The following is a 57,671-nucleotide window of genomic DNA, read 5'->3' as shown; positions in this document are numbered from 1 at the left end:
CGAGTGTTCGAAATTCAACGCAATTTGAGGACGATCTGGGTTATGAATTAAATGCTGATTTTAAACATCAATTTAAGCGAGAAGGAGAGGAGTTGACGGGGAATGCAAGTTATGGAAGAGACAAGGAAGATGGTACAAATGATTTTTCTCAAAATTATACCGATGGACGGAAGGCCACTTCACGGAAGAATGTTACGTCTGAGGATGGCAAGAATATCAACCTTCAATTAGATTATGTTTTACCTTTCTCTGAAGTAAGCAAATTTGAGGCGGGTTACCGTTCTCAAATCAGAAAGTCATTTGATACCCAGTTTTCCAGATCACTCGATTCTATAGGTAACTATGTGCCAGATTATAGAATCAGCAACGATTTTGATTTCACGAGTACAGTCCATGCGATCTATGCGAATTATCAAAATAAATTAACGGATAAAATTGGCTATCAAATCGGACTACGTGGAGAACAATTTGAGCTGAAGTCTACCTATTTCTCCAAGGATCCAGCTGCTGTGGAAACGGAATCCAATGCTAAACAGAAATTTTTCAGGTTATATCCAACACTGTTTTTAACCTACGATGTTGGTGAAAATGGGGATAAAGTTCAATTTAGCTACTCGCGCCGTGTTCAACGGGCTCGTGGTTGGCAAGTTAACCCATTTTTAAACGTATCCGATGATTTAAATTATCGTCAGGGAAATCCGAATCTGAAACCGGAAGATGTGCACAGTTTGGAAATGAGCTTTGCCAAAACCTTTGGTAAAGTAAACCTCATATCTTCGGCTTATTTCAATCACGCAAGTGAGGTTATTCAGCCATTTGTTTACAAGATAGAGGATGGAAGAACATACAGTAGATGGGAGAATATGACCAGTCGTAATCTTTCGGGTTTTGAGTTTATTTCAAAGATCAACGCAACGAAGGATTTTGACTTTACATTTAATCTCAATTTGATCCACATTCAGTATAATGCAAACCCGGACTATGATATTAAAGAACGAAATGATTTCGCTTATAATGCTAATCTGACCGCTAATTATCGTTTTACGCCAACATTTTCTGCACAAGTGCGCGGCGAGTATAATTCTTCCCGTGTAATGGCTCAGGGACAGATGAATGCAATGAAAGGTATGGATCTGGCCTTGAAAAAAGATGTGTTTAAGAAGAAAGCTTCAATTATGTTGAATGTTAGAGATGTATTTAATTCGCGGAAAATGAATGGTGTGACAGAAACCTCTCAACTTATATCCAATTTTGAGCACCGTTGGATGAAGCGGATGGTAACTTTATCACTTTCCTATCGGTTTGGTAGCCAAGATTTAAACAAATCAAAGAAGAAAGAGTCAAATACAAATGAAATGGGCGGTGGAGAGGAATATTAAAAAATATTCCTCTTTATACACTCAAATGCTTAAATTTAATTTTAAAACAAACCTAAAACTAAAAAGAATGAAGTTATTAAAAACAGTTCTTGCGGTATCGGTGATTGCTTTTTCAGCACATCTTAATACTGCCGTAGCGCAAGCAAAAAAAGAGGTTCCTGCTTACAAAATCTTAGATTTACCTCGTGTAGATATCAAGAAATTTAAAAAGAATAAAGCTGGAGCCTATGTTATTTTTGATGGTACTTCGCTGGAAGGCTGGAGAGGATATGATAAGACCGTAGTCCCGAAAAGATGGGTAATTAATGAGGGGGCGATCAAATTTGATAGCCAGGCTAATGTTGGTAAAGAAGAAGGCGGAGATTTGGTCTTTGCTCATGATTTTAAGAATTTCGAATTGGAGATGGAATGGAAAGTTGCTAAAGGAGCAAATTCGGGTATCTTCTTTTTAGCGAAGGAAGTGGAAGGACAGCCGATTTATATCTCGTCTCCAGAATGCCAGGTCCTGGACAATGAAAACCATCCTGATGCTAAAATGGGGGTAGATGGAAACCGTAAATCGACTTCATTGTACGATATGATTCCTGCCAAGCCGCAGAATGGTAAACCGTATGGCGAGTGGAATAAGGTTAAGATCAGAGTAAACAATGGCAAGGTCGAGCATTTTCAAAATGGTGTAAAGGTTGTTGAATATACATTATGGGATAAGTCGTGGATTGATTTATTGCAAAAAAGTAAATTCAGTGAAGAAAAATGGCCTTTGGCTTTTGAATTGTTGAGCCATGTTGGTGGCGATAGCAAATCAGGGCTTATCGGTCTTCAGGATCATGGAAATGATGTCTGGTTTAAGAATATTACCGTTAAGGTTCTAAAATAGAAAAAGCAGCTTTAAGCTGCTTTTTCTATTTGCTATAGTATCGATTGTAACTCTTTTAAGTCGATAATCATATGTGATACATCGTCCGGTTTTTCAATAACATTTGGGTTAAAGAAAATGGCATCCATGCCTACATTTACGGCTCCACGGATGTCGGCATCCAGGTTATCTCCAATCATCAGTGATTGCTGCGCCCGAGCTTGAGCAGTCGTCATAGCGAACTCAAATATTCGGGGGTCCGGTTTATTCACGCCGATGACTTCCGAAATAAAAATATGTTTGAAATATTTGCTGAGGTTGCTCTTTTCCAGTTTGGTCTCACAGGCCTCTTTAAAACCATTCGATATCAGGTGAAGATTGTATCTTTCACCCAAATAAGCCAAGGTTTCATGTGCATGTGGAAACAGATTTGTTTTTTTGGGACAGATAGCGAGGTATTCCAGTTCGAATTCTTCAGGAAACAACTCCGGATCGACACCGAGCTCAGTAAAGGTGTCGGCAAAGCGTGCTTTCCTGAGTTCTGGTTTTGATATCTTTCCGTGATGATAGAGCCCCCAAAGGCGATGATTGTTAACCGTATAAGTTTCTATAAAACGAGTGGATGACTCTTGATTGAACAAGTGATCAAACTTGTATTTAAAATATAACTCGTGCAGACTTTCTTCGGCATTTTTATCAAAATCCCATATGGTATGATCCAGGTCGAAGAAAATGTCTTTTTTCTCGTGATTAAACATATACAAAATTAAAACAAATTAATTTTAAATTCCAAGTCAGTTGGGTTAGCTAGTGATGAAATTAAAGGTCACTTTTAGCGCTATCGGGTCTCCGATGGTTTATATGAGTCTGTTTGGTGATTTTAGTCTTATTGCGAATCGGTTAATTTTCTTCTTTGTGTCATAATCCTCCGGATATTTCCAAATACATAGGTGAATACCTATTTTTGTCACATGAAGAAAGCGCTGTTACTCTTTTATTTTCTATTGTTCTATGCGGTTATGCAACTGATATGGTGGGGGGTGATGTTTATTCGTTTTGATCCGAGTAAAAAGAACATGATCATAGGGGAGGGAATATTCTTCTTGATTATTTTCTTGTGGGGTGCATGGCGATTGAAGCGACTGGTTGAAAGGGAGCAGAAACTGTTGCAGCAACAGCAGAACTTTCTTTTGGCTATCACACATGAACTTAAATCGCCGTTGGCTTCTGTCAAATTGTATATTCAAACGATTTTGAGACGTGATCTTGACAAGGAGCAACAACAAACGTTCTTGAGAAATTCGCTGAAGGATATCGAGCGTTTGGATGATCTGGTTGAAAATGTATTGATGACAACCAAGTTGGACAGCCGTAACTACAGTATGCCGAAAGAGGATTTTAATTTTACTGCTTTGGTAGAACAGGTTGTGGATAGACTTCAAAAGAATTCCTGTAGTTCGCAAGTCTTGAAACCTTATTTGGAGTCGGATATCATTATTCATGCTGATAAGTTTGCGATTAGTAATGTGGTTACTAATCTGATAGAAAATGCCATTAAGTATTCACCGGCATGTGCTATGGTGGATGTGAAATTATATACGGAGAATAATAAAATAATTTTTTCTGTTGCTGACCATGGTATCGGTATCAGTGATGAAGAGAAAAAACTTATCTTTAATAAGTTTTATCGCGTGGGAAGTGAGGCAACACGAAAAACCAAAGGTACAGGTTTGGGGTTATATATCGTGAAAACCGTATTGCAGAAGCACGACGCGACCATAAAAGTTAAAGATAACACTCCTAAAGGGAGTATTTTTGAAGTAACATTTGAAAGAAATGCAAAGTAAACAAAGAATATTACTTGTCGAAGATGAAGAACACTTGTTAGAAGCTATCAAGTTGAATCTCGAAATGGAAGGTTACCGTGTTACTACGGCTACCGATGGAAAAAAAGCACTAAAAGTCTTCAAGGAGGAACGTTTCAACTTGGTGGTTTTGGATGTGATGATTCCCGAAATAGATGGATTCCAAGTAGCTGAAACTATTCGACTGCAAAACACTGAAGTTCCTATCATGTTTTTAACTGCGAAAAATAGCAGTGAGGATCGAATTACGGGTCTTAAGAAAGGGGCGGATGATTATTTGGTAAAACCTTTCAACTTAGAAGAATTGATCCTTCGCGTTGGAAATTTGGTGCGTCGTGGCATGAAACCGGATGATTTGAAAGAACTAAATTCTTATCAAATCGGTGATAAAACGATCTATTTTAATTCGTATGAGCTACATCATGCGGATGGCACGATCACTTCTTTGACAAAGAAGGAGACTATGCTGTTGAAACTGTTGATTGAACGACGTAATGAGGCAGTATCACGGGAACAAATATTGGAGACCGTATGGAATTACGATGTTTATCCATCTACGCGTACCATCGACAATTTTATCTTAACCTTCCGAAAATATTTCGAACCAGATCAAAAGCATCCGATTTATTTCCATTCTATCAGAGGTGTTGGTTATAAGTTTACCGACAATAACGCATAGGTAGAAAGAGATGATGACAATCAAGGCTAGAATAGCCGTTATTTTTATTGCTGCATTATTTTTGGGCTATGGCTTATACCAGGGGCATTATCAAACTGCTGTGCTGATAGCGGGTGGAATAGGCTACTTGATTTGGAGTCATTTTAGAGAAGGGTCCGTTTTTTTGGCAACGCAGGCTTTTCATAGACAAGATTATGAAAAGGCAAAAAACTTACTTGCTGAGATAAAGAATCCGGATGCACTTCGTAAAGGCAGGCGCAATTTCTATGAATTTATGATGGGAAACATTGCGCTTAAAGAGGAACGCGTCGATGAGGCTGAATATCATTTTCAGCTAGCTTCGCGTCTGCCTTGGAAAAAAGATAATGAAAAGGGTATGGTTATGATTAATCTAGCAAATATAGCGCTGCGAAAGTTGGATTATGAAAGAGCTAGAGCTTATACAGATGTTGCCAATAAGCTACATCTGACGGCTAGGCAGAACAGCATTATTACAAAAATAGAAAACGAAATTTCAAAACATTTATAGTGAGTACTACTTTACAAAACGACTTATTGATTAGAGCTGCGTTCTCGCAGCAAACGGAAAGACCTCCTGTGTGGATGATGCGTCAAGCTGGACGCTTTATGAAGGAATATTGGGATATCAAGAATAAATATTCCTTTTTGGAGATGTGCAAAACACCAGAAATTGCTGCGGATGTCACTATGCTCCCAGTAGATTTGCTAGGCATTGATGCCGCTATTTTATTTTCTGATATTTTAGTTACAGCTGAAGCTATGGGAGGGGATCTGTCCTTTGAGCAAGGTGTCGGTCCTCGTTTTTCTAATCCTGTTCGCTCTGTAAAGGATGCTGAAGCTTTGTCTACCAACTGTTTGGATAAATTGCAGTATGTTGCTGATGCAATCAAGGTCATTCAACAACGTCTTGACAGCCGCATCCCTTTGATTGGTTTTGCGGGCGCACCATTTACAATTTTAAGTTATTTGGTTGAAGGTGGATCTTCAAAAGATTTTAAGTTAACGAAGTTGATGTTGAACAATCAGCCTGAGTTAGCACATCTGATCCTTCAAAAGATTGCAGATGTAACGGTTGAATATCTTAACATGCAGATTGCAGCCGGAGTAAATGCAATTCAATTATTTGATAGCTGGGCCTTGGCCTTATCTTGGAATGATTATCGTGATTTTTCGCATTATTATAATAAGCAGATTATTGCGAAGTTGAACCGTAAGGATATTCCAGTCATTTCCTTTTGCAAAGGATCTTCTGTTTTTGCACCAATGATGGTCGAAGCGCAACCTGATGTTGTTTCTATCGATTGGAATGCAGATTTAAAAAATATTAAACAATCTCTGCCGCAGGGTATTGCTGTTCAAGGGAATTTGGATCCATTTGTTTTGTATGCAGATAAACCTGTTATCAAAAAGAAGATTATCGAACTATTTGAGCGCATGAGAGGTGAAAATGGTTTTATTTTCAATTTGGGTCATGGTATTATGCCGGATATTCCTTTTGATAATGTAAAATATGCCATTGAGGTTGTAAAGGAATTTAGCTATTAGTTTGCTATCCACTTCAACAACAAAAACGACTTGCCTCTGGCAGGTCGTTTTTGTTGTTACATGCTACAATCTCGTGTTTTTGATAGTGTTCTTTTGTATAATGGATGTAAGATTTGTGCAATTGATGTTTGGACGTATTGATTGCTCTTAACTTTTCTTATTTTTGTACCTATGGTCTATTTATATGCAAAAGCAGTTCATATTATCTTTGTGATTTGTTGGATGTCAGGTCTGTTCTATATGCCTCGACTCTTTATATATCATACAGAAGCTAAGGACAAGAGTCAGGAAGCATTTGATGTTTTGCATAAAGAATTCAGTAAGATGGAAAAATTACTGTGGTGGGTAATTACTACTCCTGCGATGTACATCACAGTCTTTTCTGCACTAGTTATGTTATGGTATTCTCCTGGCTTATTATCCATGGGGTGGATGCATGTAAAACTGACATTCGTTCTGGGAATGATAATTTATCATTTTACCTGCCAGAAGATTATGTTCAAATTAAGCCGTCAAGAATCCAAATTAACCTCAACAAAACTCCGTTTGTTTAATGAGGTCGCGACAGTTTTATTATTTGCGATTGTTTTTACTGTTGTCTTAAAGTCAGCCCTGAATTGGATATTTGGTGTTTTGGGGCTCTTAATTTTATCCATCGCTTTAATGATGGCCGTAAAACTTTATAAGAAGTACCGGAACAAGAAAGCATAACAAAATGTTAAATTCGTCTGGTTTCTTAATCCTTTTTTATGCTGTGTAGTCGAAAGATTATAAATTGAATCGGATTATGTACAGGAAAATTTTGGTGACGGTCTCGTTGCTTATTGTCGCAACGGCTGGGTTCGCGCAGCGATACAGACCTTTTGGAGGAGCATTAAATATCTATTCTACTGATGTTCCATTTTTTCTTTATATCAACAACGTTTTGTATAACAATAGAGCTTCCACGGATATCAGGGTCCCCAATTTGACGAGTCGTCGTTATGATCTGCGTATTGTGTTTGCTGATAGGCAGCAACGAACGTTGAACGGTAGCGGCGTGCAACTTGTCAATAGAAATGGACAATATATGAATGTTGTATTTTCTGTCAGTAGCAGACGTGGAAATAGGGGGATTATCTTGGAGTCCATGAATCCTGTTGATCGGTATAACAACGGTAATTATCGTGAGGATTTACCTTATACTAACCGGGACGGATATCGCAATGAACAAGGTAATGATCGATACAGACAATCAGAAGATCGTGACGATTTGCCAGACAATAATCGTGAAGGATATAACAAAGGATGGAATAATGATCGATATAGGCAATCAGGAGACGATAAGGTTTATCGCGACGGTGTAGCGAATCAAAGAGGATATGCTGAAAATGAAGATAATGATCAGTCTGATAACGGAGTAATGAATAAGACGAATTCTAATCGATTGAACGATCTATTGAATCAGAAGGAAAACGATCAGGATAGGCTTGCTGTAGCTGCTCAGGAATTAAAAAGTATGCGCCTAAGTGTTACTGAAATTGTTGATTTAATGGAACTTTTTATACGAGATGATAATAAACTGGCTTTTGCCAAATATGCTTATCCGACCTGTGTGGATAAACAGCATTATGAGAGAGTAGGGGATGCCTTATCGTTCAGTTCAACCCGGGAGAAGCTAGTGGATTTTTTAAAAAAATAAAAGGAGCATTTTGCTCCTTTTTTATTCACCGCCGAAGCAGATATATTTTAATTCCATATATTCATCCAAACCGTGTTTAGAACCTTCACGACCTACACCAGATTTTTTTACTCCACCAAAAGGAGCTGCTGCATTTGAAATAAGACCTGTGTTAATACCTACCATGCCAGCTTCTAGCTGTTCAGCAACACGAAAACAGCGATTTATATTTGTACTATAGAAATAGGAGGCTAGGCCAAATTCAGTAGCGTTGGCCATTGCTATTCCATCATCTTCTGTTTTGAAACTGAAAAGAGCGCAAATAGGACCAAAAGTCTCCTCGCGGAATATAAGTGCTTCTTTCGGGACGTTGGTCAGGACAGTTGGTTGGAAAAATAGGTCTTTGATGACCTTTCCTCCTGTAGCCAATTCGGCACCATGATTTAACGCGTCTTGCACATGATGCTGCACTTTTTCTAGCCCTTTTGTATTGATTAATGGACCTACCTGGACGCCTTTGTCAAGTCCATTGCCAACTTTCAATTTACTGACAGCATGGCTAAGTTTCATCGAAAACTCATCATAGACTTCTTCTTGGATTAGAAACCTATTGATGGAAACGCAAGTTTGCCCTGAGTTTCTAAATTTTCCGGCAATAGCTCCTTCGACTGCAGCATCAATATCCGCATCGTTAAAAACCAAAAAAGGAGCATTACCACCAAGCTCCATAGACACTTTTTTAATGTTAGAGGCTGATTGTTCTATGAGTGTTTTTCCGACTTCGGTTGAGCCTGTGAAAGATAGTTTTCGTATGAGGTTGTTCGTAGCGAGTTCTTTGCCGATACCAGCACTATCTTTTCCAGTAATCACATTAAAAACGCCTTTTGGAATCCCAGCATCTTCAGCCAGTTTAGCCAAAGCTATAGCAGAAAATGGTGTTTGAGATGCCGGTTTTAGCACAATGGTACAACCAGATACCAAAGCTGGAGCAACCTTTCGGGTGATCATCGCTAAGGGGAAATTCCAGGGTGTAATTGCAGCAACAACTCCGACCCCTTGCCTAATTGTAAGCATTCTAGTTCCTTTTTTTTGAGAAGGTATCGTCTCACCATAGGCCCTTTTTCCTTCTTCTGAAAACCATTCTACGAAGGAACTACCGTAGTCAACCTCTACCCTCGATTCGCTAAGGGGTTTGCCACTTTCTAAGGTCATGATTTCCGCTAGATCGTCTTTATATTGCTGAATAAGATCGTACCACTTTCGGACGGTGTTGCATCGTTCCAGTACAGTTGTGTTTTTCCAGCTTTTCCACGCCTTGTCAGCATCAATTATGGCTTTAGTACAGTCAGCTACTTTTAGATCTGGCAACGAAGCAATAACTTTCCCTGTTGCAGGATTTACCACATCAAAGGTGTGTTTTGACTTGATAAATTTCCCATTGATATAGGCACTGTCAATTAAAAGTGTATTTTTCATCGATGTAAATTTAATTGTCACAAGTATAATTAGAAGATTTCTGAACTAAACTTCACTTCAATATGATCGTTGTTTGTTCAAATGAATCTCTCTCGCTCAGATTTTGACGGTATTGTGCAAAACTCATTTTTTCCAAACCATCGATAGCGATTTTTAGCAAAATAATCATAGAGCGCATCTCTCCATTTGAGTGGTAAAATCTTCAGTAAATAACATGTCATGTATGGGAAGCCCAATTGCTTACAAATCTTTAAAACAGCTTCACTTTTGAGATAGATACCGGTTGGAGATAGGAAAACAATGGAGTCAGTATTTTTGGGAATATTTGTTAGTGTGGTCCGGGCAAATTCAGACTGCAAAGAACTAAATAAGAATTTCTTTCTGCGATTTATTCTTAATAATAGTTGAACAAAGCGATTACAGATCAAGCAATCACCATCGAAAAAGATGATATATCTCCCTTGTTGTTCCATATTATAAAGTTACTTCTATTTATTGAAAGTACTGCCACAACAAGATCATAAAAGGGAGAGATTTTATCATTAACCGAGTTTAGTCCTCTATGTAAAAAAGGCGGTGTTTCTATTGGAAACACCGCCTTTTTTAATTCCTTTTTATAGGTTTTTCATGATTGTATGTCCCATACGATCCCTTTTGGTTTTTAAGTACTCTTCGTTAAAGGGATTTGCAGTTATTTCAATAGGTACATTTTCTATAATTTCAAGACCATAACCTACTAGGCCAGCACGTTTTGTCGGATTATTTGACATAAGACGCATTTTTGTGACACCAAGATTTCGAAGAATCTGTGCTCCGACACCATAGTCTCTTAAATCTGCTTTAAATCCTAATTGTACATTGGCATCTACCGTGTCCAAGCCATTTTCTTGTAACTTGTAAGCATGTAGCTTATTGATCAGTCCAATACCGCGACCTTCTTGATTCATATAGACAATAACACCTTTCCCCTCTTGCTGGATCATTTCCATTGCTTTGTGCAATTGAGGACCACAGTCACAACGGCAAGAACCAAAAATATCACCCGTAACACAAGAGCTGTGCACCCGCACCAAAATAGGCTCATCTTCATTCCACTCGCCTTTGTAAAGCGCTAAATGTTGTTCGCCAGTGTCTTTTTGTGTAAAGGCTTTCATCTTAAAATCACCAAATTGCGTTGGCATATTAACAGTGACTTCTTCATTGATTAAAGAATCGTGCTTAAGACGGTATTCAATTAGATCTTCAATACTAACGATCTTTAAATCAAATTTTTTAGCAACCTCTATTAGTTCTGGAAGTCTGGCCATTTCACCATCTTCTTTTAGAATCTCAACCAATACACCTGCTGGTTCAAATCCTGCTAATCGAGCCAGGTCAACGGTAGCTTCAGTGTGTCCTGTGCGACGTAATACGCCACCATCTTTTGCTATTAGCGGGAAAATATGTCCTGGTCTACCTAATTCTTCATAATGAATATTAGGATCAATCATTGCTTTAATTGTTTTCGAGCGGTCTGACGCAGAAATTCCGGTTGTACAACCGTATCCCTGTAAGTCAATGGAAACTGTAAAGTTTGTTTCATATACTGCTGTATTCTGTCCCACCATTAGATCCAGATGTAATGCATCTGCTCTTTCTTTTGTAATTGGGGCACACACTAGTCCACGACCATGAGTCGCCATAAAGTTGATGATTTCGGGAGTTGCATTGCGGGCAGCTGTGACAAAGTCTCCTTCATTTTCGCGATCTTCGTCATCCACGACGATTACTACTTTTCCTGCTTGTATATCAGCGATCGCTTCTTCGATCGTGTTTAATTTGAAATCCATTTATTGATATATTGTAATTGGTACAAAGTTAGTGTAGAATCTAAATTTATTTATAATAGCGTTGTCACAATCTAATGTGATTCTTTCAATTTATTCTTTTTTGCAAGCTTTTCCTTAATCCATTTCCAAGCGGCTTCTACTTTTAATTTATATTGATCAATATCAAATAACGCGGAATCTGTCGTTGACTTGTATGTTAGAAAAGCGGCCAATGGTGTTAAGACAATAATGGCCATCCACATGCCAACGGCTGATGATATGGCACCATCTTTAGCTGTTTTTTCTGCTACTGTAGAGATAATGTGATAGATCAGAAAGAAAATGATGGCCATCACCACAGGAAGACCAAGTCCACCTTTTCTGATAATGGCTCCTAGTGGAGCTCCAATTGCAAATAGTAAGAGACAGGAGACAGCTAGGGTAAACTTGCGATGCCATTCAATACGATAACGGATATCTTTCGATTTGTAATCTTTAAATTCAAGTGTACGGCCGTTTAGATCTTCCTTTAAATAATTCAATTGGTTCAGCGCATTCATAGTGATTTGTGCTCGTTGTTCTTGTGGAACGAGATCGGTAAGCAAATTTTTAAAAGGTTTGATCTTAGCCTCTTTGACCTTTGGCTGTCCGGGTTGATTCACACTAAAATATTTCGAATAGATATTATATCGGGTGTCTAATGTACGGACGATTGCCTTTCCCATGCTGTCTATTTTGATATGATTGGAATCGATGTACATGTCTAACTGTTTCAGGTTTAACATGGCATGGTGGCTCTTGAAGAGGTTTTCGTCAGTTTTACCCTGTTGAAAACTTCCCATATCAAACTTTTGCTCTGTTTCCTTAAACTTAAACCGCGTAAATTGCTGGCGTGGATCGTAGGTCTTGGAGTTTTTAGTCCGTGCTTCCTCGTAGCGGATACCATCCTTAAGTTTAAGGATCATATAATTGTTGTCAGGAGAGTTATAGATATACCCTTCTTTGGCCATAAGTACATTATTGGCTGTATTACCGCCACGATGATCATAGATCATCAAGTCATAGAGAATTGTTCCCGCTTTGTTTTTTCCTCTAGCGCGGATTGAGTAACCTGGAATGGTGTTGTTAAAGATTCCGGGTTTGATGAGGAAATCTGCCTTTTTATTACGTACATCAGTAAGTAGCGTACCCATTTTTAGGTTCACTACGGGGAGAATATAATCGGAGAACAGAAAAGAACTTGTTGCGAAAATTGCAACGAGTATAAATAGCGGGGTCATTGCTTTACGTAAAGATACGCCTGCAGCCTTGATTGCAACTAATTCATAGCTTTCACCCAGATTTCCGAAAGTCATAATGGAGGAAAGGAGCATGGATAAAGGCATTGCCATTTGGATTTGAACAACGCATTGATATCCAATTAGCTCCATGATGGTATACCATTCAAATCCTTTTCCAATCAAATCATCAATGTACTTGAATAGGAAAAGCATCAATAAGACAAACATCACAATAAAGAATGTGACAATAAATGGTTTTATGAAAGCTTGAAGAATAAGTAAATGAACCTTTTTCATCCGTGACGCAAAGCAAATTGATGCCTTTACATTAAGGCATCTCCCAACTAAGAAGCTCCTGCTGGAGCCCCTAGTGGAAATATATTGCAAAGATAGGCTTTTTTATGCACCTATAACACTTTGAAGATAGACTATTGAATTTTTCCAAATTAACTTTCTATTTTCAAGGTCTTCTTCTTTAGCATAATCTGTTATCTTAAGAGCAACATCATTCGTTAGCTCGTCTTGATCGATCTCCAGATCGAAATAATAGGGATCATCATCTAGCCATTTAAAGCGTACAGATTTATTTTCTTTTGATGCTACAATTTTTGCTCGGTGAGGTTCATCATCCCAAATGAAAGTATAAACGGTGTCTTTATAGTTTACATCATCTGCAAACCATTGCGCCAATTCGTTTGGTTCTTGCAAATACGGAAATAAAATTCTAGGTGAAGAGTTGATGATATATTCTAGTTGGAATTTTATTTTATCTGCCATAAAAATGTTTTTTTAAATTTTAGTTTGTTTAAATCAAAAATAAGCTATATTTGCATTCCCAAAAATGGCGGGGTAGCTCAGATGGTTAGAGCGTTGGATTCATAACCCAAAGGTCGGCAGTTCGATTCTGCTCCCCGCTACAAATCTCTTCCAAAATTGCTTTTTATTGCATCAACTTATTATTTGTAATAATACATATTTATTTTGTTATTGCAAGTTTTTTTGTAAAAAGTTGCTCCCGTTTTTTAATAAACATGTTGTTTTTTGGGCTGTCAATTTTTTTAAGTTCATTTTCTATTTTTCAATGCTAAATTTATTGAGTTAAAAATGAGTTTGTTGTGTTTAATACAAGTTTTAAATAGGCCAGAATCAGTAAAAAAATAAAAAAATCTTTTGAATTGACATACGAAGTGGTATATTTGCATACCGAAACGGCGGGGTAGCTCAGATGGTTAGAGCGTTGGATTCATAACCCAAAGGTCGGCAGTTCGATTCTGCTCCCCGCTACTAAAAGCATCAATCTTAACAAGATTGATGCTTTTTTTATGATTGCATGTATTTCCTTTTTATCGCATTTCCTTTTTTTCGCTGCTGGCAAGATTACATCTATCTTTGTATTGTTTTATGGATAATATTTAAATAATGAATATAAGACCTATACTAACCCTATTTTGCTTTTTTATCTGCCATCATGTTTTTGCACAACAAGGCACAAAAAGCCACGTCGTTACACATCAACGGAAAACCATTCTATGTGATGCACAGAAAGGCGAGAATTCTTACCCGGCTTGGGGAGTATTTCCAAAAGAAAATTATCCTATACGAAAGGTTACTATGTTTGTTACGCTGGGGAGCCCGGATAGTTTGCGCACGGCGCATTGGGACTATTTGGATCACATCGTATTACGTCGTAAAGGAGGGAAAAATGGACCAGCACTAAATTATGAATTAGGAAGAATGCTTACGCCATATGGTAGTATTTACAATAAGGGATGGAGTTGGAAGTGGCAGGTCGATGTAACTGATTTTGCTCCTTTCTTAAGGGATAGCGTGGAAATTGTCTATACTCATTCTGGTTTTGAGGACAAGACTGTGGGATGGGCACTTACCGTAGATTTTGAAATTTTATCAGGTCCACCAGTTGTTACCCCATTGGGAATAACAACGCTGTGGAATAAAGCCTATAAATATGGGGATGTCAACGAAAAGATAGCAGAAAATCTACTGCCAATAACATATACCTCGAGTGCGGGAGCAGCATTGAGCCGAATACGCATTCAGCATACAGGGCATGGTATGGATAAACCACGTGGCTGTAGCGAATTCTGTAGCCGGTGGCGCGAACTAACCTTCGATGGAAAGACTGTGGACAAACGTGATATGTGGAAGAAATGTGGGGGTAATCCACTTTATCCACAAGGCGGGACCTGGGTACATGACCGCGCATATTGGTGTCCTGGAGATTTACAGCAGCCTGATTTTATTGATGTATTTACTAAAGTTGGTACCCATCAAATTGCCTTACAGATGGAACATTATACAGCGACTGATAATGTGCAGGCTGTCGAAAATATATCCGCTTACTTGTTTCAATATTCTGCCCCTAAGCAAAAAGTTGATGTTGCCGTTGAGTCAATAATGGTTCCAAGTGATGAACAGCGTTTTTCTCGATTAAATCCGGCGAGTGTTGGCCCAAGGATCTCTTTCAGAAATTTAGGTGCTGAGCCGATTCGTACCCTAGAAATTGTTTATGGCACGAAGGGATTCCCTGCCAGAACTTTTCATTGGAAAGGTAATCTTTCTTTTAATCAGGTTGCAGAAGTTATACTGCCTGGAGAAATACAAGAAAGAGATCAGGAGAATGTATTTACGGTATCACTTCTAAAACCGAATGGCAAGTCGGATGCGTGGCCTATAGACAATAAGGCGGAAAGCGTCTTTACCGCGCTGCAGCTATTTCCCACTGATTTTGTTTTGGAGTTTATGACCAATAATAAACCGGCGGATAATCGTATATTTCTAATTAATGCAAAGCAGGATACGGTCTTTCGCAAAAATGGCGCCCAACTGGCTGCGGCAACGATGTATAGAGATACTTTACACCTTAATGATGGAAACCACTCACTCTCTTTGGCCGATACCGCAGGTAACGGACTGCAGTTTTGGGCACAACCTGAAAATGGTGATGGCCATTTACGAATCTTCGATTTGAAAGGAAACCTTATTCATGCTTTTGAAAGCGATTGTGGAAATGGCGAAATGTTTAGTTTCCATGCTAAACGTGGATTTGAGACGGGTCTAAGTTCAACGCAATATGCCTTCTCGCTTTATCCAAGGTCGGTTGTGGATAAGACTCAACTAAGCGTAGTCTCCAATGAACCGAGTGAGATGACTGTGCTTTTTATGGTTGATGGCGTTTTGTGGCAAAAACACGAATACAAATCCATTCAACAGGCTGTGCTGAATTATGATGTGAGTCATTTACCATCAGGAAGAATAATCGTAGAAGTTTTGATGGATGGTATTAGCCAGTTTAAAGGACGAATAAATAAAAGATAACCGGATAAAGAAAAGCGTGAAGATATTTTGTGCTTAGATTTTGAAGAATTTGATAAAAAAAGCTCCATTATGGAGCTTTTTTTCATCTGTTTAATCAATTGTCGTCGTAAGCTAAGCCTTTCCAGTCTTCTCGCTGTAAGTACTTCAGCATTAAAAAGAAGATGAACCATGCAAGTCCAGCTAAGATCCAAATTAGTGTTTCATAGTGGAAAATGGTTTTATGTAAGTATCCCAAAATACCCAATAGACCTAATATCAGTAGATTAGTTATTGCTTTTGAATTGGATTGACTAGCCTTCGAAAACGGATAGCTTTTGACAATAAAAAGCATAATCAGAATACTTTCGATACCGCCAATAGCGGAAGATAATAGCAGATCATTAATAGAACTGAGACCAAATAGTGGTACACAGATAGAAAGAAACAGAATGTTGAACGGTAAAACATATTTGATAAGACATGCTTTAAGAACTCCAGTCATCAGTTGTCCTGGTTTTTGTATGGGAGTCACATGGTAGACCCAGGCCGCTTTATATTTATTACTTTGCGTAATAAGCTGGAAAACGGTTAGTATGGTTAATAACGAAAGATAAAACATAATTATATACAAGCCTGAATCACGAAGCTTCGCTATTTTGCCAGCTATTGGGAGATCATCTCCTGTACGTAGAAATAAAAAAACGAAATAAATAGGTAGATAAGCCAACGAAGGGTATAGCTGTTGCTTAAATTCTCTCGTTTTAGAACTTATCAGCCATACAATGCTAAATCCTGCCTCTTCAACCGGGGATGAGCAAACCTTCGAGGAAATTCTTTTATATAAAGGTAATTGGGATGGATTATTTCGAGTTAATTGTGAAGCTTCATCAGGAAGGCTATCGGCGGTTGCAAGTGCAGCTATTTTCGCATTAAATCCACGTGAAAATAGCTTAGTACAAGCGTAAATACCAGCAAGAGGAGTTAGTATTCCTAATGTTGATAAGACGACCATATGTACACTGTGGCTGCCAAAGAGTAATGGTTGAAATGATGCAATCCAGGTACTTGGGAATATCCAAAGAAATCTGAGCTGTTCCATCGTTAAATGAGATTCTACAATAGATTGAATCAAATTAGGGCCAACATAATAGGATAGGAAAAGAACTAGCGAGAGACCGATCTGTATATAAGTAATTACATCTTTAAACTTTTGTATGGGGAGATATTTGATGCTAATCAGATAAAATCCGTTGACAAATATCAGCGCGATCAATGTGCTTAGTATAAGCTGCAGACATAGAAGAAGGACGGAGACGATATCCCAATTGAAAGATACATAAATAAGCACAGGTAAGGTTAACGCAATTACTTGATTAAAAAGCTTGATTGCAATAAAAGTTATTCGGGAAATAGCTAAAGTCTTATCATTAACTGGTCTGGGCATAATGATATACTGATCCCGAGTATCTAATAGTATGGGCGAAAAATCGGACACCAGTGTAATACTTAACATGCTAATGAAACTGAGTAGCATGATCGAAATGGCTAAGTACCTATCTGGAATCGACAAAATAATGACCATGAATATCAGGCCAAAGATGAGATACAATAAGAATTGTAAAATCGATGACGACGAAGATGATTTTCCCGAGCTACGTTTGCGAAAGCTAATAGGCTTTCGATTATCTAGGATTATTTTGGTTTCTAAGATGATTTTAAACTGTTCATAATTGATACCTAAGCCTTTCCAAACCCCACGAAAAAGAAGGATAAATTTTAAGATAAATTTTTCCATGTTATTGAATTGCTGTAATGATATTGGAAGCGTCCAATGCGCTGCTGCCCGTATTGGTTAATTTAGCAAATATATGCTCCAATGATTCGTTAGGATCTGTTTTTAGTTCCTCAATCGTACCATCCGCAATGATGCTCCCCTGGTTTATCAGTAAGATCCGATCAGATACTTTTTCAACAACGTCCATCATATGTGAACAATAGAAAATTGTTTTCCCTTCTTTTGCAAGTAATGAGATAAGTTCTTTAACAAAGATAACAGCATTAGCATCGAGTCCAGATAATGGTTCATCCAGCACGATAATTTGTGGGTTATGAATAATTCCTGAAATTAAAAGTACTTTTTGACGCATTCCTTTGGAGAAGGTATCCATCCTATTATTTACATTAGATTCAAGGCCAAACGCCGCTAACAGTTTTAAGGAACGTTCCTGAATGACCTTATCTTCCATTCCATAGAGTTTACCTACAAAATCCAGGTATTCCATGGGAGTCAGTACATCATATAATTCTGCGTTTTCGGGAACATATCCCAATAATGCTTTTACTGCAAGTGGATCTTTTTGAATATTGATGCCATTAATTTCTACAGTGCCTGTGAAGTCCTCGATAAGTCCTGTTAATATTTTAACAGTTGTGGATTTGCCGGCACCATTTGGGCCAATATATCCGATAACTTGACCTGGGAATATGTCGAGGTTGATTCCTTTCAATATTTCTTTTTCTCCGTATGACTTTTTTAGGTCAACAATCCGGATGAGAGGTAATATACTTTCCATATCATTATAATCTTCAAAGTAAACTTACATAAAAAATTGGAGTTATAGTTTCCAATTGAAAAGTATATGATACCTAATTTTGAGAAGAAAGTCTTTATTTTAATCAATGGAAAAGGGACCTTCCGGTCCCTTCAAAAATTATGTTATTTTCGGAAAAACTACCTATCGTTTTTAGGATATCCCTCTTCATCGAGATCATCTCTCAAATCTTCTTCGTTCTCGGCTAATTTCTTGTCCAAAGGGGATAAACGTTCATGATCAAAAGTCTCGATTCGCATGTTAGCATTATCTAGATCTTCCTCTTTGAGTTCATCTTGTGTTGCATACTCATCTCCGACAAAAGGATTAGAGTCATCGTATGTTGAATCATCATCAATTGCACCTTCAGCTACTGTATCGTAGTCAGCCGGGTGATCGTAGTCTGGATCGTTGTCATCGACATCCATTTCATAACTGTCAAGTTCTTCATTAAAAGCAAGGTCCTGCTCTTTATCTGGATAATCTTCTTCGACTTTCCCATTTTTACTTTCTTTTTTCGACATAATCCTGCTAATTTTTATTTATCTGTAAAACAGTTCCCGTAAAAAAAAGTTTTTGATTTATCTGTGAAAGCGAATGTTCCAGTGCCACTAGGAGGTCAGGAATGTGAAGATTCTTTTGGAAAGATAAAATCCAAAAAATGGTTAAAGCAGTAAAACAATATAATTATATGTTTGTTTTATTCTAAAATAGGAATTATGATCTTCAAGCGTTTAAATTATCAGACTTTACAGAGTTTACGCCTACAAGGCTACAATATTTTATTGACCATTGGTCGGGCTGAAGATGAGAACCCAATTTATTTCCCAATGAAATTGGAATCTTTTAATTCCAGTAGCTCAAATTTTGACAGTCATGATGCAGCGACCTTTCAAGGAAAGAAGATTCTTATTTTGGATGAAGCCATTCAACGCTCTTTAAATCACGATCTTAATGGTGTAATCCAACTCGATAACTAAGCACTATTTTTAGCTCTTTTATAAGAGCTGGGTGTAATATTTCTTTTCTTCTTATAGAAATTGGTTAGGTGACTTTCATCATTAAATCCGAGTTCTTCTACAATTTGTTTCATCGTGTATCTATTGGATGCTAGTCGCTCCTCAATTAGTTTAATACGAATATCGTCTATATACACTTTGTAGCTTTTTGAATATCTTTTTTTAAAAAAGGCCCCAAAATAATTTGCTGAAATTTGGAACTGATCTGCAATCGACTTGATTTGTAATTTATCCGGGAAATAGATATTTTGCTGTATGTATTGCTCGATCTCTTGAGACAATTCATAAGACTCGTTAATAGGTAGCTCCAGATCTTTCAATATATTTTCTACTAAAGCGAAAAGGGACATTGTCTGGTGGAATATAAAAATTGATGCCGCTTCATGTTCACTCTCATATTGTTGAATTAGCGAAATTACCCGCTCGATCAGTTTTTTATTTTCCTTTTTAAGGGATAGGCTCTTATTTAACAATGTCTTCGAGTTAAAGATATCAACCGGGTTGTGAGTAAGTCTAAAATTTTGTTGTATAAAGTGCAGATCTTTAAAGTAGGAGTTGGAGAAATAGAGTACAAATGCAGTTGTATCTTTTTTTGTCTCAAGTGTTTCGAAATCTTTATTCAAAAAAAGTAAATTCTCTTTGGAAAATTTTAAATTATTCCCTTTCGATACGAGTGTGCCTTCGGTTATATAAACTAACGCAAAATCAAAACCCGTTTTATTGAGTTCTAATTTTTCTTTATGCTTGATTTTTTGAGATTCGAAAGATAAATTCATCATATGTACAGAGTCTATTGGAATAATCGCTACAAACCTAAGAAAAATGGATTAAAGACCTTGCTATTTCCTCTTTTAAACCGGCATGTAATACAGTTGCGTATTCACCATAAAATAAATCATTCGTTATTTTAAACGATTATCAGATGCTTTTTGCATTTCTGGTCATCTGTTCAATAGCATCCCATTGATCTTCAGGAATAATATCCAATCCATTGAACTCACCTGCTCCCTTAAGCCACTCGCCGCCATCTATCGTGATAACATCACCGTTGATATAACTGGCGTAATCGGATACCAGATAGGCCGCGAGGTTGGCCAATTCCTCCAGTTTGCCCAAGCGGCCCAAGGGGATACGTTTGGTAGGCGAGAGAAGTTCGCCTAATTCACCTGGAAGTAGCCGTTCCATGGCACCTGAAGTTTGGAATGGACCCGGAGCTATAGCATTGAGTCTTATCCCTTTTTTTCCCCATTCAACGGCTAACGATCGAGTTAATGCAAGAACTCCGGCTTTAGCTGTTGCAGAAGGAACAACGTAGCCAGAACCCGTCCAAGCATAGGTTGTGACGATACTTAGTATAGCTTTATTATGTTCGTTGGCCTCAATCCAACGCTTGCCCAGTGCTAGGGTATAGTTTATACTACCTTGGAGAACGATACCAATAACAGATTCGAAGGCGCGGTGGCTTAAACGTTCGGTAGGGGAGATAAAATTTCCGGCAGCATTGTTTATGAGTATATCTATCCCGCCAAAATGTTCATATCCACAGGAAACGACGCGCTCGACATCCTCATAATTTCGGACATCTCCAGCTACTGCAAGACATTTCGCCTGATATTTTTCCGACAATTCGTTCGCTGTAAGCTGTATAACATCATCTTTACGGCTCGTGATCAGGCAAGAGGCGCCAAGCTCGAGAAAGTAATCTGTCATGGCTTTTCCGAGGCCTGTACCACCACCCGTAATCAAAATTCGTTTTCCTTTTAACGCGTTTTCCTTTAAAATACCCATATGCTGTCCAGTTTTTATGTATCCTTAAGTTACACAAATTTGAGATAAAATAAAAGTCAAGGCCAGCGGTGAAAAGTAGTTCGGGAATAAATGAAGGAAGAGATATAAACAAAAACAGGAGCCATTCGAAGAATAGCTCCTGTTTTAAAAATTTCCAATTCTGGTAATAGAATGGATTATGCTTATGCGCCCAATTGTACGCGTTTGAAAGCAGTTACAGTTAATCCTTTGGAAACTGAATCCAAGAATTGAGCGATGTTTTTAGAAGAATCTTTTACGAATTCTTGGTTTAACAAAGTTGTGTCTTTGAAGAATTTATTCAATTTACCTTGAGCGATTTTCTCAGCCATTTCAGCAGGTTTACCTTCAGCAATGATTTGCTCTTTAGCAATAGCGATTTCACGCTCGATTGTGTTTTGATCAACACCATCTTTGTCAATTGCGATAGGGTTCATTGCGGCAATTTGCATTGCTACATCTTTACCTGCTTCTTCAGCACCAGCAGCATCAGCAGAAAGACCTACTAATACACCTAAACGGTAGTTACCGTGAATATAAGCGATAACCTTTTCAGCAGTGATAGTTTCGTATTTAGAAACGTCAATTTTCTCGCCAATTACACCAGTTTGCTCGATTAATAAATCAGCGATGTTTTTGCCATCAAGTTCCAAACCTTTTAATTCTTCCAAAGAAGCAGGTTTACTGTTTAATGCAACGTCTGCAATTTTTTCAGCGAAAGCAACGAAGTCTGCGTTTTTAGCTACGAAGTCAGTTTCACAATTAACTTCAACTACGATACCTGATTTACCATCAGCAGTAGCTTTAGCGATGATAACACCTTCGTTAGAGTCGCGATCTTGACGGCTAGCAGCTACTTTAGCGCCTTTTTTACGCAAGTAATCTACAGCAGCTTCAAAGTCACCATTAGACTCAACTAAAGCTTTTTTACAATCCATCATACCAGCGCCAGTTTGTTGACGCAATTTGTTCACATCTGATGCAGAAATTTGTACTGACATGTTTATTTCTTTTTATTATTATTTACGACTGAAATTTGTACAATATTAACTTAAAACATGTTAAGCTAATATGAAGTTTAACATTTCTTGATAAACGAGTATTGTTAAACCAAAAAACCGGACAGAGAGGCTAGTTCAAGAAAAGTAAACTTTTCCAGAAACTAACGCTACGCCATCCGGTTTGGAATAAAAATATTATTCTCCGTCTTTCGCTTTGCGAGGACGTTTAGCTTCTGAAGCATCACTATTATCAACTTTTGCTTTAGCAGCAGCAGCATCTTTTTCAGCTTCTTCTTCTTTGTCGCGTTTGCGCTCGTCCAAACCTTCTTGGATTGCTTGACCAATGATACCGGCGATTAAACTAATAGATTTACTAGCGTCATCATTTGCTGGGATTGGGAAATCAATGTTTGAAGGATCAGAGTTTGTATCTACCATTGCAAAAGTAGGGATGTTCAATTTCATTGCTTCAGAAACAGCGATGTGTTCTTTTTTCACATCGATGATGAATAAAGCAGCTGGTAAACGGTTCAAATCAGCGATACCTCCTAAAAGGTTTTCTAATTTGATACGCTCACGTTGAATCATCAACTTCTCTTTTTTAGACAATACATCATATGTACCATCTTTTTGCATTTTGTCAATGTTAGACATTTTTTTGATAGACTTACGAACTGTAGCGAAGTTTGTAAGCATACCACCTAACCAACGCTCAGTTACAAAAGGCATATTAACCTCTTTTGCTTGTTGTGCGATGATCTCTTTTGCTTGTTTTTTCGTAGCGACGAATAAAACTTTGCGACCTGATTTTACGATTTGTTTGATAGCTGAAGCAGCTTCTTCTAATTTCGTAAGAGTTTTGTTCAAGTCAATGATGTGGATACCGTTGCGTTCCATGAAAATGTACTTAGCCATTTTCGGATCCCATTTACGTGTAAGGTGACCAAAGTGCACACCTGCATCCAATAAATCTTGATAAGTAGTTCTTGCCATTTTTTGATCCTCCTTTGATTAACGTTTACTGAATTGGAATCTTCTACGAGCTTTACGACGTCCTGGTTTCTTACGTTCAACCATGCGGTCATCACGTGTTACTAAACCTTTAGCGCGTAATGCAGGTTTAACTTCTGGGTTAAGCTCAACCAAAGCTTTTGCGATCGCTAAGCGAACAGCTTCTGCTTGACCTTTAACACCACCTCCGTTAACGTTTACTTTTACATCAAAGTTTGCTAATTCACCAGCTACGTTCAATGACTGTGTAGCGATGTATTGCAAAGGTAATGTTGGGAAATACTCTTTGTAGTCTTTACCGTTTATGATAATGTTTCCGCTACCAGCAGTTAAGTAAATGCGGGCAACAGCAGTTTTTCTTCTTCCTGAAGTGTTAGTTGTTGACATGACGATTCTCCTTAAAATTTAACTGGTTTTGGATTTTGTGCTTCATGCTTGTGCTCAGTACCAGCATAAACGTAAAGGTTTTTAAACAATTGACGACCTAAACGGTTTTTAGGAAGCATACCACGAACAGCTTTTTCAATAATGCGTTCAGGAAATTTAGCCATTAACTCTTTAGGAGAAACGAAACGTTGACCACCTGGGTATCCAGTGTAGCGTACGTAAACTTTGTCGCCTAATTTGTTTCCTGTCAATTTAATTTTGTCTGCATTGATAACAATCACGTTATCTCCACAGTCTACGTGTGGGGTGAATGTAGGCTTATGCTTACCACGAATTACTTTCGCGATGTTGCTCGCCAAACGCCCCAAAATCTCTCCTTCAGCGTCAACAACGATCCACTCTTTGTTAACGGTGTTCTTGTTGGCAGAGACAGTTTTGTAACTTAACGTATTCACTTGCTTTTGTTTAAATAATTTATTAAAAAATTTTTCTTCCCCTTATCTCAAGGGTCTGCAAAGGTACATCTATTATTCTATATTTTAAAATCTATTTTGCTTATTTTGTTGAAAACGAGTTGAATTTCAAGCGAGCCCCACTAATCTCAATATTTTTACAACTTCCTCGAATGAATATTGTTACATTAGTTAGTATATTGCAGGAAGAATTTTTAAATTATTATAGCGGAAGTAGATGAGATTGAATTTTTTAGATAAGCGATTTTTTTTAAGTTTTATTGGTTTACTCCTAGTAGCACTGGGCTCATTAAAGGCACAATCTCCGGATAATAAGCCTAAACCTTACGATGCACGACTCAAAAACGTACAGGAAATATTGAAGCAAGGAAAAATTGGCCCGGGGATGGATTCTTTGGATGCTATAATCGCAGATTACCCACAAGCCGATGACATCTATTTTACAAAGGCAATTCTTCTTGCGCAGATGAGAAATCAAGATGGAGCGATCGAAGCTATAAAAGAAGCGCTGAATATTCAGTCGAAGCCGGAATATCTAAGTTTTGCTGTAGATGCATTTAAAAGTAAAAACGACGCGGATAGTGCTTTAATCTATCTCGATAAGTTGATAGATCGAGATGACAATAATACTGCCTCACTAAAACGGGAGCGTATCATGCTCCTTTTCAATGGTGGGTACAAGGATGTGGCTTTGGAGTATTTCTATAAAACCAAAGAGATCGCTGTCGCTTCTGATACATTGGACATGGTTGGCAGTGTGTTGTTAAATGATGCCGGTAATTATAAAGCTGTCATTGATCTTTTGAAGCCCTGGGCAGACAAAGGGACTTCGCTGGCTCAAGTGTATGGACAATTAGCGCAAGCCTATAATCTTTCCAAAAATTCGAAGCTTGCATTGGACTACATTAATAAAGGAATTCAGACCACAAAAGAGGATTTTCTTTATTTCGATTTGGCTGATCTCTATCGATTTGATAAAAAGCTGAAATTATCTTTTGATGCACTTAAGCAAGGATTTCAATCTAAGAAAGTTGATTTTGCAGATAAGAATCGGATTATAATGACCTTGTTGAATCCGAAAGGTCCCTATACAAAAGACCAACTTTTGGAATTGGTGAATATCTTGGTTGAAGTTCATCCACGTATTGCCGAAAGCCATATGGCAAAGGGACAAGTGTTATGGTTGAGAGACGATAAGTCCGCTGCTCAAAGTTCACTAGCGGTAGCCGTGAGTATGAACCCCTACCAGATCGATGCTTGGCGGATGCTGATGAGTTTGGATATGGACAAAGGTGAATTTGATCAAGCCATTGCACATGGTGGGGAAGCGCTGCACTATGTGTCCAATAATGCGACCATACTCTATTTTACGAGTATGGCCTATTTGATGAAAAAAGACATGGAAAATAGCCGAAAGTTTATGGAGGCTGCACTTAATAATGCACAGGATGAATCGCCTTTTCTACAAGCAAATATTTATGGGGGATTAGGTGATATTTATAATTCACTTCAGATGTATAAAGCCTCTGACGCGGCTTATATCGAAGCTATTCGATTGGATAGTACAAATGTGACGGCGATGAACAATTTAGCATACTATTTGTCGTTAAGAAAAGAACGACTTGATGAAGCTATAAAGTATGCCGCAATGGCGACGAAATTGCAGCCCAATAATGGAACTTTTGAAGATACCTATGCTTGGGTACTTTTTGCAAATGGAAAATATGATGACGCACTAGTATGGATTCAAAAAGCGTTAAAAAATACAAATCCGCAAACGGCGGTATTACTGGAACATTATGGCGACATTTTGATTAAGTTAGGGAAAACAACGGATGCCGTTAAGCAGTGGAACCTCGCTTTAGAAAAGGGAGCTGATACGGAGGAGGGTAAGCTGAAATTGAAAAAGAAGATTGAGACTAAGAGCTATGTGGAATAAAATTGTTTGGGTTAGTGCTGTTGTGTTGCTGCTTTCTTCTTGTAGTTCTAAGAAGAAACTACTAAAAGGTGCTGACCTTAAAGCTGAAAACGAGTTGACCATAAAAGATAATACAAGGGAGGCGAAAAAGAATAGCTTACGTGATCTTTTTTTGACCAATTTGAATTATTCTACTTTTTCTGGAAAAGCGAAGATGCGTCTCGATCTTGGGAAGGACAATTATGATGTCACTTCTACTATTCGAATAGAGAAAGATAAAAGGATCTGGATTTCCATTTCTGCTACACTGGGTATAGAGGTTGCCCGGGTATTGATCACTCCAGACAGTGTACAAATTTTAAATAAGTTTCAGAGCGAATATATGGTTAAGCCATTTGACTACCTATATCGTTTTGCCAGTCCGGATTTAACTTTCGGAAATCTACAGGATTTGTTGCTAGCCAATCTTTCGGTGAATCTATTGTCCGATATTGATCAGGTTAATTTTAAACAGGACTCGATGTCTGTCCAGTTGGATGGCAAACTGAATGAACTAGATTTTTTATATAAGTTAAATAATAACAATAGGCCTTATCAGTTTAGATTAGCGCAACTTTCAAAAAAACAATTGCTGGAGGCCAATTACGGTGAATATGCCATGGCCTCTGGACAAGAATTTCCGATGCTTTTAAAAATGATCATTTCTGATGGTCGTCAAGAGATAAAAACAGAGATAAATTTTAACAAAGTGACTTTTAATGAACCAGTCGAAATGCCTTTTTCAGTATCGTCACGTTACAAAGTAATCCGATGAGAAGCTGTCTATTTCCTTTAGATTTATTACTTTCGCAATTAGTTTGCTAAAGTATGGGGTGAATTAATAGGATAGAAAGATGGCAAACACAAAAAAATAGTACTGTAAATGAACTTTAAAAAGACAATACTTGGTATAGCTGCTTTCCTATTCATGATTGGGATTTCATCGGCGCAGACTAGGGCTGAACTTGAAAAACAGCGTGAGAAACTCAATCGTGAAATTGCTGAATTACAGAATACGGTCAAAGAGATTGCAAAGGAAAAATCACTTACTCAACAACAAGTGACAGCATTGAGTAAGCAGATTAATTTGCGCGAGCAGAAGATAAATACCATTACTTCGGAAGTAGCTGTAATTAACAAACATATCAATGCCAATACCGCTGCCGTAAATAAGTTAAAGGCCGAATTGGAGAAGATGAAACGTGACTATGAGAAGATGGTGATGTTTGCGTTCAGAAACCGGAATGCCTATAATAAATTGATGTTTATTTTTGCATCCAAGGATTTTAATCAGGGGTTCCGACGGGTTAAGTACTTACAACAGTTTAACGATTCTAGAAAGCTGAAAGCTGCCGATATCGAAAATACCAAGAAACAGATTGAACAAAAAATTGCTCAATTGCAGGCGGACCGAAACAAACAGGTTGCCTTGATGAAAGAGCAGGAAAATGAGAAAAAAACCATATCTCAACAGCGATCTGTTTATTCTGGACAATTGAGTGAATTGATTGTTACAGAGCGCGGCGTGAAGAAAGATATTACCCAAAAGCAAAAAGAGGAGCGTCGTATTAATGCGGCCATCAAGGAGATCATTAGAAGAGAAATTGAGGCTGAACGTCGACGAGCTGAGGCGGCGCGTCGTGCTGCGGAAGCTGCTGCTGAACGGAATCGCAAAGCGAATGAGTCCACATCAAATACAAAGGGTAAAAATAATACAAGTTCGAAAGGCAGTAATACTGCGCGAAAATCAGATTCTGAAGTCTTACGTAGTACTCCGGAAGCAGTCAAACTTTCAAATGACTTCAGATCGAACCGAGGTAGTTTGCCTTGGCCTGTTTCTAATGCGAAGATTATGCAAGAGTTTGGTTCAGAAAGTGTCGGTAGAAATGTCAATTGGGATCATGAAACTGTCAAAATACAAACATCAAGCGGTTCGGCCGTGAAAGCAGTATTTAATGGAGAAGTTTTGAGTATAGTATCGATGATGGGGCAGCGTATTGTCATGATTAAACATGGTGAATACTTTACTGTTTATATGAATTTGGCTGGTGTAAGTGTTTCAAAAGGACAAAAAGTAAGTACGGGACAGACGATAGGGACGGCCGATGTAGATTCCGATACGGGAGTTCCGATGGTAGAATTTTCTGTACTACAAGGAACAACACCACTGAATCCGATGTCATGGTTGGCGAGATAAGAAATAATTACTATATTTAATAATTATCATTACATTTGTAAATAGAGAGAGAAGTTTTAGTTTAAAAGAATTGAAAAACAAGAAATTATAGTTATGTCAACATCATTATTAATCATGGGAATCGGGGGGCAAGAGTTAATTGTCATTGTAGTAATATTGTTACTATTATTTGGTGGCAAGAAGATTCCTGAATTGATGCGCGGATTGGGTAAAGGAGTAAAGGAATTTAAAGAAGGCCAAAAAGATGAGTCTTCACCTGAAAAAAAATCTGAAGTAGAAGATAACAAATAAGGGAGGTTTTGATCCCATATAGCATGGATACGATTTTGTGATGAACAAAATCGTATTTTGTTTTATACGCGACCTATAGCGAAATAGGACGAAAACCATTTTATACTAAAATCCATTTCTAATCGTTTAGATTATTGTTGATTTTTCAGCAGATGAATCAAACTCGGATTTAACAGTAAATTTATGATCGGAAAACAGACGTTAATTTCAATACTAGGAGGGGTATGCTATGTACTACCACTCATGGCCCAAGAAAGCGCTGTAGAAGGTATGAAAGAAGCTGCCCATACCTTCTTTCAAAAAAGCATCGAAAAAGAAAAACAAGACATTTACCAGTACCTGGACAGTATAAAATCTTCCGGAAGTAACCGACAGCATGATGCTGAAATTACAGATGAAGATATACAGCTTGTACGGAAATTAAAGGCAATAGAACGTGAGGTTCCATTAGACTACTCACCACGAGTGAAAGATCTGATTGCCAAATACACGTCGGATAATTATAATCCCTATATGTGTAGGATGATGGGACTAGGACAATACTATTTCCCATTGTTTGATAAAATCATGGATGAAGTAGGAGTGCCGCGGGAACTCAAATATCTAAGTGTAGTCGAATCATCATTAAATCCACGTGATATCTCTAGTGCCGGAGCAACAGGCTTATGGCAATTGATGTATTATGAAGCCAAAACTTATCATCTTACGGTGGACAGTTATACCGACCAACGTATGGATCCGATCGCTTCGAGCTATGCTATTGCAAAAATCCTAAAAGAAGCTTATGATGAATATGGCGATTGGTTGTTAGCGATAGCATCCTATAATGGCGGTAAAGGAGCGGTTAGCCGTGCGATCCAACGTTCGGGAAAGGAGAATGCTACTTTTTGGGATATCGCTCCATATCTAACGCAACAGACCCAAAACTATATCCCTAAGTTCATCGCAATGACCTATGCGATGAAATATGCGGACGAAAATGATATCAATGCTGCGGATACCGAACTTTCACTGAGAACTCAAGCATTAGATATCAATAAGCGTATTTCATTGAACCAAATAGCGGATGCTTTACAGGTGTCAAAAGAGACATTACGTGCATTGAATCCTAGTTTTAAAAAAAATGTATTAAATGGCACTGAAGGGTCCCCATTGCGATTAGTTTTACCTGTATTGGATAAAAAGATTGCCGCAGAGGAATTGTATGCAGCGCTCAATACGCCAATATCTTCGGTAAATCCTAGTCAGACAGAAAATCCAAGCGAGCCTTTACAGAATGGGAAATATAAAGTGAAAGTTGGTGAGACATTCGCTTCCATTGCTGACAAGTTTGAAGTAACCGTACAGGATATAAAATCTTGGAATAACCTGCGTGGAAATCAGATTGTCCCTGGACAAAACTTACTGATAAAAAAGGAGGATGATTTCGTCAATGCGAAATTAGCTCGTAACACAGAAAGGTCTTCAAAGAAAAACCAACAACGTGCCGCTAGCGCCACGCGTACAGCTTACTATGTCGTTAAGAAAGGTGATACATTATCTGAGATCGCAGATAAAAATGGCACATCAGTCGGTCGACTTAAAAGTGAAAATGATTTAAATGGAAGCCGGATAAAACCGGGGATGAAATTGAAAGTCTCAAAAAAATAACAGCATGGTTTAAATTAACCATGCTGCATCTTCTTCTTTGTCAAATTCTTCAAGAGTAACGGTAACATGTTCTCTTAATATCGTTGAAAGCTTCGTACCATAGTAGTCACTAAATATAGGGAACTTATGGTGGCTTCTATCAATTAATACAGCCGTTCTCATTTTCTTCAATGGAACGTTTAAGAATACACCCAGTCCATAGGCTAAGGCTCTACCACTATTCAGTACATCATCGACTAAGATGATGGTCTTATCTTTTGCAATATCAACAGGTATGTCTGTGCTTGCACTCAACGATCTACTCGTTTTCTTCATAGTAACTTTAATCAGCAGGATTTCCTTCGTTGAAATCTCCTGTAAAATCGCCTGAAGGCGTTGTGCAAATACATAACCCCGGTCAGCAATTCCTACCAATACAAGTGTTTCATCTTCAAAATTGTCTTCCAAAATTTGATAGGCAATCCGAATAGATTTTTGTTTTATTTGTTCTTTATTTAAGATGAGCGTTTTCTTTGAAGACATAATAGTATTCCAATGATTATGGGGTAAAAATAGGATATTATATTGTATAAAAAAAGTCCAAAACGAGTTAAACGCTTTGGACTTTTCGAGACTGAATCAATCTTATTAATTCAATTTATTATCTTTTTCCGCTTTTAATATTTCTGCTGTAAGCGATCTATTATCTTCTGGTAAACGACCACCATTGTAATAATAACGTCGCCAGTATGGCTCATCTAAATTGCTAATCATAACTCCTTTACTGGACGAGGCATGTGCAAACTTATTATCGCCGATATAAACACCTACATGGGTAATACTTTTACTTCTAATTTTGAAGAATACCAAATCACCTGCTTTTAGCTCATTTTTTTCGACAGTTTTGACTTGAGAATATTGATTTCTGCTATTATATCCTAACGAAGTGTTAAATACTTTGTCGTATAATTCATAAGAAAATTTAGAACAATCAATGCCTCTTTTTGAATCTCCTCCTAAGCGGTATGGAGTTCCCAACCATTCGTAAACAAATTGATAAAGTTTGGTATTTGTTGTTGCTGAGACTGCAACTCCCATGATTTGTGAAAAGTATTCTTTCGCTAGATTATCAGGATCTGATTCTGGTTTGGAGTTTCTGTTGGTTTGTGCCTGCGACACTAGACATAAGCCGATAAATAGCATTGACGCTATAAATTTCTTTGTTTTCATTAAATCGCTTTTTTGTACAACATTTAACTTTTAAAAATTTAACACTGTCATCTATTTTGGACAGCACTGTTGCGAATATAATACAATATCAGTTTAGGGTCAAATTTATTTTAAGGTATTTAACGAAATTTTAACAATTTTAACATCTTCATAACGCCCATTTGGGCATATTGTACTTTAATAATTCTGTCAACGATCAACGACAGTGCCTCGACTACCTGTTCGAGTAAAAAACGCTCCCCTAATGTCAGAATGCCACTTGATTATATGTCTCATTGTGAATCTTAAAAAAAATATTAATTTTCTTTGGTAAAGTGATAATATTTGTTCTATATTTACAAAACATAAGCAAAAGCAATGAACACAAATACAATTATTACATCGATTATTATTACCACCGGGATAAAACTCAGGAGGAAGTAGTTTCGTTGTATATAATTGTAGACACAATATTTAGAAGCGCTTTCCTCGACAAAGGAAAGCGCTTCTTTTTTTAGCATAAAAATCATCAATCTAAACAAACAGTATAAAACAGTATGAAAGTTTTAAAATTTGGAGGCACATCGGTCGGGACGGTAGAAAGTCTAAAGGCGGTCTTAAGCATTGTAAAAAAATCTTACGATGCAAAGGAAAAACCATTGGTTGTGTTGTCAGCTATGTCAGGTGTAACAAACTTACTTACCCAACTGGCGGAGGACGCTGCCGAAGGAAAGTCCTTTTCGGATGGTCTAAAGTCCTTGGAAGATAAGCATTTTACGGTTGTCAAAGAGCTCTTGGCTGTGAAATATCAAAATCCTGTATTTACAAAGCTAAAGTTGTTTTTTAATGAGATAGAAGATCTCCTGCAAGGAATTTCTGCACTAAAGGAGCTGAGTAATCAAAGTAAAGATTTGATCCTTAGCTACGGTGAGCGTTGCTCAAATTATATGGTATCTAAGGTGATGGAACAATATATTCCCGAGTCTCTATTTGTAGATGCATCCCATTATGTGAAAACTGATTCAAATTTTGGTAATGCACATTTAAATGAAATGCTAACGGAGCAATTGGTGAAATCATTGTATATCACGCATGGTGATAAACTACTGTTTGTCACCGGTTTTATCGGAAGTAATGAAAATGGACGTATTACCACCTTGGGAAGAGGTGGATCAGATTATACCGCAGCGATCTTCGGGTCGATACTGGACGCAACAGCCATTGAAATTTGGACAGATGTGAATGGGATGTTAACTGCCGATCCACGTATTGTGAAGAAAGCGTTTTCCTTGCCTGTATTATCATACACAGAGGCAATGGAGTTATCTTACTTCGGTGCTAAGGTGATTTATCCTCCAACGATGATTCCGGCTTTCTTAAAGAAAATACCGATAGTTATTCGAAATACTTTTGAGCCTGATTTTTCAGGGACAGTGATTCAGTTTGATAGTGGAAAAACTGCGCTGCCAATCAAGGGGATTTCTTCGATCTCGGATATTTCTGTCATCAACCTGAGTGGATCAGGGATGATCGGTAAATCGGGTTTTAGCGGGCGGCTTTTTACGCTATTGGCTCGAGAGCAGATCAATGTTGTGCTAATCACGCAATCATCTTCCGAACACAGCATCACATTTGCTGTCAATCCATCGGATGCCAAACGCGCTATACAATTGATCGAAGTGGAGTTTGAGCTTGAAATCCAGGCAAATAAACTGGTCGTTCCTGCGATCGAAGAAAACCTGTCGGTCTTAGCTATCGTTGGTGAAAATATGAAAAAAACTCCCGGCATGGCCGGTCGGTTATTTGCAGCATTAGGACGCAACGGTATCAACGTCCGTGCTATTGCACAGGGATCATCCGAATACAATATATCTGTAATTATTGGTAAAGAAGATTTAGCGAAGGCACTTAATGCCGTACATGATGCGTTTTTTGCAGAGCTAAAGAAAACGCTGCATGTATTTAATATCGGTACCGGTAACATTGGTGCAACTTTATTTAAACAATTGGAAAATCAGCATGACTTCCTATTGGATAAAAATGATATTGAAATTAAAGTTGTTGGAATTTCCAATAGCCGTAAAATGCTTTTCAATACCGAAGGTGTTGATTTAAATAATTGGTCGGATGAACTTGCTAAAAATGGAACTGAATCAGACCTGGCATTGTTTATAGATCGAATGAAAGCGCTGAATTTGCCGAACTGTGTATTTATCGATAATACTGCAAGCAAATTACCTGCAACCTACTACGAAGATATCTTTAAATCCAATATTTCAATCGTCACCTGCAATAAAATTGCGAATTCAGGTAAATTCGAGCAATATAAAACATTACGCGATACTGCTCATCGACACGGTGTAGATTTCTTTTATGAAACAAATGTAGGTGCAGGATTGCCTATCGTCAGGGTGCTCAAAGACTTGATGCTGAGCGGTGACCGTATTCTGAAGATAGAGGCTATTCTTTCAGGGACAATCTCGTATATTTTCAACAATTTTAAAGCAGATGCTTCTTTTTATGATATCGTCAAACAGGCTCAGGAGCTGGGATACACCGAGCCAGATCCAAGGGATGATTTAGGTGGTGTAGATTTTATGCGTAAAATGCTCATCCTGGCGAGAGATGCGGGGTATGCTGTTGAGGCCGAAGATGTAGACCTCGGTGCAATATTACCTCCAGCATGTTTGAAAGCAGATACAGTAGATTCTTTTTATACAGAATTGCAACAGGAAAATGAATATTTCGAAGCAATGAAGAAGAAAGCAGCCAATGAAAATAAAGTAATCCGCTACATCGGGAAATTGGAAAATGGAAAGGTATCCATTGCGATTCAGTTTGTTGATGAAAATCATCCTTTTTATGCTTTATCAGGCAGCGATAACATTATATCGTTTACAACAGAGCGTTATAAAGAACGTCCCCTTGTCGTAAAAGGTCCTGGTGCGGGAGCTGAGGTGACAGCTGCCGGTGTATTTGCAGATTTGGTAAATGTCGGAGCATAAAAACTATTCAAGGAAAATAAAAATTACGTGATGGCCAATAATTTAAATGTGGAGTATCTGAAAGATAAGGTGATAAATTTAGACAGCATGCTGTCGGAAGTTCGTGTTTTTGCACCTGCAACTGTCGCAAATATGATCTGCGGTTTTGATATATTGGGTTTTGCTGTTGAGCAACCCGGTGATGAGGTGGTGATGCGACGTACGCAACAACCTGGAGTAACGATTCGGGAAATAACTGGTGACGATGGAAGACTACCACTCGACCCTGGCAAGAATACCGTATCTGCCTGTGTGCAATATCTATTACAAGCCCTGAATATCTCATCAAAGGTAGGCGTCGAAATCGAATTGCATAAACATATGCCAATTGGATCTGGACTAGGTTCCAGTGCAGCAAGCACCGTAGCTGGGCTTTTTGCCATCAATACCATGCTCGGAAACCCTTTGACAAAAGAAGAATTATTACCATTTTGTGTTGAAGGTGAGCGTTTGGCTTGCGGTACAGGCCACGCTGATAATGTTGCCCCAGCGCTTTATGGAGGCATCACATTAATCCGGGGAAATGAACCTTTGGATGTTATTTCCATCCCTTCGCCAAAAGAACTCGTAGCAGCAGTGGTTTTTCCACAGGTCGATGTTCCCACACGTGACGCAAGACAACTCATAAAGGATAAAGTGCTGTTGAAAGACGCCGTGACACAATGGGGAAATATCGCGGGATTGGTCGCTGCATTGTTCAAAGAAGATTACGATCTCATTGCACGAAGCATGAAAGATATCCTCATTGAACCAACACGTGCAATTTTAATTCCCCAGTTTTATGAAATGAAGGAGATTGCTTTGAAAAATGGTGCCTTGAGTTTTGGTATTTCTGGCTCAGGCCCCTCTGTCGTTGCAATAACACGGGACGAAAAAATAGCAAAGGATATCGCCGACAAAATTCAAACTCATCTCAAAGAAAATGAAATTGACAGTTTTGGCTATGTTTCCCGTGTCAATGTCGAAGGACCCAGGGTTTTAGATTAAAAATTATTTACGGACAGAAACGAGGTTTATAAATCTCAGGTCAATTGATAATTGGCTCAGAAAAGATAATAAAATGAAATATCCGCATTCTAAAGTGAATACGAATCAAAATAACAGGATATTTTATATGGCCTTGACAAAATTATTTACATATGAAATTTTATAGTACAAATAATAAAACATTAGAAGTCTCCTTTAAAGATGCGGTCTTCAATTCTCTCCCTGCAGACAAAGGATTGTATATGCCTGAAGAGATTCCACAATTGGACCCGCTATTCATTAAGAATATTCAACAGTATTCCTTGCAGGAGATTGCTTTCGAAGTAGCTTCTACCCTATTGGGAAAAGATATTCCCAAAGGCGATTTAAAACAGATTGTGAACGATGCCATCAATTTTGATGCTCCTGTAAGATTCTTGACCGACAGCACGGCTGTGCTCGAACTATTTCATGGGCCGTCTTATGCTTTTAAAGATTTCGGAGCTCGGTTTATGAGCAGGGTTATGGGCTATTTTTCAAAGACTGACGATAAATTACTGGACGTGCTTGTTGCGACGTCAGGCGATACAGGAGGAGCTGTTGCATTGGGCTTTTTGGGCGTAGAAGGAACACGTGTGACGATCTTATATCCTAAAGGTAAAGTCTCGGAAGTTCAGGAACTACAATTGACCACCAATGGACAAAATATTCGTGCTATTGAAGTTGAAGGAACTTTTGACGATTGTCAGGCATTAGTAAAGCAAGCTTTTAGTGATGCAGAACTCAATGCTGTATTGCGTTTGACCTCCGCTAATTCAATCAATATAGCACGGCTGATCCCACAGACATTTTATTATTTTTATGCGTATGCACAATTGAAGTCACAAGGAATCAATGAGGTCGTGTTTACAGTGCCGAGTGGTAATTTTGGTAATATCGGGGCTGGTTTATTGGCCTATAAAATGGGACTTCCAGTGAAGCATTTTGTAGCTGCAACAAACGTCAATGATACCGTTCCTCGATTCCTTTCTTCCGGCAAATATGAACCATTGCCTTCTGTTCAAACCTTAAGCAATGCCATGGATGTTGGGAATCCCAGCAACTGGGTGCGTATACAGGATCTTTTTGGCGGAAATGTGGAGGAATTAAAAAATATGCTCTCTTCTTATACATTTACAGATGAAGAAACAAAAGAAGGAATGCAAAAATTATATGAAGAATCGAACTATATCGCCTGTCCGCATACAGCAATCGCCTGGCTTGGCGCTCGTGCTTATGCAAAGGAGCATCCAGGTCATTACGCTTCGGTTTTCTTATCGACAGCACATCCCTGCAAATTCCCCGACGCAATAGCAGCAGATGTATTTGGAAAAATAGTGTTGCCTGCCGGTGCAGAAACATTGCAAGGAAAAGAAAAATTAGCGGAACTTTTAAAAGTTGATTTCGAAGCCTTCAAAAAATATTTAATCAACCATAACTAAACGTTGAGGGCTCCTTTAGGAGCCCTTTTTTATACCAAGATAAGTATCAATATAATTCTTTAATTCAAGTTTTTTATCCTTATCTAAGATTAAGTCATAGATGGGGATAGGTTGCTCTCGCCCAAATCTTATGAAATCTCCATTTTCTTCCGTCAATGAACTTAACCATGCACTGACATCAATGGTATTTTTTATCGGGTGCATATCAAATAATCGGAGATTGGCACCTGAAACAAACGCTACAATTTTCCAATCTTTTATGACTTTGTCATCAAGCACAGTTTTTTTGTCCAGGTATTTTATAAGATTTACGGACGCCCCCTTGGTGCAACTCAAAATGAGATGTGTGCCATACTTTTTTACAATAAGTTCTGGACTGTTGTTCTGAACAAAATTAATGAAGTCTTGATTTTGAAATTTCGGATCTTTTACTGCAAAGAAAAGCATGCTGTATTGAAATCCTTCAGAATAATAGTTGGTTAGTTGCATTTTCTGGTCCGAGGGAATGCGTGCCAATGCATCTGTTTCCGTTGTAACGAGTTGCTCCCCGTAATGATCAAATTGTATTCTCAGACTTCTCAATAGTCCCTCCTTATTAATATCTTCGCTAAATGCACCACCACTTGAAAAGCCCGTTGTTCTAGAAATATAGGAAGACTCCTTTAATTTTTCGGTATCAATGATTTTTGCACGTAGCCCCTTATTGACAAAAAGTAGGTTTTCTTTTGCATCATATCCATAGCCTACCATAAAATATGGTTCAGCTTTAATTGCTTGGCTGACTTTCATTTCTGTTTTTTCAAATCTAGACAACTCGACAAGCTCAAGATCCTCCTCATTTTTAATTGTGAGTTCAGAATCTGATTTTTTACACGAAAAAAGCGAACAAATAAATGTTGTGGTTAATAATAAGTGTTTTAAATTCATTTTGTAAATATACAAGAATAATTGTTTCATTTATTTTTTGACAAATAAAGAAGCAGGGTTTTACAATTAATACGTTAATTTTGCAACAATGAAATCAGTTTATTTGAATAAGGGTAAGGATAAAGCTGCCTGGCAATTGCATCCTTGGGTATTTTCTGGAGCAATTAAATCATTGTCCGATAAGATTGAAGATGGCGAAGTTGTTGGCGTTTACAATGCTGAACGTGAATTTATTGCCTATGGTCTATTTCACAATAGCTCGCGTGTAGCCATTCGTTTATTGGAATGGAACCCTCAAGCACAGATTGATGCAGATTGGTGGCGTGCACGCGTTCAGAAGGCTGTAGCAGCAAGACAGCATCTGTTGCAAGAAGGTGTCACCAATACGGTTCGTTTAATCTTTGCTGAAGCAGATTTTCTTCCTGGACTTATTGCAGACAAATACGCGGATTTTATATCCATTCAGGTTCATTCAGTTGGGGTGGAAAAAGTCAAATCAGTTATTATCGATGAATTGAATGCTTTGCTGCAACCCAAAGGAATTTATGAGCGTAGTGATCTGAAATCTCGCGAACATGAAGGTTTACCTGATACCAATGGGCTTTTGTTTGGAGAACTTCCATCTGAATTTGTCGACGTTATCGAAAATGGCATTCATTATAAGGTGAACATTATTGATGGACAAAAATCGGGATTTTATTGCGACCAACGTGAAAATCGCCAGCTGACGGCCAATTACGTTTCAAATAAACGCGTCCTAGATTGTTTTTGCTATTCCGGTGGTTTTACGTTAAATAGCTTGAAAAGTGGGGCGGCAGAAGTTATATCTGTAGATAGTTCTGCACTGGCTATTGAAACCCTGGAAAAGAATATTATTGAAAATGGTTTTGAACTTAGTCGACATAGCGCAATATTGTCTGATGTAAACAAGCAATTGCGTAAATTCATTGATGAAGGGGAAAAATTTGATCTTATTGTCTTGGATCCACCGAAATATGCGCCCTCTCGATCTGCATTGGAAAGAGCATCAAGGGCGTATAAAGACCTCAATCGCCGCGGATTGATGTTGTTAAATAGTGGTGGTTTATTAGCGACATTTTCTTGCTCAGGTGCGATGGACATGGATACCTTCAAACAGGTGCTCGCTTGGGCTGCACTGGATGCCGGTAAGGAAATTCAGTTTATCAGACAATTTCATCAGCCTGAAGATCATCCTGTCCGGGCTTCGTTCCCAGAAGGCGAGTATCTGAAAGGATTGTTGGTGCGCGTATTGTAATTATTATATGAAGATAGTTTAGGTTGATTTTAACAAATCAACCTTTTTAATTTTTGAACAACGTCATGATACAAGAGAAGACGAGTAGACCTATTTTTTCTATTTTGTTTGCCGTGAGCATGGTGCATCTTTTGAACGATATGATTCAGGGAGTGATACCGGCGACCTATCCCTTGCTCAAAGAAGAGCATCATCTAAGCTTTTCTCAGGTTGGGATGATTACAATGGTTTATCAGATAGCAGCTTCAATATTCCAGCCCGTTGTAGGCTCATTTACGGACAAACATCCTGTACCATACTCTCAGATCATTGGGATGTCTTTTTCCCTTCTCGGTATGCTTTTGTTTTCGAAAGCACATAGTTATGAATGGATCTTATTTTCTGTTTTTCTGGTCGGGATTGGTTCTTCAATCTTTCACCCTGAATCTTCTCGTGTAGCTTATATGGCATCGGGAGGGAGAAGAAGTATGGCACAATCTATTTTTCAGATTGGAGGAAATGGAGGGACCGCAATGGCCCCAATCATTGTCGCTTTTTTGGTATTACCGAGAGGGCAGCAGGCGATCGCCTGGATGTGCTTATTTACGATTCTTGGCCAATTTATATCTTATTATATTGGTAGTTGGTATAAAAAGAGACTTCAAAGCTTTGCCAAATCAACGAAGAAAACAATACGCGTGCCTGATCTACCCAATAGCCGAATCGTCGTGACCGTTGTTATACTCCTCTTACTGATTGTTTCAAAATACTTCTATATAGCAAGTATTACAAACTATTTCCAGTTTTATACCATCAAGAAATTTGGGATTAATGAAGTGGAAGCACAAGTCTATCTATTTTATTTTCTGATAGCTGTTGCGGTGGGAACATTACTGGGCGGAGTATTCGGGGACCGATTTGGTCGCAAATATGTCATTTGGTTCTCCGTCTTGGGCGTTGCACCATTTGCATTAGCATTACCCTATGTCGGACTTACGATGACGGGAATACTAATCGTGATTATTGGATTGATTTTATCATCAGCTTTTCCAGCAATTATTGTTTATGCACAAGAACTATTGCCTAAGAAGTTGGGCATGGTTTCAGGTTTATTTTACGGCTTTGCATTTGGAATGGGAGGGATTGGATCCGCTGTACTTGGCTGGCAGGCAGATCATACGTCCATCGAGTTTATTTATCACCTATGTTCCTACCTGCCATTGATGGGTATTGTGGCTTATTTTCTTCCCAATCTACAAAAAACACCTTACAAAGAAATCTAGATTTGGCATATAGGCGCATGTTAAACACGAAAGAGCGGATTTCAATAAAATATCCGCTCTTTTTTGTTATTATTTGATGCAGTCCATCCAGGCTGAGGCCATCATCTGTGCGCCGGCAAGGGTAGGGTGTACACCATCTGCTGCCCAGTAGGCACCAGGAGCATTCTTTTGGGCATTGTCGAATATTTTTTGATAGGGAATTAGAATTGCGCCAAATTCTTTGGCGACCTCACGAGCGGATTCTTGGTAGGCCAAAAATTTTGGATACCACGCTTCAGTAATGTGACCTACGCCCTTTACTGCAAAAGGTTCTCCAATGATCAATTTGACGTTTGGAAGCTTTTGTAATGTCTCCTGTAGTAACTGTTGGTATTGGGATTTATACTCCTCAACCGTTGTCTGTGCTCCGCGGTCGATTGTTCGCCAGAAATCGTTCACACCGATCAAAATACTCAATACAGTGGGTTTTATTTCCAGTGTATCCTCCTGCCAGCGCTTTTGAAGATCGGGCACACGATTTCCACTAATACCTGTATTATATACCTTTAGTTTTTTTGCCGAATATTTATTTAAGAGCTGGCTGGCAGCCAATAGAGCATAACCATGTCCAAGTGCTGCGGTATCATTGGCATTTCTATTGTTTCTATCTCGGCCCACATCCGTAATGGAATCGCCCTGAAATAAAATGATGTCGTCGTTATTTAAACTGATTTTTGAGGAACCGACTGTTGATTCGTGAGCGAATACATCGTTTCCCAGTATATTGGCACCAGTCAATAGACCGGAACCAATAATGCTTTTTTTGATAAATGATCTGCGGTTTGTGTTCATTATTAGGTTTTTGTTATGTTTAAAGTTACATACTTTAAGCATACTTTTCCAAACCTTTTATAATGATGTTACACGCTTTTTCAATTTCCAGATCTGTAATAGTCAATGGAGGAGCGACACGCAGTGCTGTTTCACAATGCAGATACCAATCGATCATAACCCCGTTTTCAGCACAATACTTACTCACGTTGTAAACCTGATCAAAGGAATCCAATTGCAGACACATCATAAGACCTAATCCTCGAATTTCTTTAATTGCAGGGTGTCGGAGTTTTTCTTTAAATAAAAGCGATTTTCGCTCGACCTGTTCTACCAATTTTTCTTCCTTGATAACAGCCAGTGAAGCCCGTGCTGCGGCACAACTTACGGGGTGGCCCCCAAAAGTCGTGATATGTCCAAGCATGGGATTATCCTTAATAACATCCATCACTTCTTTGGCTGCAACAAATGCGCCTAGGGGCATGCCACCACCGATTCCTTTGGCAAGCATCAGGACATCTGGGACGATAGCAAAATGCTCAAAAGCAAAGAGACGGCCTGTGCGGCCAAAACCAGTTTGGATTTCATCAAAGATCAGTAGGGTACCTGTTTCATTACAGCGTTTTCTGACGGCTTGCATGTAAGCGATATCCGGGACTCGGACACCCGCTTCCCCCTGAATAGCTTCGAGGATGACAGCAGCAGTTTGTTCCGTAATCTTTGTGAGATCGTCCAGATCATTAAACTTGATAAAATCTATTTCGGGAAGGAGGGGGGCATACGCTTTACGGTACGCATCGTTTCCGATAAGACTGAGCGCGCCTTGTGTACTGCCGTGGTACGCCTTTTTTGCAGCGATAATCTGCCTGCGACCGGTATATTTCTTTGCTATTTTCATTGATCCCTCTACGGCTTCCGTTCCACTGTTGGTGAGGTAAACCGATTGAAAATTAGGAGGAAGTTCTGCTAATAATTCTGTAGCAAATTGCACCTGTGGGGCCTGCACAAATTCACCATAAACGGTGACATGTAGGTACTGGTCCAATTGTGATTTTATAGCTTCCAAAACCTTCGGGTGACGATGGCCTATATTGCTGACATTGAAGCCAGAGACCAAATCCATGTATTCTTCTCCATTTGGGCCATAAAGGTAGACACCTTCAGCCTTAACTACTTCAACCAATCTAGGTGAGCTAGATGTTTGAGCGGTATTCATTAAAAATAATTCTCTGTTGCTTAACATGATCTTACAAATGTCCGAAAATAAAAAAGAAGTCTTCAAGACTTCTTTTTTATTTTCGAGATTATTTTCTTCTATTCTGCAGGGATTTGTATAGATGTTCCCTGAATTCCTGTTCTACTTCAAAAAATTGCGATGCTCGCGCATTGCCAATAACTTTGGCAAATTTGGCCCGATATTCTTTTTTGATCTCCACTTCCTTAGCATCATACTGTAAGACGTCTCTGGAGCCACCTCTAAAACTATTTTTTGGAGCACCATTCAATTTTTCTTTCCTGATATCCCAAAGCGTTTGGCTGTATTCATTATAGAGCGGGAAGAATTGCTGAGCCTCTCTCGGAGTTAAATCCAGTTCTTTAGTAATGTAAGCTATTTTTTCATTTTCTATAGCTTGAAATCGATTTTTGTCTTGCGCAAAGCCCAAGGCAATAGAAAATATACTAAAGAACAATGTTATCCATATGTATTTTTTATTGAACATCATTATAAGGTATAATTTAGATAATCTTCTATTTCTTGTTTAGATATATTACTTCCAAATCCCTTAGTAGGGAGATTTGCTTCGTCAGTATACTGGGCCATATAGATCATATCGTCACCAGAAGCCGACTCCGCAAGGTAATTAATGATTTCCTGCTTAGGAATTTCTGACAAATGCTGGCTTAACTGCTCTTCTGCAACAGCTTCTACAGGAGTCGTATTTTGCTGTTGATATTGATAACCCCAATATCCGCCTATACTCAACATAGCCGCAAAGGATGCCGCAACCGCATAACGAGCGTACCATTTTTTAGGTTTCCCAATCTGACGGATCGGTGTATTATCCTTTTCAAGCATTTGAACACGATCAATGATGCTGTCCGAAAGAATCTCAAAATAATGTTGTGGTACATCAAAACCTGCAGTCACAATCGTTTCTTTTAGTTTTTCTTCAGCAATACGAGCAAAAATTGTCGATTCAACTATTTCTTCGTAGCCAACAGGAGCTGTAAAACCATCTGTCGGAACTGTTTCCTTCAATTTCTCCGCCGCTAAACGGGCGAAGATGGAGTCTTCAAGGGTTTGATTATAAGCAGAAGGCATGGTAAAGCCATCCGATGCAATCGTTTCTTTTAATTTGTCTTCTAAAATTCGGTTGAAGATAGTTGAAGATAGTTCAGAAGCATAATTTTCAGGAATTTCAAAGCCGTCTGTAGTAACCTGCTTTTTTAAACTATCTTCCGCAACCTTACACATTATGGCGTCAGATAAGCTATTAAAATATCCTTCTGGAACCTCAAAGATGGATTCTTCCTTGCATTCAACCAATTTGACTTGCGTAATTATTTTTGATTCTAAATCACTGAAATAATTTTCAGGTAAGCCAAATGGATTTTCACGCAACGATGCTGGAAGATTTGTAGGCTCCAGCCCATCATGATATGTGCCATTTTCCTTCATAGTATCTGTTAGAACCTAATTTCGCTAAAAGGTTTAATCGTTGTTGTTAAAAAATGCCTCTATTTTTTTGACAGCTAAATGATAAGAGGCTTTAAGCGCTCCGACACTTGTTCCGAGTACTTCTGAAATTTCTTCGTATTTCATATCTTCAAAATATTTCATATTGAAGACCAATTTTTGCTTTTCTGGCAAAGTCAACAAAGCCTGTTGTAATTTCATTTGAGCTTTATCACCGTTAAAATAATTGCCATCAGCAAGCGTTTCTGCCAAATAAGCAGTCGTGTCGTCATCCAACGACACGTTCTGCTTTTGCTTTTTCTTATTTAAGAAGGTAATACATTCATTTGTTGCGATACGATAAAGCCAAGTGTATAATTGTGAGTCTTCACGGAAATTCCCCAGGTTTTTCCATACTTTGACAAAGATATCTTGAACAACATCGTCCGCATCGTCATGATCGATGACCATTCTTCGCACATGCCAATAAATCTTCTGTTGATATTTCTTCAACAATAAACGGAAAGCTTCTTCTCGCGTACTCTCTTCGGCGAATTTTGCTATAATTAAAGCGTCATCCATATATTGACTTGCGTAGTTTTGTTATTTTCTTTTGATTACTTTTTGAACCGCAGCCACAATAGCCGCAGCATTCAAACCGTATTTTTCCATCAATTGAGCAGGAGTACCTGATTCTCCAAAACTATCATTTACGGCAACGTACTCTTGTGGAGTAGGTAACTCTCTTGTTAACACTTGAGCAACGCTATCACCCAAACCGCCAAGACGATTATGCTCTTCTGCCGTTACGACACATTTGGTTTTCGCAACAGATTTTAAAATAGCTTCTTCATCCAAAGGTTTGATGGTATGGATATTGATAATCTCAGCGTTGATACCCAACTCAGCTAATTTCTCGCCAGCTTGGATAGCTTCCCATACTAAATGACCTGTAGCAATGATCGTAACATCCGTTCCTTCATTTAATAATACCGCCTTACCAATCACAAATTCTTGATCAGCAGGAGTGAAGTTAGGAACTACGGGACGGCCAAAACGCAAATAAACTGGTCCCTCATATTTTGCTGCTGCAATCGTAGCGGCTTTTGTTTGATTGAAATCACAAGGATTGATCACTGTCATTCCTGGCAACATTTTCATCAAGCCGATATCTTCTAATATTTGGTGAGTTGCACCATCTTCACCTAAGGTTAGGCCAGCATGCGACGCTGCAATTTTTACATTTTTGTCCGAGTATGCAATCGATTGGCGAATCTGATCATAAACACGTCCTGTTGAGAAATTTGCGAATGTACCAGTGAATGGTATTTTACCACCGATCGTAAGTCCGGCAGCAATCCCCATCATATTAGCTTCCGCGATACCGATTTGGAAAAAACGTTCTGGAAATTCTTTGATAAAATCGTTCATTTTTAACGAACCGATTAAATCAGCACATAATGCAACTACATTCTCATCTTGCTTTCCTGCTTCTAGTAATCCCGCACCAAATCCTGAACGTGTATCTTTTGACTCTGTATAAGTATATTTTTTCATTCTAGTAATCTCCTAAAGTTTCTGTAAGCTGATTCAATGCCGACGCCAATTGTTCGTCATTTGGAGCAACACCATGCCATTTATGAGAACCCATCATAAAATCAACACCGTTACCCATTTCAGTATGCATCAGAATAATGACTGGTTTACCTTTTCCTGTGCGTGATTTAGCTTCTGCTAAACCTTCAACAACAGCATTCATATCATTGCCTTTAGCAATTTCCATCACATCCCAGCCAAATGCTTCCCATTTTGCACGAAGATCACCAAGAGATAATACTTGATCTGTAGATCCGTCAATTTGTGCTTTGTTATAGTCAACAGTAGCAATTAAATTGTCGATCTTATTGTGTGGTGCATACATCGCAGCTTCCCAAACTTGGCCCTCCTGCAATTCGCCATCACCCATTAATACATAAACTAGATTATTGTCTTTATTCAATTTTTTTGCTTGTGCGGCTCCAATTGCAACAGATAATCCTTGGCCCAATGATCCCGACGCAATACGAATACCTGGAAGACCTTCGTGCGTTGTTGGGTGACCTTGAAGTCTGGAATTGATTTTTCTGAACGTTGCTAATTCGCTCACTTCAAAATATCCTGCATGCGCCAATGTACTGTAAAATACAGGAGAGATGTGTCCATTTGATAGGAAGAATAAATCTTCTCCTTTTCCATCCATGTCAAAGGAAGGATTGCGTTTCATTGCATTGAAATAAAGCGCCACAAAGTAATCTGTACAACCTAACGAACCACCTGGGTGTCCTGATTGACAAGCGTGTACCATACGTACGATATCACGTCTTACCTGTGATGCAATTTGTTCTAGTTTGTTAATATCTGCACTCATTTTTTTTGTTGGTTTCACAATTGGTCGTAAAGTTAACTATTTTTAAGCTAGATGCTTGTTAAAAAATGAATTTATATTGACTTATAACCGAATCTCAAGCCGCTTTAGAAAAATGTTCGCAGGATAATACTTATAAAATGCTATTGGAGCCAGGGAGTTTTGCCTGCCTGATTACTACTTTGATACGCTGGATATTTTCAGACCTTTTGCATTACCGGGCATAAAAAAAGGATTCAGCATCACTCATGCCGAATCCTTTTTTTATTATAAATGTGAAGCTAAGATTACATGGCTTCAGCAACAACTTCAGTCACTTCCGGAACCATGCGTTTCAACAATCCTTCAATGCCTGCTTTTAAAGTAATTGTAGATGATGGACAACCGCTACAAGAACCCTTTAGTTCAACCGTTACCACACCTTCATTAAATGATTTATAATGTATAGCACCCCCATCTTGTTCAACAGCAGGTCGTACATAATCGTGTAAAACTTGTTGTATCTTAACTTCAGTTTCGGTGCCCTCAAAATCCACTTCTGTGTCGTGGTGTACCGTTTTTACAGCAAGTTCAGACTCTACAGCACCTTTTACAAAATCTTTCAACAAAGCTTCGATGTCTTCCCATTCTGCATCTTCCGTTTTGGTAATAGTAACGAAGTTACTCGCGAAAAATACACCACTTACAAAATTAAATTTGAACAATTCAAGTGCAAACGGTGAATCTTGTGCTGCTTCTTTATTTGGATAATCTACACTACCGTTGATCAACAATTTATTGACCAAGAACTTCATTGTAGAAGGATTGGGGGTAGACTCTGTATATACGTTAATCGTAGCCATGTAATATCTATTTTATTCCAAACAAATATAGGTCAAAAGGAGCTTTCTTAAGGTCATCTATAAGTAAAAGCTTATAAAGTAACACCTGTGTAGTTAGAAGGACTGATCGCTTTCAGTTCCTCTTTAACTTCCGCTGACACATTTAGATTATCAACAAATGTCGCTATTGTTTCTTTCGTGACATGCGTGTTGGTACGTGTTAGGTCTTTTAAAGCTTCATACGGTTTTGGATAGCCTTCTCGTCTTAGTATCGTTTGTAGCGCTTCGGCAACAACAGCCCAATTATTTTCAAGATCATTGGCCAATGCCTGTTCGTTTAAGATCAATTTGCGTAACCCTCTCAAAGTTGATTTAATAGCAATTAGGGTATGTGCAAATGGAACACCAATATTACGTAATACCGTAGAATCTGTTAAATCCCGTTGAAGACGGGAAACAGGTAACTTCGCTGCAAGGTGCTCGAAAATTGCATTTGCAATACCTAAATTTCCTTCTGCATTTTCAAAGTCAATCGGGTTGACTTTATGTGGCATAGCCGAAGAACCGATTTGACCGGCAGTAATTTTTTGTTTAAAATATTCCATCGAAATATATGTCCAAATGTCACGGCATAAATCGATGACAATATTGTTGATCCGTTTTAAGGCGTCACAACTTGCCGCAAAGTTATCGTAGTGCTCAATTTGCGTGGTCGTTTGTGAACGGTCTAAACCCAAGATATTGTTGACGAAATTATTTCCAAAATCGATCCAATTTGTCGCTGGATATGCAACGTGATGCGCATTAAAATTACCAGTCGCTCCACCAAATTTAGCTGAATACGGTACTTGATGTAATAGTTGCAATTGACGTTCAATACGTTCAATGAAAACATAGAACTCTTTGCCCAAACGAGTTGGAGATGCTGGCTGTCCATGGGTACGTGCCAACATCGGGATCTCTGACCACGAAGTTGCCAAAGATTTCAATTCATGAAGCAATTCTTCGATTGCAGGTGTATAGCTCTCTTTAATTGCTTCTTTCCAGGAAAGTGGAATGGCTGTGTTATTGATATCTTGTGAAGTCAAACCAAAATGAATAAATTCAAGGTAGTCCTGTAATCCTAATTTTTCAAATTGATCTTTTAGAAAATACTCAACAGCTTTAACATCATGGTTCGTAACTTTCTCTGTGTTTTTGATCCAAATGGCATCTTCTTCAGAAAAATTTCTATAAATATCACGCAATTTCTCATTTACTCTTTTGTCAAATTGTTGCAATTGAGCAATACCTGATTCACCTAATGCAATAAAATATTCCACTTCCACGCGTACGCGATATTTTATTAAAGCAAATTCAGAAAAAAATGCTGAAAGTTCATGAGTGTTATTGTAATAGCGTCCGTCGATAGGAGTAACTGCTGTTAAAGATGATAAAGCCATAGATTGAATGATTTTTTGGCAAAGGTAAAAAAATGCTTGGAGCTTAGCAATTTAATTGGCGCAGATATAAAAAAAGCCTCCTTGGTGAAGGAAGCTTTTTTATAAGGTCTAAATTCTATTTCAGAAAATTAGTGAGCAGCTTTAGTTGAATCAACTTTAGCAGCAGCTGAATCTACAGCAGATTTTGCTGAATCTACAGCAGTTTTTGCTGAATCCAATTGTGTGTTAGCTGAATCTAAAGCAACATTAGCTGAATCAGTAGCAGCGTCAGTTTTTTTAGCAGTTTCACCACATGATGCGAAAGCCAATGTTAAAGCTAAACCTAAGAAACCGAATTTGAATGCGTTTTTCATTTTATTAAAATTAAAATATTTTTAAATCTTGTTATTTAGGGATTAATACCGATAAATTAAAAAGGTAACCCCAGGTTTTTCTCTTTTTGAAAAAAGAAAGACCTTTTGTTAAAAAAGGCCTTCCAAAAGCTTTATTCAGTCCTAAATTATTTTTTAGTAGCAGCTGAATCAACTTTAGCAGCAGCTGAATCAACTTTAACAGCAGCTGAATCTACGTGGTTAGCAGCTGAATCCAAAGTGTTAGCAGCTGAATCAACTAAAGCAGAAGCTGAATCTGCAGCACCTTCAGCTTTTTTCTCTGAATTGTTACAAGATGCGAAAGCTACAGTTAAAGCTAAACCTAAGAAACCGAATTTTAATGCGTTTTTCATTTTCTAATTTTCTAATTTAAATTGAAATAATTTTCTTTTTCATCTCTTAATACACGTAACCAAAAAAGGTAACCCAAAAAATATGTTTTTTTTAAAATAATATATAAATGACTGAATTTAAGTTGTTTAATTTATTTAGAATAAGATGGTATCCCACAAGTCTCGGCTTGTGTCATCCTTTAGCTTAACAAGGGCTAAGGAAGGGTGATCATTGTGTCGTTCTTGTGTGTTTGTTGTGCTGAGCTTGTGTGAATGTATTTTAGCCAATCTAGGGATAAGATGGTATTGATAACAAACAATTTTCGATTATATTTCTTATTTTAAAAAGTAAACACTTAAAAAGAAATTGCAATTATGTTTGATAAAGTAAAGAATATAATGGATTTGGCAAAATCAATAGACTTTGGCAAATTGGAAGAAATATCGAAGAAAGTGGATTTGGGAGCAGTAATGGATGCCGTATCAAAAATGGATGATAAGCAGCTTCATGGTTTAATGAAAATGCTGAGTGCAGGAAAAGAAAAAAAGGAATTACCTCCTATTAATGGTGATTTCTATGCTATGGATAGCAAATTAAATGATTCAGATCGTGCATTGCAATTGAAGGTGCGGGAATTTATGGAGAATGAAGTCAAGCCAATTGTCAATAAATATTGGTTAAGAGATGAATTTCCTTTCGAAATTATACCGAAACTAGCCGCTTTAAATATTTGTGGCTATACCTACGATGGGTATGGCTGTATGGGGGGCAGTTCTTTAATGGAGGGGATCATCGCAGCGGAGATAGCGCGTGTTGATGCTTCTGTAGCGACTTTTTTTGGCGTACAGAGTGGTTTGGCTATGGGATCAATCTATATATGCGGATCCGAAGAACAAAAACAGGAGTGGTTGCCCAACATGCAGAAAATGCAAGTGATTGGTGCTTTTGGTCTAACCGAGCCCGAAGTAGGGTCGGGAGCAGCGGGCGGATTGACAACAACCTGTAAGAAGACCGCCGAAGGCTGGGTGTTAAATGGTCAGAAAAAATGGATCGGGAACTCCACTTTTTCGGATATAACCATTGTTTGGGCTAGGGATCTTGATGATGGCGAAGTTAAGGGGTTTATTGTACGAAAGGATAATCCAGGTTTTTCCGTTGAGAAAATTAAAGATAAAATGGCTTTGCGTATCGTACAGAATGGTCTTATTACTTTAGCGAATTGCATCGTTCAAGAAAGTGATCGCCTGCAACATGCAAATTCTTTTAAAGATACAGGAAAGGTTCTTCAGATGACGCGAGCAGGTGTCGCTTGGATGGCCGTAGGATGTGCGCGAGGCGCCTATGAAAATGCCTTGGATTATACGCGTAAAAGGAGGCAATTTGGTAAACCAATCGCCTCTTTTCAGCTTATTCAAAATCACCTGGTTGAAATGTTGTCCAATTTAACGGCTATGCAAACGCTTGTCTTCAGATTATCTGAATTACAGGATAAGGGTGAGCTAAGAGATGAACATGCCTCGCTGGCCAAAGTCTTCTGTTCTTTACGTACCAGGGATATTGTTTCCAAGGCTCGAGAGGTCATGGGCGGAAACGGTATTCTGTTGGAATATAATGTCGCACGGTTTTTGGCCGATGCTGAAGCCATTTATTCCTATGAGGGGACAAAAGAAATCAATTCACTCATTGTTGGCAGAAGTATAACTGGATTTAGCGCCTTTGTTTAGGGATTATCAGGCTGGTCTTTGGCATCCTGTTGCCAAATATAGCTTAATACATAAAAAGGGCGTTGTTCCGTAACAACGCCCTTTTTACTTCATTTGGAGCAAAAATCTAATTTTCTATTGCCGTTTGAGTCGCATAATAGCAATATCTCCCATGATAAATGTCAATGTATTCTCGCTTATGCTAAAGGTATTTACCTTTTCTAAGGTCGAAAAGAAAGTTGCTTCACCATTACCTTCGCAGGCCATCTTTGTCGACATAATGGGGCCAAAATTGATGGTGTTTCCATTCGTTTTAAAAGTCATATTGTAGTTATTGCAGCTGCTATTTCCGTTTACTTTACCACTGGAAGCATCAAAGATCATGGTCGGTTTACGATTGGGATATAGGCCATCGAAAGCAATCCGTGGGCCGGATATATAATCAAGTTCCCAAGCTCCACTAAGTTGTTGCTTGTTGTCCTGAATCAGCTTAAATTTTGCCAGGGGAGCCATTTTCGCTTTGTTCAAGCTAAGAATATCATCCTTAACCGTATAGTTATCTGCAGCAATCAGGTTTTTGGATAAGGCTTGTTCAATAGACATATCCGGACAGGCCATCATCGTAGACATACCCTGAGCAAATTTAACCTTTCCATTCTTTGATAAAGTCAATTCTCCACCGATGCCATTACATCCCCCACTTGCACTGTAACTTTTTTCATCCAGCTGGAGGTAAGGCATTTTACCGTTGATCTGAGCCGCTACTGGCTGTCCATTGATTTCAATCAATTGCCATTTTTTTCCAATTACTGACGACAGGCTACTTTCTGTGTTCTGCTCATTCGCGTTTTTCTTCATCACAGAGCAACTTCCAAGACTAACGATTAAGATGGCCAGTATGGCGATGTTTTTAAAGTTCATATTTTAAATTTTAACCTATTAACACCCTTTTTAACGTTTGGTTTGACAAAATGATACAAAAGTTCACAAACAAAAAAGGCTTCCAGTTTGGAAGCCTTCTTTATCAGTAGGATAAATCTTACGATTTGTTTTTATTTTGTTGTGCTTGTTGTTGTGCACGCATCATTTCTTCCATTTTCGTTTGGAAGCTCGATTTTTTATCTGCTTTTGGATTCTTTTTATTTTCCTCCAATTTAGCTAAGATTTTCTCATCATTCACCATAGTGCGAATAACCAACTGCGTTAAGAACGTAAATAATGCACTTAAGAAATAGTAGTAATTCAAACCTGCTGGGAAGCTATTCAAAACAAAGAAGAAAATCAACGGCATGATATAGCCCATGTATTTCATTTGTCCTGTAGCACCAGATGTAGCGTTGTTATACCAGGTCGTTAACAGTGTTGTCAATGTCATCAAGATACACATCAACGAGATGTGGTTGAATGATCCAAAAATAGGTGCAAATGTGAATAGCGTATCATAAGTTGACATGTCCTTCATAAACAAGAAGCTTTGTCCTCTCAATTCAAATAAATTTGGAAAGAAGTAGAAGAACGCAATGGTAAATGGCATTTGTAAGACGAGAGGAAGACATCCGCCAAGTGGATTCACACCGACCTGTTTGTACAGTTTCATTTGCTCCTGCTGCATCAACATTTGATTGTCTTCACCCACTTTTGCTTTGATCTCATCCAGCTGCGGTTTTAAAACACGCATTTTGGCCATAGAGACATAAGACTTGTAGGTCATTGGGGAAAGAATCAACTTCAACATCAATGTCAATAAAAGGATAACGATACCATAGCTCATATGGAAACCATCCAGGAAGTTGAATACAGGTACTGTAATCCATTGGTTGATCCAACGCATAGGCCCCCAACCCATATTGATAATCGATTGATAATCATTTCCTTCAGCCTTCAATACATTGTATTGATTTGGTCCAAAGAAGAAGTTTAGGGAATAATTATTGTCCTTATGGTTATCAAATGCTAATTCCGCGTTTGTGTTGTAGAATTTAACGATATCGGTTTCTGACGCATGTTTTACATCCACTTTTGCATTGACAAAGCCATCTTTAGCGCTGAGGATACTAGAGAAGTAATGCTGCTTGAATGCAATCCATTGTACTTTTTTCTCCAATGCTTCATCAGCATCTTTTGATTCGGAAAGGTGATCTACTTTATTATCTTCTTTATAATACAGGGTAGATTTCTGTCTTTCCGATTCTATGTTTTGCTCTTTCTGTCTCAACGTGGTGTTCCAGTTCAGGGTCAACGTTTTTTGACTCTGCGGAATTAAATTCTGTATCCCTTTTGTGTTAATGTCCAGTCCTACATTATAACCTTTGCCAGCAATCGAGTATACATATTCAATATATTGATCGGCACTGTAATTTAGTCGGAATTTTACAGATTGTTTACCCTCAGCAGAAACTTGGATATCCGAAGATTCTGTATTGAAGTATAAATCATTTGTTGATACATTTTGACCAGCTGCATTAAACTGAAAACCAAACTTGTTGTCGTCGCCATCAAAAAGCATCAACGGTTTTCCATTGAAATTCTTTTCGCCTTTTAGTTCTACGGATTTAACCTTACCACCTTTTGTACTGATTTTGGCAATGATTTTCTCGTTTTCAATCGTAATGACTTTCTCCGTTCCAAATTTTGTCGCGCCAAAAGGTTTTTTCAATTCCGCCGAATCAGCAATCACTGCTGTTTGTGCTGCTTTGGCTTTAGCGGTAGAGTCACTTTCGGCAGGCAGTCCTTTTTCGGTACGCGCTTTAGCCTCTTGTCTCGCTTGTTCTTGTTTGATTTCCGATTCTGAAGGCTTCATCAGGTAAAATGAACCAGTGATGATAGCAAACATCAGGACCAAACCAATTAGGGTATTTCTATCCATTTTTAATAATTAAACTTAATTAATTGTATCCTTCTATTACTACTTTGATTTTTTGTTGGCCAAAGCAGCGGCTACAAAGCTAACAAAAAGTGGGTGAGGATTTGCAACAGTTGACTTTAATTCTGGATGAAATTGTCCGGCAACGAAAAATGGATGGTTTTTCAATTCGACAATTTCAACTAATCCAGTCTCCGGATTGAATCCTGAAGCAATCATTCCAGCAGCTTCATATTGTTTTAAATAGTCATTGTTAAATTCATAACGGTGACGGTGTCTTTCAGAAATTTTTGTTTTACCATAAATGGCAAAGGCCTTAGTTCCTTTTTTAATTTCACAGTCGTAAGCACCTAAACGCATTGTACCGCCCATATTGGTGATATTTTTTTGCTCTTCCATCAAATTGATGACCGGATTGCTCGTGGTGGCATCCATCTCGAAACTATTAGCGTCTTTCAGACCCAATACGTTTCTTCCGAACTCGATAACCGAACATTGCATACCTAAACAGATACCGAAGAACGGAATATTATTTTCACGAACATACTGAATAGCATTTAACTTACCGTCCAAACCGCGTTCCCCGAATCCTGGAGCAACCAAAACTCCATCCATAACTTTTAGCTTTTCAGCAACATTTTCTTTTGTAACACTTTCAGCAGCAATATAGCTTACTTTTACTTTACATTCGTTTGTTGCCCCTGCATGGATAAATCCTTCGATAATGGATTTGTAAGCATCTGGTAGTTCAACATATTTTCCGACTAAGGCAATATTCACTTCACTAGTTGGGTTTTTGAGCTTGCCAAGGAAGTTCTTCCAATTTTCTAAATCTGGCTCATTTTTGTTGGAAAGTTTTAGCTTTGTTAATGCTGTTTTATCAAGATTCTCCTTCAACATCAGTAATGGAACGTCATAAATCGTCGACGCATCGATAGATTCTACGACGGCGTTGATGTTGACATTACAGAATTGCGCTAATTTTTTACGGATTTCCTGTGATAATTTATGTTCAGTACGACACACTAGAATATCTGGTTGTACACCATATTCCAATAATGTTTTTACTGAATGTTGCGTAGGTTTAGTTTTAAGCTCGCCAGCAGCGGCTAGGTAAGGGACTAAAGTCAAATGGATAACCAGCGAATTATTGGCTCCTAATTCCCAGCGAAGTTGTCTTACAGCTTCCACAAATGGTAAGGACTCAATATCGCCCACTGTTCCACCCAATTCAGTGATGATAATATCATATTCACCAGACTCACCCAACAGTTGCATTCTGCGTTTTATCTCATCGGTGATATGGGGAATGACTTGAACGGTTTTTCCTAAATAGGCACCTTCACGTTCTTGTTGGATAACGTGTTGATAGATGCGGCCTGTCGTGACGTTATTTGCTTGTGAAGTAGGGACGTTCAGGAAGCGTTCGTAATGACCTAAATCAAGGTCTGTTTCAGCACCATCTTCCGTAACATAACATTCTCCATGCTCATATGGATTTAATGTTCCTGGGTCGATGTTAATGTAAGGGTCGAATTTTTGAATGGTAACTTTATAGCCACGCGCTTGGAGAAGTTTAGCAAGGGAGGCAGCAATAATACCTTTCCCCAACGACGAAGTAACGCCGCCCGTAACAAAAATATATTTAGTCATAACAATTAAAGGATTTTCAATTTTATGTGGTCAAAATGACCAATAATAGTTGCTTTATGTACGGGATACAAAGATAGCAATTTTTATTCAAAATCAGAATTGAAGATCGCTCGAATAATTAAATTAAAAATAGATGTTACCTTGGCTATCGATTGTTGTCTTTAGTGTAGGCTGTGCTTTTGACTTAATTTCAATACGATAGAAATTAGTGCTATTTGAAAATACAATCTCATAATTTTTGTGCCCATTTATAATTTCAGGATATAATTTGCTTAACTCCTGAATTGACGTTGCATAGCGTTTTTTATCGTTTCGATAGATCTGTTGCAGGTAAAAGATATTCCAGGTAACTTTTTCGAGCGCGAGGAATTGCTCATCGATAAATTGATGGTTTGTGTCGTTAACAAATTTTATATGTCCCCATCGCTCAGGGTAATGCATATTAACGAGGCCGATTGGAGACCATACCCAGTTCTCTTCAGCGAGCGTCTTACCCGTGTTGTCTTTTCTCTTGCTATAGATAGTTTCGGTATTGTCATAATGCCACTGAACGCGTGAGAAGTTTATCTTCCAGGTTTCATTTGCTTTGATCTGATTTCCTTCGCCAAAGTATTTTAGACTTTTTACAGGTATTTTCATTTCCACAGTCCAAAATTCATCCTTGTCTTGTGGATTGTTGATGGACCCGGCATGATAGACTGCAGTTTCAATATCTTTTGTGTCCCAATTTAGATTAGCCCTACCGCCAAAGCGATAAGGTTTAGTCATCAAAAGATCCATAACTGTATTTAATGCATTTATTTCAATCTCTATATATTCCGGAGAGAATAGATTTGGCTTGAGAAAGATCTCAAAATCATTGTCATGATAGATGATTGTATCTTTCTGTCTTAAATATCCTTTGATATGAGGTTCTTGAAGCTTGGCAAAAAGATAAAGGTTTTCTTTATCCCAAAGCATCTTGACTTGCGTCTTAAAAGTAGGAACAGGCTTATTTAATCCCTCAATATCCTTAAAAGAGTCTGTCCATGGCGCTTTTGACCAGGAAGCCTCATCGTCCTTTCCGTCAATCGTGATTGCATCTGTTGCTGGGTGTACATAATAGGTTTCAGGGCGCGACTGTAACTGAAGAAATTCATTCAGATTCCGTTGTGCAAAAGTAAAGGTCGGATAGCTTATAAAAGCAAAGATAAAAGCTATAATTCTCATCAAGATACAGTTTGATTTTTAACGGCAGCAAAGTGAAGATGGAACAAAATTAGGATGTTTTTAACTATTGTGATCATCTACGATTCTACCTTTCAGATACGAAGCTAAAAGTAAGTAAAATGTTTTAGCGCGGCAAAGAGGAGGGTGTGATTTTAGGAAACAATATATAATTGTCCTAAATTTATTACAGAAGCAGTGGTTTGTATGACCTGCGTTTTGGAAGCTACGGGTGGTAGGGCATAAAAAAAGGCTTTGAATGATTTCAAAGCCTTTTTTTATGCCGTGGTAGTCGTAATTAGATTCTTTTCGATTTAATACGAGCAGCTTTACCAGTAAGGCCGCGTAAATAGAATAATTTCGCGCGACGAACTTTACCGTAGCTGTTTACTTCAATTTTTTCAATGTTTGGTGAGTTTACAGGGAAAATACGTTCAACACCTACACCGTTTGAGATTTTACGAACGGTAAAAGTAGCGTTAGCACCTTCGCTGTTTAATTGAATTACTACACCTTGGTACACCTGTACACGCTCCTTATTTCCTTCGCGAATTTTATAATGAACGCTGATGGTATCTCCAGCTTTGAAAGCGGGAATTTCATTCTTTACTACCGCTTGTTCTTCTACAAATTTTACTAAATCCATGATTTCGAGTAATTATTAACGATTTATATCCTGTAAAAATCGGAATGCAATATTACGACTTATTTTCTGAATATAAAAATACTTTTTTAAAAAACTATTGACTGATATTCAAATCGGATGCAAAGATATGAAAATGAAATGGATAATCTAAAGATATTTTGAATATTCCTTTGTAGACTATATGGAGCGTGTTTTTGATTGCTAAATTCAATAGAATATATTGTTTTGATGAAAATATTATGCAATCAATCAGTCGTTTAGTGATTAATTTTCTATAGGGTGTTGACAAAGTCAAAAAATGATTCGATATTTGTGCCACACAAAACAAAGG

The 57,671-nt window shown here is 38.2% G+C and carries 55 protein-coding genes and 2 tRNA genes (1 of these 57 cut by a window edge); 23 read left to right on the top strand and 34 right to left on the bottom strand.

Annotated features, from left to right (window positions below; all coding sequences use genetic code 11):
- Together B4Z90_RS15810 and B4Z90_RS15805 are read left to right on the top strand one after the other, a co-directional pair.
- Window positions 1-1,379, top strand: the 3' portion of a protein-coding gene (locus B4Z90_RS15810) for a TonB-dependent receptor domain-containing protein (RefSeq protein ID WP_204990851.1). Its footprint begins 1,063 nt before the window's first position; 1,379 of the gene's 2,442 nt are visible here — the last part of the coding sequence; its start codon lies off the left edge, out of view; it ends in the stop codon at window positions 1,377-1,379.
- Between the two features lie 67 nt (window positions 1,380-1,446).
- Window positions 1,447-2,256 (top strand): 3-keto-disaccharide hydrolase, encoded by an 810-nt coding sequence (locus tag B4Z90_RS15805; RefSeq protein WP_083295832.1) that lies wholly within the window; start codon window positions 1,447-1,449, stop codon window positions 2,254-2,256.
- A gap of 32 nt (window positions 2,257-2,288) precedes the next feature.
- Here B4Z90_RS15805 and B4Z90_RS15800 read toward each other — a convergent pair whose 3' ends face one another.
- A complete protein-coding gene (locus tag B4Z90_RS15800; protein ID WP_286766924.1) occupies window positions 2,289-2,993 on the bottom strand; it encodes a YjjG family noncanonical pyrimidine nucleotidase in 705 nt (234 codons plus the stop codon).
- Between the two features lie 213 nt (window positions 2,994-3,206).
- Here B4Z90_RS15800 and B4Z90_RS15795 point away from each other — a divergent pair, with 213 nt between their 5' ends.
- The 6 genes from B4Z90_RS15795 (at window position 3,207) to B4Z90_RS15770 (ending at window position 8,026) form a co-directional block, all read left to right on the top strand.
- Window positions 3,207-4,082 carry a sensor histidine kinase gene (locus B4Z90_RS15795; RefSeq protein WP_070563141.1) on the top strand — a complete coding sequence of 292 codons (876 nt, stop codon included), beginning with the start codon at window positions 3,207-3,209 and terminating at the stop codon, window positions 4,080-4,082.
- Window positions 4,072-4,779 carry a response regulator transcription factor gene (locus tag B4Z90_RS15790; RefSeq protein WP_070563139.1) on the top strand — a complete coding sequence of 236 codons (708 nt, stop codon included), beginning with the start codon at window positions 4,072-4,074 and terminating at the stop codon, window positions 4,777-4,779. The genes B4Z90_RS15795 and B4Z90_RS15790 overlap by 11 nt, the downstream gene beginning before the upstream one ends.
- 10 nt (window positions 4,780-4,789) lie before the next feature.
- Window positions 4,790-5,308, top strand: coding sequence for a hypothetical protein (locus tag B4Z90_RS15785; RefSeq protein ID WP_236560284.1), 519 nt, complete (start codon window positions 4,790-4,792; stop codon window positions 5,306-5,308).
- A complete protein-coding gene (gene hemE / locus B4Z90_RS15780; RefSeq protein WP_070563136.1) occupies window positions 5,308-6,345 on the top strand; it encodes a uroporphyrinogen decarboxylase in 1,038 nt (345 codons plus the stop codon). Before B4Z90_RS15785 ends, hemE begins: the two co-directional genes overlap by 1 nt.
- A gap of 171 nt (window positions 6,346-6,516) precedes the next feature.
- Complete coding sequence (locus B4Z90_RS15775; protein ID WP_070563133.1) at window positions 6,517-7,056, top strand: CopD family protein; 540 nt, start codon at window positions 6,517-6,519, stop codon at window positions 7,054-7,056.
- A gap of 76 nt (window positions 7,057-7,132) precedes the next feature.
- Window positions 7,133-8,026, top strand: a complete 894-nt coding sequence (locus B4Z90_RS15770) for a DUF4476 domain-containing protein (RefSeq protein ID WP_070563131.1) — start codon at window positions 7,133-7,135, stop codon at window positions 8,024-8,026.
- Between the two features lie 21 nt (window positions 8,027-8,047).
- Here B4Z90_RS15770 and B4Z90_RS15765 read toward each other — a convergent pair whose 3' ends face one another.
- From B4Z90_RS15765 to B4Z90_RS15750, 5 genes are all read right to left on the bottom strand, one after another.
- Complete coding sequence (locus B4Z90_RS15765) at window positions 8,048-9,481, bottom strand: NAD-dependent succinate-semialdehyde dehydrogenase (protein WP_070563128.1); 1,434 nt, start codon at window positions 9,479-9,481, stop codon at window positions 8,048-8,050.
- Between the two features lie 77 nt (window positions 9,482-9,558).
- On the bottom strand, window positions 9,559-9,954 hold the full coding sequence (locus B4Z90_RS25225) for a thiol-disulfide oxidoreductase DCC family protein (protein ID WP_369012010.1): 396 nt from the start codon (window positions 9,952-9,954) through the stop codon (window positions 9,559-9,561).
- A gap of 141 nt (window positions 9,955-10,095) precedes the next feature.
- Window positions 10,096-11,310: a bifunctional 3,4-dihydroxy-2-butanone-4-phosphate synthase/GTP cyclohydrolase II gene (locus tag B4Z90_RS15760; RefSeq protein WP_070563122.1), complete on the bottom strand. Its 1,215-nt coding sequence runs from the start codon at window positions 11,308-11,310 to the stop codon at window positions 10,096-10,098.
- A 71-nt stretch (window positions 11,311-11,381) separates the two neighbouring features.
- Entirely contained in the window at window positions 11,382-12,866 is a 1,485-nt protein-coding gene (locus B4Z90_RS15755; protein ID WP_070563119.1) for an LptF/LptG family permease, read from the bottom strand.
- 102 nt (window positions 12,867-12,968) lie between these two features.
- Window positions 12,969-13,346 carry an START-like domain-containing protein gene (locus B4Z90_RS15750; RefSeq protein WP_070563117.1) on the bottom strand — a complete coding sequence of 126 codons (378 nt, stop codon included), beginning with the start codon at window positions 13,344-13,346 and terminating at the stop codon, window positions 12,969-12,971.
- A gap of 66 nt (window positions 13,347-13,412) precedes the next feature.
- Between B4Z90_RS15750 and B4Z90_RS15745 the strand changes: the two genes are divergently transcribed.
- From B4Z90_RS15745 to B4Z90_RS15735, 3 genes are all read left to right on the top strand, one after another.
- Window positions 13,413-13,486 (top strand) — tRNA-Met (locus B4Z90_RS15745).
- Between the two features lie 293 nt (window positions 13,487-13,779).
- Window positions 13,780-13,853 (top strand) — tRNA-Met (locus B4Z90_RS15740).
- Between the two features lie 135 nt (window positions 13,854-13,988).
- Entirely contained in the window at window positions 13,989-15,905 is a 1,917-nt protein-coding gene (locus B4Z90_RS15735; protein ID WP_159333396.1) for a peptide-N-glycosidase F-related protein, read from the top strand.
- 94 nt (window positions 15,906-15,999) lie between these two features.
- Here B4Z90_RS15735 and B4Z90_RS15730 read toward each other — a convergent pair whose 3' ends face one another.
- The 3 genes from B4Z90_RS15730 to B4Z90_RS15720 all read right to left on the bottom strand — a co-directional run bounded on the left by B4Z90_RS15730 (window position 16,000) and on the right by B4Z90_RS15720 (window position 18,999).
- Window positions 16,000-17,679, bottom strand: coding sequence for a hypothetical protein (locus B4Z90_RS15730; RefSeq protein ID WP_159333395.1), 1,680 nt, complete (start codon window positions 17,677-17,679; stop codon window positions 16,000-16,002).
- Between the two features lies 1 nt (window position 17,680).
- Window positions 17,681-18,457, bottom strand: a complete 777-nt coding sequence (locus B4Z90_RS15725; protein WP_070563110.1) for an ABC transporter ATP-binding protein — start codon at window positions 18,455-18,457, stop codon at window positions 17,681-17,683.
- 158 nt (window positions 18,458-18,615) lie between these two features.
- Window positions 18,616-18,999 (bottom strand): hypothetical protein, encoded by a 384-nt coding sequence (locus B4Z90_RS15720; RefSeq protein WP_070563107.1) that lies wholly within the window; start codon window positions 18,997-18,999, stop codon window positions 18,616-18,618.
- Between the two features lie 195 nt (window positions 19,000-19,194).
- Between B4Z90_RS15720 and B4Z90_RS15715 the strand changes: the two genes are divergently transcribed.
- Window positions 19,195-19,455 carry a hypothetical protein gene (locus B4Z90_RS15715; protein WP_070563105.1) on the top strand — a complete coding sequence of 87 codons (261 nt, stop codon included), beginning with the start codon at window positions 19,195-19,197 and terminating at the stop codon, window positions 19,453-19,455.
- Here B4Z90_RS15715 and B4Z90_RS15710 read toward each other — a convergent pair.
- The 6 genes from B4Z90_RS15710 to rplM all read right to left on the bottom strand — a co-directional run bounded on the left by B4Z90_RS15710 (window position 19,452) and on the right by rplM (window position 24,154).
- Window positions 19,452-20,273 carry a helix-turn-helix domain-containing protein gene (locus tag B4Z90_RS15710; protein ID WP_286709741.1) on the bottom strand — a complete coding sequence of 274 codons (822 nt, stop codon included), beginning with the start codon at window positions 20,271-20,273 and terminating at the stop codon, window positions 19,452-19,454. The two genes, B4Z90_RS15715 and B4Z90_RS15710, sit on opposite strands and share 4 nt — an antisense overlap.
- 139 nt (window positions 20,274-20,412) lie before the next feature.
- Window positions 20,413-21,282, bottom strand: a complete 870-nt coding sequence (locus B4Z90_RS15705; protein ID WP_286802732.1) for an SDR family oxidoreductase — start codon at window positions 21,280-21,282, stop codon at window positions 20,413-20,415.
- 182 nt (window positions 21,283-21,464) lie between these two features.
- On the bottom strand, window positions 21,465-22,301 hold the full coding sequence (tsf, locus tag B4Z90_RS15700; protein ID WP_070563096.1) for a translation elongation factor Ts: 837 nt from the start codon (window positions 22,299-22,301) through the stop codon (window positions 21,465-21,467).
- A gap of 195 nt (window positions 22,302-22,496) precedes the next feature.
- Window positions 22,497-23,294: a 30S ribosomal protein S2 gene (gene rpsB / locus B4Z90_RS15695; RefSeq protein WP_070563093.1), complete on the bottom strand. Its 798-nt coding sequence runs from the start codon at window positions 23,292-23,294 to the stop codon at window positions 22,497-22,499.
- A gap of 18 nt (window positions 23,295-23,312) precedes the next feature.
- Window positions 23,313-23,699, bottom strand: a complete 387-nt coding sequence (rpsI, locus tag B4Z90_RS15690; RefSeq protein ID WP_070563091.1) for a 30S ribosomal protein S9 — start codon at window positions 23,697-23,699, stop codon at window positions 23,313-23,315.
- Between the two features lie 11 nt (window positions 23,700-23,710).
- Window positions 23,711-24,154: a 50S ribosomal protein L13 gene (rplM, locus tag B4Z90_RS15685; RefSeq protein ID WP_046671993.1), complete on the bottom strand. Its 444-nt coding sequence runs from the start codon at window positions 24,152-24,154 to the stop codon at window positions 23,711-23,713.
- Window positions 24,155-24,389: 235 nt separating this feature from the next.
- On the opposite strand from rplM, the gene B4Z90_RS15680 reads away from it, so the two are divergent.
- The 5 genes from B4Z90_RS15680 (at window position 24,390) to B4Z90_RS15660 (ending at window position 30,267) form a co-directional block, all read left to right on the top strand.
- On the top strand, window positions 24,390-26,111 hold the full coding sequence (locus B4Z90_RS15680) for a tetratricopeptide repeat protein (protein WP_286766926.1): 1,722 nt from the start codon (window positions 24,390-24,392) through the stop codon (window positions 26,109-26,111).
- The gene (locus B4Z90_RS15675; protein WP_070563085.1) at window positions 26,101-26,904 is read left to right on the top strand and encodes a DUF4292 domain-containing protein; all 804 of its coding nucleotides are present in this window, start codon (window positions 26,101-26,103) and stop codon (window positions 26,902-26,904) included. Before B4Z90_RS15680 ends, B4Z90_RS15675 begins: the two co-directional genes overlap by 11 nt.
- A gap of 108 nt (window positions 26,905-27,012) precedes the next feature.
- Window positions 27,013-28,326, top strand: coding sequence for a murein hydrolase activator EnvC family protein (locus B4Z90_RS15670; RefSeq protein ID WP_112375502.1), 1,314 nt, complete (start codon window positions 27,013-27,015; stop codon window positions 28,324-28,326).
- Window positions 28,327-28,419: 93 nt separating this feature from the next.
- Window positions 28,420-28,617: a twin-arginine translocase TatA/TatE family subunit gene (tatA, locus tag B4Z90_RS15665; protein ID WP_046671996.1), complete on the top strand. Its 198-nt coding sequence runs from the start codon at window positions 28,420-28,422 to the stop codon at window positions 28,615-28,617.
- A gap of 183 nt (window positions 28,618-28,800) precedes the next feature.
- Window positions 28,801-30,267 (top strand): LysM peptidoglycan-binding domain-containing protein, encoded by a 1,467-nt coding sequence (locus B4Z90_RS15660; RefSeq protein WP_083295828.1) that lies wholly within the window; start codon window positions 28,801-28,803, stop codon window positions 30,265-30,267.
- Between the two features lie 9 nt (window positions 30,268-30,276).
- On the opposite strand, the gene B4Z90_RS15655 is transcribed toward B4Z90_RS15660, so the two are convergent.
- Window positions 30,277-30,789 (bottom strand): phosphoribosyltransferase family protein, encoded by a 513-nt coding sequence (locus B4Z90_RS15655; RefSeq protein ID WP_070563077.1) that lies wholly within the window; start codon window positions 30,787-30,789, stop codon window positions 30,277-30,279.
- Between the two features lie 105 nt (window positions 30,790-30,894).
- Window positions 30,895-31,476, bottom strand: coding sequence for a C40 family peptidase (locus B4Z90_RS15650; protein ID WP_046671999.1), 582 nt, complete (start codon window positions 31,474-31,476; stop codon window positions 30,895-30,897).
- A gap of 536 nt (window positions 31,477-32,012) precedes the next feature.
- On the opposite strand from B4Z90_RS15650, the gene thrA reads away from it, so the two are divergent.
- From thrA to thrC, 3 genes are all read left to right on the top strand, one after another.
- Entirely contained in the window at window positions 32,013-34,460 is a 2,448-nt protein-coding gene (gene thrA, locus B4Z90_RS15645; protein ID WP_070563074.1) for a bifunctional aspartate kinase/homoserine dehydrogenase I, read from the top strand.
- A gap of 87 nt (window positions 34,461-34,547) precedes the next feature.
- Window positions 34,548-35,486: a homoserine kinase gene (locus B4Z90_RS15640; RefSeq protein WP_046672011.1), complete on the top strand. Its 939-nt coding sequence runs from the start codon at window positions 34,548-34,550 to the stop codon at window positions 35,484-35,486.
- A 152-nt stretch (window positions 35,487-35,638) separates the two neighbouring features.
- On the top strand, window positions 35,639-36,946 hold the full coding sequence (thrC, locus tag B4Z90_RS15635; protein ID WP_115046666.1) for a threonine synthase: 1,308 nt from the start codon (window positions 35,639-35,641) through the stop codon (window positions 36,944-36,946).
- A 15-nt stretch (window positions 36,947-36,961) separates the two neighbouring features.
- On the opposite strand, the gene B4Z90_RS15630 is transcribed toward thrC, so the two are convergent.
- Complete coding sequence (locus B4Z90_RS15630; RefSeq protein WP_286802731.1) at window positions 36,962-37,873, bottom strand: hypothetical protein; 912 nt, start codon at window positions 37,871-37,873, stop codon at window positions 36,962-36,964.
- An 88-nt stretch (window positions 37,874-37,961) separates the two neighbouring features.
- On the opposite strand from B4Z90_RS15630, the gene B4Z90_RS15625 reads away from it, so the two are divergent.
- Together B4Z90_RS15625 and B4Z90_RS15620 are read left to right on the top strand one after the other, a co-directional pair.
- Window positions 37,962-39,149, top strand: coding sequence for a class I SAM-dependent rRNA methyltransferase (locus B4Z90_RS15625; RefSeq protein ID WP_070563065.1), 1,188 nt, complete (start codon window positions 37,962-37,964; stop codon window positions 39,147-39,149).
- 65 nt (window positions 39,150-39,214) lie between these two features.
- Window positions 39,215-40,411, top strand: a complete 1,197-nt coding sequence (locus tag B4Z90_RS15620; RefSeq protein ID WP_070563062.1) for an MFS transporter — start codon at window positions 39,215-39,217, stop codon at window positions 40,409-40,411.
- A gap of 69 nt (window positions 40,412-40,480) precedes the next feature.
- Here B4Z90_RS15620 and B4Z90_RS15615 read toward each other — a convergent pair whose 3' ends face one another.
- The 11 genes from B4Z90_RS15615 to B4Z90_RS15565 form a co-directional block, all read right to left on the bottom strand.
- Complete coding sequence (locus tag B4Z90_RS15615; RefSeq protein WP_286802729.1) at window positions 40,481-41,242, bottom strand: SGNH/GDSL hydrolase family protein; 762 nt, start codon at window positions 41,240-41,242, stop codon at window positions 40,481-40,483.
- A 34-nt stretch (window positions 41,243-41,276) separates the two neighbouring features.
- A complete protein-coding gene (locus tag B4Z90_RS15610; protein WP_070563059.1) occupies window positions 41,277-42,464 on the bottom strand; it encodes an aspartate aminotransferase family protein in 1,188 nt (395 codons plus the stop codon).
- Between the two features lie 61 nt (window positions 42,465-42,525).
- Window positions 42,526-42,945 (bottom strand): hypothetical protein, encoded by a 420-nt coding sequence (locus B4Z90_RS15605; RefSeq protein ID WP_231585177.1) that lies wholly within the window; start codon window positions 42,943-42,945, stop codon window positions 42,526-42,528.
- Window positions 42,945-43,901, bottom strand: coding sequence for a hypothetical protein (locus B4Z90_RS15600; protein WP_286766927.1), 957 nt, complete (start codon window positions 43,899-43,901; stop codon window positions 42,945-42,947). Before B4Z90_RS15600 ends, B4Z90_RS15605 begins: the two co-directional genes overlap by 1 nt.
- Window positions 43,902-43,934: 33 nt before the next feature.
- Complete coding sequence (locus tag B4Z90_RS15595; RefSeq protein ID WP_046671841.1) at window positions 43,935-44,480, bottom strand: RNA polymerase sigma factor; 546 nt, start codon at window positions 44,478-44,480, stop codon at window positions 43,935-43,937.
- A 21-nt stretch (window positions 44,481-44,501) separates the two neighbouring features.
- A complete protein-coding gene (locus B4Z90_RS15590; protein ID WP_046671842.1) occupies window positions 44,502-45,455 on the bottom strand; it encodes a transketolase family protein in 954 nt (317 codons plus the stop codon).
- 1 nt (window position 45,456) lies between these two features.
- On the bottom strand, window positions 45,457-46,305 hold the full coding sequence (locus B4Z90_RS15585) for a transketolase (protein WP_286802726.1): 849 nt from the start codon (window positions 46,303-46,305) through the stop codon (window positions 45,457-45,459).
- A gap of 284 nt (window positions 46,306-46,589) precedes the next feature.
- Entirely contained in the window at window positions 46,590-47,144 is a 555-nt protein-coding gene (locus B4Z90_RS15580; protein WP_115046673.1) for a NifU family protein, read from the bottom strand.
- 71 nt (window positions 47,145-47,215) lie between these two features.
- Window positions 47,216-48,565, bottom strand: coding sequence for an adenylosuccinate lyase (purB, locus tag B4Z90_RS15575; RefSeq protein WP_286802725.1), 1,350 nt, complete (start codon window positions 48,563-48,565; stop codon window positions 47,216-47,218).
- A 128-nt stretch (window positions 48,566-48,693) separates the two neighbouring features.
- Entirely contained in the window at window positions 48,694-48,918 is a 225-nt protein-coding gene (locus B4Z90_RS15570; protein WP_046671847.1) for a hypothetical protein, read from the bottom strand.
- A 146-nt stretch (window positions 48,919-49,064) separates the two neighbouring features.
- Complete coding sequence (locus B4Z90_RS15565; protein WP_286778244.1) at window positions 49,065-49,289, bottom strand: hypothetical protein; 225 nt, start codon at window positions 49,287-49,289, stop codon at window positions 49,065-49,067.
- Window positions 49,290-49,643: 354 nt separating this feature from the next.
- Here B4Z90_RS15565 and B4Z90_RS15560 point away from each other — a divergent pair, with 354 nt between their 5' ends.
- Entirely contained in the window at window positions 49,644-50,993 is a 1,350-nt protein-coding gene (locus B4Z90_RS15560; protein WP_204990850.1) for an acyl-CoA dehydrogenase family protein, read from the top strand.
- A gap of 114 nt (window positions 50,994-51,107) precedes the next feature.
- Here the strand turns inward: B4Z90_RS15560 and B4Z90_RS15555 are convergent, their stop codons facing one another.
- From B4Z90_RS15555 to rplS, 5 genes are all read right to left on the bottom strand, one after another.
- Window positions 51,108-51,893 (bottom strand): META domain-containing protein, encoded by a 786-nt coding sequence (locus B4Z90_RS15555; protein WP_286802723.1) that lies wholly within the window; start codon window positions 51,891-51,893, stop codon window positions 51,108-51,110.
- Between the two features lie 118 nt (window positions 51,894-52,011).
- The gene (gene yidC / locus B4Z90_RS15550; protein ID WP_286778246.1) at window positions 52,012-53,838 is read right to left on the bottom strand and encodes a membrane protein insertase YidC; all 1,827 of its coding nucleotides are present in this window, start codon (window positions 53,836-53,838) and stop codon (window positions 52,012-52,014) included.
- 39 nt (window positions 53,839-53,877) lie between these two features.
- Window positions 53,878-55,488, bottom strand: coding sequence for a CTP synthase (locus tag B4Z90_RS15545; RefSeq protein ID WP_286778247.1), 1,611 nt, complete (start codon window positions 55,486-55,488; stop codon window positions 53,878-53,880).
- A gap of 123 nt (window positions 55,489-55,611) precedes the next feature.
- Window positions 55,612-56,697: a carbohydrate-binding family 9-like protein gene (locus tag B4Z90_RS15540; protein ID WP_286802721.1), complete on the bottom strand. Its 1,086-nt coding sequence runs from the start codon at window positions 56,695-56,697 to the stop codon at window positions 55,612-55,614.
- Window positions 56,698-56,992: 295 nt separating this feature from the next.
- Window positions 56,993-57,340: a 50S ribosomal protein L19 gene (gene rplS / locus B4Z90_RS15535; RefSeq protein WP_046671854.1), complete on the bottom strand. Its 348-nt coding sequence runs from the start codon at window positions 57,338-57,340 to the stop codon at window positions 56,993-56,995.
- Window positions 57,341-57,671 lie beyond the last annotated feature (331 nt).

Origin of the sequence: Sphingobacterium sp. UBA5639 (assembly GCF_002421245.1) — a bacterium.
GTDB classification, from domain to species: domain Bacteria; phylum Bacteroidota; class Bacteroidia; order Sphingobacteriales; family Sphingobacteriaceae; genus Sphingobacterium; species Sphingobacterium multivorum.
Note: the sequence above shows the minus strand (reverse complement) of the source record. Positions and strands in the feature narration are given on the sequence as shown.

Excerpts from the sequence above, each read along its gene's own strand:
- B4Z90_RS15755 (WP_070563119.1), bottom strand. The coding sequence starts at position 12,866 with ATGAAAAAGGTTCATTTACTTATTCTTCAAGCTTTCATAAAACCATTT.
- B4Z90_RS15655 (WP_070563077.1), bottom strand. The coding sequence starts at position 30,789 with ATGTCTTCAAAGAAAACGCTCATCTTAAATAAAGAACAAATAAAACAA.
- B4Z90_RS15795 (WP_070563141.1), top strand. The coding sequence starts at position 3,207 with ATGAAGAAAGCGCTGTTACTCTTTTATTTTCTATTGTTCTATGCGGTT.
- B4Z90_RS15615 (WP_286802729.1), bottom strand. The coding sequence starts at position 41,242 with ATGAACACAAACCGCAGATCATTTATCAAAAAAAGCATTATTGGTTCC.
- B4Z90_RS15705 (WP_286802732.1), bottom strand. The coding sequence starts at position 21,282 with ATGGGTATTTTAAAGGAAAACGCGTTAAAAGGAAAACGAATTTTGATT.
- B4Z90_RS15805 (WP_083295832.1), top strand. The coding sequence starts at position 1,447 with ATGAAGTTATTAAAAACAGTTCTTGCGGTATCGGTGATTGCTTTTTCA.
- tatA (WP_046671996.1), top strand. The coding sequence starts at position 28,420 with ATGTCAACATCATTATTAATCATGGGAATCGGGGGGCAAGAGTTAATT.
- B4Z90_RS15760 (WP_070563122.1), bottom strand. The coding sequence starts at position 11,310 with ATGGATTTCAAATTAAACACGATCGAAGAAGCGATCGCTGATATACAA.
- B4Z90_RS15605 (WP_231585177.1), bottom strand. The coding sequence starts at position 42,945 with ATGATGTTCAATAAAAAATACATATGGATAACATTGTTCTTTAGTATA.
- B4Z90_RS15765 (WP_070563128.1), bottom strand. The coding sequence starts at position 9,481 with ATGAAAAATACACTTTTAATTGACAGTGCCTATATCAATGGGAAATTT.
- B4Z90_RS15650 (WP_046671999.1), bottom strand. The coding sequence starts at position 31,476 with ATGAAAACAAAGAAATTTATAGCGTCAATGCTATTTATCGGCTTATGT.
- rplS (WP_046671854.1), bottom strand. The coding sequence starts at position 57,340 with ATGGATTTAGTAAAATTTGTAGAAGAACAAGCGGTAGTAAAGAATGAA.
- B4Z90_RS15625 (WP_070563065.1), top strand. The coding sequence starts at position 37,962 with ATGAAATCAGTTTATTTGAATAAGGGTAAGGATAAAGCTGCCTGGCAA.
- B4Z90_RS15595 (WP_046671841.1), bottom strand. The coding sequence starts at position 44,480 with ATGGATGACGCTTTAATTATAGCAAAATTCGCCGAAGAGAGTACGCGA.
- B4Z90_RS15585 (WP_286802726.1), bottom strand. The coding sequence starts at position 46,305 with ATGAGTGCAGATATTAACAAACTAGAACAAATTGCATCACAGGTAAGA.
- rpsB (WP_070563093.1), bottom strand. The coding sequence starts at position 23,294 with ATGGCAAGAACTACTTATCAAGATTTATTGGATGCAGGTGTGCACTTT.
- B4Z90_RS15630 (WP_286802731.1), bottom strand. The coding sequence starts at position 37,873 with ATGAATTTAAAACACTTATTATTAACCACAACATTTATTTGTTCGCTT.
- B4Z90_RS15715 (WP_070563105.1), top strand. The coding sequence starts at position 19,195 with ATGATCTTCAAGCGTTTAAATTATCAGACTTTACAGAGTTTACGCCTA.
- B4Z90_RS15580 (WP_115046673.1), bottom strand. The coding sequence starts at position 47,144 with ATGGCTACGATTAACGTATATACAGAGTCTACCCCCAATCCTTCTACA.
- B4Z90_RS15675 (WP_070563085.1), top strand. The coding sequence starts at position 26,101 with ATGTGGAATAAAATTGTTTGGGTTAGTGCTGTTGTGTTGCTGCTTTCT.
- B4Z90_RS15620 (WP_070563062.1), top strand. The coding sequence starts at position 39,215 with ATGATACAAGAGAAGACGAGTAGACCTATTTTTTCTATTTTGTTTGCC.
- B4Z90_RS15725 (WP_070563110.1), bottom strand. The coding sequence starts at position 18,457 with ATGGAAAGTATATTACCTCTCATCCGGATTGTTGACCTAAAAAAGTCA.
- yidC (WP_286778246.1), bottom strand. The coding sequence starts at position 53,838 with ATGGATAGAAATACCCTAATTGGTTTGGTCCTGATGTTTGCTATCATC.
- B4Z90_RS15735 (WP_159333396.1), top strand. The coding sequence starts at position 13,989 with ATGAATATAAGACCTATACTAACCCTATTTTGCTTTTTTATCTGCCAT.
- B4Z90_RS15660 (WP_083295828.1), top strand. The coding sequence starts at position 28,801 with ATGATCGGAAAACAGACGTTAATTTCAATACTAGGAGGGGTATGCTAT.
- B4Z90_RS15560 (WP_204990850.1), top strand. The coding sequence starts at position 49,644 with ATGTTTGATAAAGTAAAGAATATAATGGATTTGGCAAAATCAATAGAC.
- B4Z90_RS15570 (WP_046671847.1), bottom strand. The coding sequence starts at position 48,918 with ATGAAAAACGCATTCAAATTCGGTTTCTTAGGTTTAGCTTTAACATTG.
- tsf (WP_070563096.1), bottom strand. The coding sequence starts at position 22,301 with ATGTCAGTACAAATTTCTGCATCAGATGTGAACAAATTGCGTCAACAA.
- B4Z90_RS15710 (WP_286709741.1), bottom strand. The coding sequence starts at position 20,273 with ATGATGAATTTATCTTTCGAATCTCAAAAAATCAAGCATAAAGAAAAA.
- B4Z90_RS15785 (WP_236560284.1), top strand. The coding sequence starts at position 4,790 with ATGATGACAATCAAGGCTAGAATAGCCGTTATTTTTATTGCTGCATTA.
- thrC (WP_115046666.1), top strand. The coding sequence starts at position 35,639 with ATGAAATTTTATAGTACAAATAATAAAACATTAGAAGTCTCCTTTAAA.
- B4Z90_RS15545 (WP_286778247.1), bottom strand. The coding sequence starts at position 55,488 with ATGACTAAATATATTTTTGTTACGGGCGGCGTTACTTCGTCGTTGGGG.
- B4Z90_RS15770 (WP_070563131.1), top strand. The coding sequence starts at position 7,133 with ATGTACAGGAAAATTTTGGTGACGGTCTCGTTGCTTATTGTCGCAACG.
- B4Z90_RS15800 (WP_286766924.1), bottom strand. The coding sequence starts at position 2,993 with ATGTTTAATCACGAGAAAAAAGACATTTTCTTCGACCTGGATCATACC.
- B4Z90_RS15670 (WP_112375502.1), top strand. The coding sequence starts at position 27,013 with ATGAACTTTAAAAAGACAATACTTGGTATAGCTGCTTTCCTATTCATG.
- thrA (WP_070563074.1), top strand. The coding sequence starts at position 32,013 with ATGAAAGTTTTAAAATTTGGAGGCACATCGGTCGGGACGGTAGAAAGT.
- B4Z90_RS15775 (WP_070563133.1), top strand. The coding sequence starts at position 6,517 with ATGGTCTATTTATATGCAAAAGCAGTTCATATTATCTTTGTGATTTGT.
- B4Z90_RS15680 (WP_286766926.1), top strand. The coding sequence starts at position 24,390 with ATGAGATTGAATTTTTTAGATAAGCGATTTTTTTTAAGTTTTATTGGT.
- B4Z90_RS15540 (WP_286802721.1), bottom strand. The coding sequence starts at position 56,697 with ATGAGAATTATAGCTTTTATCTTTGCTTTTATAAGCTATCCGACCTTT.
- B4Z90_RS15565 (WP_286778244.1), bottom strand. The coding sequence starts at position 49,289 with ATGAAAAACGCATTAAAATTCGGTTTCTTAGGTTTAGCTTTAACTGTA.
- B4Z90_RS15790 (WP_070563139.1), top strand. The coding sequence starts at position 4,072 with ATGCAAAGTAAACAAAGAATATTACTTGTCGAAGATGAAGAACACTTG.
- B4Z90_RS15730 (WP_159333395.1), bottom strand. The coding sequence starts at position 17,679 with ATGGAAAAATTTATCTTAAAATTTATCCTTCTTTTTCGTGGGGTTTGG.
- B4Z90_RS15720 (WP_070563107.1), bottom strand. The coding sequence starts at position 18,999 with ATGTCGAAAAAAGAAAGTAAAAATGGGAAAGTCGAAGAAGATTATCCA.
- B4Z90_RS15555 (WP_286802723.1), bottom strand. The coding sequence starts at position 51,893 with ATGAACTTTAAAAACATCGCCATACTGGCCATCTTAATCGTTAGTCTT.
- rpsI (WP_070563091.1), bottom strand. The coding sequence starts at position 23,699 with ATGTCAACAACTAACACTTCAGGAAGAAGAAAAACTGCTGTTGCCCGC.
- B4Z90_RS15750 (WP_070563117.1), bottom strand. The coding sequence starts at position 13,346 with ATGGCAGATAAAATAAAATTCCAACTAGAATATATCATCAACTCTTCA.
- purB (WP_286802725.1), bottom strand. The coding sequence starts at position 48,565 with ATGGCTTTATCATCTTTAACAGCAGTTACTCCTATCGACGGACGCTAT.
- B4Z90_RS15590 (WP_046671842.1), bottom strand. The coding sequence starts at position 45,455 with ATGAAAAAATATACTTATACAGAGTCAAAAGATACACGTTCAGGATTT.
- B4Z90_RS25225 (WP_369012010.1), bottom strand. The coding sequence starts at position 9,954 with ATGGAACAACAAGGGAGATATATCATCTTTTTCGATGGTGATTGCTTG.
- B4Z90_RS15640 (WP_046672011.1), top strand. The coding sequence starts at position 34,548 with ATGCTGTCGGAAGTTCGTGTTTTTGCACCTGCAACTGTCGCAAATATG.
- B4Z90_RS15600 (WP_286766927.1), bottom strand. The coding sequence starts at position 43,901 with ATGAAGGAAAATGGCACATATCATGATGGGCTGGAGCCTACAAATCTT.
- B4Z90_RS15610 (WP_070563059.1), bottom strand. The coding sequence starts at position 42,464 with ATGTTAAGCAACAGAGAATTATTTTTAATGAATACCGCTCAAACATCT.